Origin of the sequence: Streptomyces sp. NPDC127114 (genome assembly GCF_042677525.1) — a bacterium.
Classification (GTDB): domain Bacteria; phylum Actinomycetota; class Actinomycetes; order Streptomycetales; family Streptomycetaceae; genus Streptomyces.
This window is the reverse complement of the sequence record NZ_JBHXTJ010000033.1, coordinates 1-57671: the sequence shown is the minus strand read 5'-3', so window position 1 is coordinate 57671 and position 57671 is coordinate 1. Positions and strand designations below refer to the sequence as shown.

Here is a 57671-nt window from a genome sequence, read left to right as displayed (position 1 = left end):
CCGGGCCGCCCTCCTGCGTGAAGTCGCGGGTGTAGCCGCCCTCGGTGCCCGGCGCGATCTGGTTGCGCAGGCGGATGTTGGCGAAGGTGCCGCGGATCATGACCTCGTGGTTGCCTCGGCGCGAGCCGTAGGAGTTGAAGTCACGACGCTCCACACCGTGCTCGGTGAGGTACTTGCCGGCCGGGGTGTCGGCCTTGATGGCACCGGCCGGGGAGATGTGGTCGGTGGTGACCGAGTCGCCGAGCTTCGCGAGCACGCGGGCGCCCGTGATGTCGGTGACCGGGGTGGTCTCCATCGTCATGCCCTCGAAGTACGGGGGCTTGCGGACGTAGGTCGACTCGGCGTCCCACTCGAAGGTGCTGCCGGTCGGGATCGACAGGGCCTGCCACTGGGCGTCGCCCGCGAAGACGTCCTCGTACGACTTGGAGAACATGTCCTCGCCGATGGCGTTGGCCACGACGTCGTTGACCTCGGCCTCGGACGGCCAGATGTCGGCCAGGTAGACCGGCTTGCCGTCCTGGTCGACGCCGAGGGCGTCCTTGGTGATGTCCACCTTCATGGAGCCCGCGATGGCGTACGCGACGACCAGCGGCGGGGAGGCCAGGTAGTTCATCTTGACGTCGGGGTTGATGCGGCCCTCGAAGTTCCGGTTGCCGGAGAGGACCGAGGTGACCGCGAGGTCGTGCTCGTTGACGGCCTTGGAGACCTCCTCCGGCAGCGGGCCGGAGTTGCCGATGCAGGTGGTGCAGCCGTAGCCGACGAGGTTGAAGCCGACCTTGTCGAGATACGGGGTGAGGCCCGCCTTGTCGAAGTAGTCGGTGACGACCTTCGAGCCCGGGGCGAGGGTGGTCTTGACCCACGGCTTGCGGGTCAGGCCCTTCTCCACGGCCTTCTTCGCGACGAGCGCGGCGGCGACCATGACGTACGGGTTCGAGGTGTTGGTGCAGGAGGTGATCGCGGCGACGGTGACGGCGCCGTGGTCGAGCGTGTAGGTCGTGCCGTCGGGGGCGGTCACCTGGACCGGGTTCGACGGGACGCCGTTGCTGACGGCCGGGGCGTCGGAGGCCGGGAAGGACTCCTGGCCCGCCTCGTCGACCATGTCGACGTAGTTGCGGACGTCCTGCTTGAACTGCTCGGCGGCGTTCGCGAGGACGATGCGGTCCTGCGGGCGCTTCGGGCCGGCGATCGACGGGACGACGGTGGAGAGGTCGAGCTCCAGCTTCTCGGAGAAGTCGGGCTCGGCGGCCGGGTCGAGCCAGAGGCCCTGCTCCTTGGCGTACGCCTCGACGAGCGCGACCTGCTGCTCGGAGCGGCCGGTGAGCTTGAGGTAGTTCAGGGTCTCGCCGTCGATCGGGAAGATCGCGGCGGTGGAGCCGAACTCCGGCGACATGTTGCCGATGGTGGCGCGGTTGGCGAGGGACGTGGCGGCGACGCCCTCACCGTAGAACTCGACGAACTTGCCGACGACGCCGTGCTTGCGCAGCATCTCGGTGATCGTGAGGACCAGGTCGGTGGCGGTGGTGCCGGTGGGCAGCTCGCCGGTCAGCTTGAAGCCGACGACGCGCGGGATCAGCATGGAGACCGGCTGGCCGAGCATGGCGGCCTCGGCCTCGATGCCGCCGACGCCCCAGCCCAGCACGCCGAGGCCGTTGACCATGGTGGTGTGCGAGTCGGTGCCGACGAGGGTGTCGGGGTACGCCTGGCCGTTGCGGACCATGACCGTGCGGGCCAGGTGCTCGATGTTCACCTGGTGGACGATGCCGGTGCCCGGCGGGACGACCTTGAAGTCGTCGAAGGCGGTCTGGCCCCAGCGCAGGAACTGGTAGCGCTCCTTGTTGCGGCCGTACTCGAGCTCGACGTTCTGCGCGAAGGCGTCGTTGGTGCCGAACTTGTCGGCGATGACGGAGTGGTCGATGACCATCTCGGCCGGGGAGAGCGGGTTGATCTTCGCCGGGTCGCCGCCGAGCGCCGCGACGGCCTCGCGCATGGTGGCGAGGTCGACGACACAGGGGACACCGGTGAAGTCCTGCATGATCACGCGCGCCGGCGTGAACTGGATCTCCTGGCTCGGCTGGGCCTGCGAGTCCCAGTTGCCGAGGGCCCGGATGTGGTCGGCGGTGATGTTCGCGCCGTCCTCGGTGCGGAGCAGGTTCTCGAGCAGAACCTTAAGGCTGTAGGGGAGCCGGGCCGAGCCCTCCACCTTGTCCAGACGGAAGATCTCGTACGACTCGTCACCCACGCGCAGCGTGGCGCGGGCGTCGAAGCTGTTCGCCGACACGACGGTCTCCTTCATATATGTGCGCGTTCCACCACATCCTGCCGCCACGTACTCGTCGTCGATCCGCTAAGGTAAGGCTAAGTTAGGTAACCCTTACCAGGGTGGCGGCAGCGGTGCGCCTCGGCAGATATCTCGATGTCGAGATAACTCTAGTACATCACCGGCGGCCGGTCATGCCCGGCAGCCCCGAGAAACGCCGCCGCCGTCGCGAGGAAGCGGACCGGGTCGTCCAGCCACGGATAGTGGCCTGCCCCGGGCTGCACATGGAATGTGGCGTCGGACACGAGACCCGCGAGCTCGGCCACCGCACCCGGCGGGCTGTTGAGGTCGAACTCCCCCGCCAGGAGCAGGACGGGCACGGAGAGGCTCGCGAGCGCGGCGCGGGTCGCGTCCGGGGTGAAGGCGCCGTCGGCGCCGAAGCCGGCGACGGCCTCGGGGTTGTCCGGACGGCTCGCGGCCTCGTGCCGGCGGGCCGCCGCGTCCCAGCGGCCGTACCGGAAGGGTGCGATCGCCTCCCAGTCGGCGCCCGTGCCGTCGTTGATCGCCTCCAGGGCGGCGAAGGCCGCCGGGAACCAGGGCTCGTGCGCACGCCGGCGCGCCAGCCCGAGGCGGGTCTCGGCCGTGACGTCGATGCCGACGGCGCGCAGGCCCGGCGCGACGAGGGCCAGGCGGGTCACGCGGTGCGGGTACCGGGCCGCGTACTGGACGGCGATGTTCGCCCCGGCGGAGTGGCCGAGCAGGTCGACGCGTTCGAGACCGAGGTGGGCGCGCAGGGCCTCGATGTCGTCGACGAGCCGGTCGCAGCGGTAGCTCGCGGGGTCGGCGGGCCGCGCGGACCGGCCGGTGCCGCGCAGGTCGGGCAGGACCAGGGTGCGGTGGGCGGCCAGCCCTCCGAGGTCACCGAGGTACGCGGAGTCGGCGGGCCCGCCGGGGACACAGAGGAGCGGGTCGCCGGAGCCGGTGAGGCGATGGGCGAGGCGGGTGCCGTCGGGGGCGGTGAAGGTGCGGAGGACGGCCGGGGTGTGGATCATAACCATGTTGTACAACCTGGTTATGAATCAAGTCGAGCCCTTTGGGCGACCGGGTATAACTGAGTTGTGAGAGCCGAGGAGAGCGCGACGACCGGGGACATGGCCGAGACCGCCGAGCCCATGACCGAGGAACAGGTCGGGCGGATGTTCGCGGGAATGAACGAGATCATTCACGCCGGCGAGGAGATGCGGCGCCTGCGCTGCGAGATGATCCAGCTGTTCGCCGCCGCCGGCTGGACCCAGGACCGGCTCGCCCGGCTCGCCGGGATGAGCCAGCCCGCGGTCTCCAAGCAGGTGGCCAGGGCGGCCGGGGCGGACGAACCGGCGGACGTGTCGCTCGAGCAGCTCGACACGCCGTGGCTGGAGGGACGGTTGTGGGGCCTGGCCGAGGAGCTCTCGGCAGCGCTCGACGACACGGCCCACTGCTCGCGCCTGGTGCACGCGCTGGCCCGGGGCCGGAAGCGCTTCACGCCGCAGAACGTGGACGCGCTGCGGCGCCTGGTCGAGGAGGACCTGCGGGAGTACGGGGCGGAGGCGCCGTTCAGGGCGTACCAGAACACGTACGACCGGATCGCGCGCGGTCTCGACGTCCTGGCGACGAGCGAGGGGACCGAGGCGGGCCGGGCGTCCAGGCGCCGCGCGCTGGCCTGCCAGATCCAGCGGGTGCGCCTGCAGGAGGGGTGACCCCGCGAGGCGCGAACCGGTCACCGTTCCGGCCCCCGTACGGGCGCGGCACGATTGCCGCAAAGGGGATGGGAGTGGACGATTGAGGCATGTTCAGCGGCGCACATGTGATCCTCTACACCCGTGACGCGGAGGCGGACCGCGCCTTCCTTCAGGACGTCTTCCGCTTCGACCACGTGGACGCGGGGCGGGGCTGGCTCATCTTCAAGCTGCCACCGGCCGAGATCGCGGTGCACCCCACCGAGGAGGAGCCGAAGCACGAGGTCTACCTGATGTGCGACGACATCGCGGAGACCCTGAAGACGCTGGAGGACCGCGGGGCCGAGGTCTCACGGCCCGTCAGCGAACAGGGCTGGGGCCTGCTCGGGGCCGTACGCCTGCCGAGCGGGACCGAACTGCCGCTCTACCAGCCGCGTCACCCCGTAGCCCACAGCCTGTCACCCTGATGGCCTACCCCATCGCAAGGCGCATCTCATATCTGAGATAACGTGACGCCATGGCAGACGACTACCTCGTACGCATCGGCAAGCTCATCCGTGACGCCCGTCAGCACCGGGGCTGGACCCAGACCCAGCTGGCCGACGCACTCGGCACCAGTCAGAGCGCCGTCAACCGGATCGAGCGCGGCAACCAGAACATCAGCCTTGAGATGATCGCCCGCATCGGCGAGGCGCTCGACAGCGAGATCGTCTCTCTCGGTTACGCCGGCCCGATGCATCTGCGGGTCGTTGGCCGCCGCCGCCTCTCCGGCGCCATCGACGTCAAGACCAGCAAGAACGCCTGTGTCGCGCTGCTGTGCGCCTCGCTGCTCAACAAGGGCCGCACGGTGCTGCGCCGGGTCGCCCGCATCGAGGAGGTCTTCCGCCTCCTGGAGGTCCTCAACTCCATCGGCGTCCGCACCCGTTGGATCAACGAGGGCGTGGACCTGGAGATCGTGCCGCCCGCCGAGCTGGACATGGAGTCCATCGACGCCGAGGCCGCGATCCGCACCCGCTCCATCATCATGTTCCTCGGCCCGCTGCTGCACCGCCTGGACCGCTTCAAGCTGCCGTACGCCGGCGGCTGCGACCTCGGCACCCGCACCATCGAGCCGCACATGATCGCGCTGCGCCGCTTCGGCCTCGACATCACCGCGACCGAGGGCCTCTACCACGCGCAGGTCGAGCGGTCCGTCGCCCCCGACCGCCCGATCGTCCTGACCGAGCGCGGCGACACGGTGACCGAGAACGCCCTGCTGGCGGCCGCCCGCCACGACGGCGTCACCGTCATCCGCAACGCCTCGTCCAACTACATGGTCCAGGACCTGTGCTTCTTCCTGGAGGCGCTGGGCGTACGGGTGGAGGGCATCGGCACCACCACGCTCACCGTGCACGGCGTCCCGGAGATCGACGCCGACGTCGACTACTCCCCCTCGGAGGACCCGGTCGAGGCCATGAGCCTCCTGGCCGCAGCCGTCGTCACCGAGTCGGAACTGACGATCCGCCGGGTCCCCATCGAGTTCATGGAGATCGAGCTCGCGGTCCTGGAGGAGATGGGCCTCGACCACGACCGCTCGGCCGAGTACCCCGCCGACAACGGCCGCACCCGCCTGGTCGACCTCACGGTCCGCCCCTCCAAACTGGAGGCGCCGATCGACAAGATCCACCCGATGCCCTTCCCGGGCCTCAACATCGACAACGTGCCCTTCTTCGCGGCCATCGCGGCCACGGCCCAGGGCAAGACCCTGATCCACGACTGGGTCTACGACAACCGCGCCATCTACCTCACCGACCTCAACCGCCTCGGCGGCCGCCTCCAGCTCCTGGACCCCCACCGCGTCCTGGTCGAGGGCCCCACCCGCTGGCGCGCCGCCGAGATGATGTGCCCGCCGGCCCTGCGCCCGGCGGTCGTCGTCCTGCTGGCCATGATGGCGGCGGAGGGCACGTCGGTGCTCCGGAACGTGTACGTCATCAACCGGGGGTACGAGGACCTGGCGGAGCGGCTGAACTCGGTGGGGGCGCAGATCGAGATCTTCCGGGACATCTAGGGCGAATCCCTACGGAAGTCCGAGGAAGCCCAAGGAAGTCTGAGGAAGTCCGAGGAACCCCCGGAAGTCCACCGAGGCCAGTCGAGCCCCGTCACCCCCCGGTACTCCGGCGGATGACGGGGCCTCGGGCCGTCGTCCGGCCGGGGCCCGGTTCAGACCTCGCAGGCCGTTTCGATGTCCGCGCCCGCCTCTCCGTCGCAGTCGTCGGTGCCCGGGCCGCCGTTGAGGCGGTCGGGGCCGGGGCCGCCGCGGACGTGGTCGGGGCCGTCGCCGCCGAAGAGGGTGTCGGCGCCGCCCACGGTGCCGATGGAGACCTCGAGGGCGCTGTCGACGTTGTCGCCGAAGATGCGGTCGGCGCCGCCGCGGCCGTTGACGACGTCGGCGGCGGCCGTGGCATCGGTGGCGGTGTTCGTCACGCTGTCGCCCAGGAGGACGATCTCGTCGGCGGAGCCGCCCGTGACGCGGTCCCTGCCGGAGCCGGTGGACTTGCCGAAGTCGGCCACGTGGTCGCCTGCGGCGCCGAAGCCGCCGTCGGTTCCCAGGTCGATGGTGTCGTCGCCGCCCGCGCCGTCCACGGCGTCGGCGGCGCGGCTGTCGCCGACGGCGAAGTCGAAGCCGCCCTGGCCCAGGAGGATCACGTCGTCGCCGGCGCCCGTGGCCTTGGTGACGGCGTACGAGTCGCCCACGATGATGTCCTCGCCGGCGTCGCCGTGGAGGAAGTCGTTCGCCCCGCCGGACGCCTCGACGCCGGAGCTGTCCCCGGTGAGGGAGTCGTCGCCGGCGCCGCCGTGGATCGTGTCCGACGCCGCGCCCACGGCCTTGCCGCCCGCGGACACGTTGTCGCCGAAGACGTTGTCGTTGTCGCCTCCGCCGTTGATCTGGTCGCGTCCGGCGACGGAGCCGGTCACGTCGCCGTCGGCGTAGTCGTCGCCGACCAGCAGGTCGTCGCCGAGGCCGCCGTCGACCTGGTCGTCGCCCGTGCCTCCCGCGACGCTGTCGTGACCCGCGCCGCCGCCGAGGACGTCGTTTCCGCCCAGTCCGCAGATGCGGTCGTCGCCGCCCGCGCCGTCGATGCGGTCGTTGCCGGGCGTGCCGATGATCACGTCGTCGCCCGGCGTGCCCTGGGTGCCCGTGACCGTGGCCGCGGCGCCGAAGCAGGTCGGCTCCGCGGCGCCCGCCGCGCCGGCCCCCATTCCCAGCAGGGCCGCCGCGGCGAGCGTCTGGGCCCCCAGGGCGGCCGCGAGCCGTCTACGGCGATGCACTTCCCACATGTCCCACATGGGTGTCTCTCCTTCGCTTGCGCAGTGCCTGGCGCTCACTGTGCGTGCGGAGGAGCGGCCGCGGCCGCCCATCGACGGGCCGCCCCGGTAAGTTCATCCGATCGGATTCTGATCTGTACGCGTGATGGGCGGGCTCCGTCAGGAGCGGTACCAGGTGACCGGAACCTTCACCTCGACACCGCCGTTGCCGCCCTCGCCGCCGAAGCGGACGGTGCCGCCGATGCTGGAGAGGGTGCTGTCCCAGCAGTTCACGTCGGCCAGCCGGATCTCCGGCATCTTCAGGGCGGCGCCGTCCACCACCGGCCGGAACGGCTTGATGCCGTCCGGCTGCAGTTGCAGCTTCACCGGCTCGGCGGCCGTCCAGGCACCGCCGGCCGGGGCGAAGCGGGTGACGATCTCGTCGTCGGCACGCATGCCGGTGGCCGGGTCCGTCTTCGGGACGAAGCGCAGCTCGACCAGGGTCGCCTTGTTGCCCGTCGGAAGGGTTCCGGCAGGGACCAGCCCCACGAAGGTGCCGGTGATCGGCGTCCCCGTGGCCCAGCACGCGTACGCGGTAGCGGGGATGTCGCCGGCGCCCGGCGGCACCGAAGGGCTGGGCGTCGGGCTCGGCTCCGACGGGCTGGGTGTCGGGCTCGGCGGGCTGTACGTCGGGCTCGGCCACGGGTCGGGCGTCGGGGTCGACGTCGGCTCTCCCCCGCCCGACGTCTCTCCGCCGCCCACGGTCCCGCCCGTGGACGTACCACCGTCGACCCCGCCGGTCGTCGTCCCGCCGATGGTCTCGCCGCCGGCGGTGGTCTCCCCGGAGGTCTCACCCGCGGTGGTCCCCACGGAAACGCCGACGGTGTCGCCGCCGTCGACCGATTCGGCCGCCGGCGCGGCCGCGCCAAGGCCCTCGGCGAGGCCGGTGCCGGACGCCGTGAACACGGCGGCGGCGGCGATCGCCGTCGCCGCCGCCACCGTCAGGGATATCCGCCGTACTCTCTGCTGCTGTCTCAACGCGTCTGCTCCCGCTCGTCGTTCGGGCCTGTGCCGTACGGGCCCATGCCGTCACGCTGTCGCGGAGGCGGTGCGTCCAAACCGTGATCTCCGCCTCACCCGCCCGGCATCACCGCGCCGCCCTTCAGCCGTTCCATGTCGGAGGGCCGTACCTTGATCGCGAAGACGGCGATCACGGCGGAGAGGATGGCGAAGGCCGCGGCCACGATGAAGCCGGCGGTGACACCGCTGGTGAGGACCAGGTCGCCCCAAGGCGGCGGGAGCTGGCCGGTCTTGGCGAACTGGGCCTTCTCCAGGGGTCCTGCCTGGGAGAGGAAGGCGGGGACCTGGTCCTGGGCCTCGTTGCGGCTGACCGTGCCGAAGACCGTGACCAGGATGGACAGGCCCAGCGAACCGCCGACCTGCTGGGTCGCGTTGAGCAGGCCGGACGCGGCGCCCGCCTCGTGGGACTCCACGCCCGAGAGGGCCATCAGGGTCAGCGAGACGAACATCATTCCCATGCCGGCGCTCAGGACCAGCATCGGTCCGAGGATGCTGCCCGCGTAGGTGGAGTGGACGTCCGTCAGGGTCAGCCAGGACAGGCCGGCCGCCAGGCAGATCGAGCCGATCACCATGAAGGGTTTCGGGCCGAAGCGCGGCAGGAACTGGGAGGTGACCCCGGCCAGCACCGCGATCACCGCGCTGACCGGCAGGAAGGCCAGTCCGGCCTGCAACGGGCTGAAGTCCAGGACCGTCTGCACGAAGAGCGTCAGGAAGAAGAACATCCCGAAGATCGCCGCCGCCAGACACAGCATGATGGCGTACGTGCCCGCCCGGTTGCGGTCCGCGAACATGTGCAGCGGGGTGATCGGCTGCCGCGAGCGGCGCTCGATCAGGACGAAGGCGACGAGCAGCACGACCGCCGCCCCGAACGAGGCCAGCGTGTACGGGTCCCGCCAGCCTTCCTGCGCGGCGCGGATGAAGCCGTACACGAGCGCGACCATGCCGAGCGTCGAGGTGAGCGCGCCCAGGATGTCGAAGTGGCCGGGGTGCCGCTCCGACTCCTTGACGTGACGGGGCGTCAGGAAGGCGATCAGCAGGGCGATCGGCACGTTGACGAAGAACACCCAGCGCCAGTCGAGCCATTCGACGAGGACGCCGCCTGCGAGCAGGCCGATGGCGCCGCCGCCGGCCGACACGCCGGCGAACACGCCGAAGGCGCGGTTGCGTTCGGGTCCCTCGTCGAAGGTGGTCGTGATCAGCGACAGCGAGGTCGGCGAGGAGATCGCGCCGCCGACGCCCTGCAGTGCCCGGGCGGCGAGGAGCTGCCAGGACTCCTGGGCGAAACCACCGAGCAGCGAGGCGAATCCGAAGAGCAGCACGCCGAAGATGAAGACCCGGCGGCGGCCGAGGATGTCACCGGCGCGGCCGCCGAGCAGCAGCAGACCGCCGAAGGTCAGGGTGTAGGCGTTGACCACCCAGGACAGGCTCGTGGTGGAGAAGTCGAGCGCGCTCTGGATGTGCGGGAGCGCGATGTTCACGATGGTGATGTCGAGGACCACCATCAGCTGGCAGGAGGCGATCACGAACAGGGCGATGCCCTTGCCGTCGCCTCCGGACTTCTTCGTGGCCACGTCCTGTTGCGGGGTGGTCGGCTTGGGTGTACTCATGGCGCATCGCGCCCTCACCTGCGGGAGCCGTGGGCCGGTCAGTCCACCTTTCGACACTAAGCCCGGCCCCCGGGGGTGACCAGTTGATCTTTCACCGGCCTGGGACCCGCGGTTTCGCCGGGCCCCGTTCCCGCTACTCCAGGACCGCGAAACCGTCCAGTTCGACCATGGCCTGCTCGTCCCACAGCCGTACGACCCCGATCACGGCCATCGCCGGATAGTCGCGGCCGGCCAACCGGTGCCAGATGACGCCGAGTTCGTGCGCGTGCCGGCGGTAGTCGGCGACGTCCGTGGCGTAGACGGTGACCCGCGCGAGGTCGGCGGGCGAGCCGCCGGCGTGGCGGAGGGCGGCGAGCAGGTTGGCGAGAGCGGTCTCGAACTGCTCGGGCAGGGTCTCCCCCGTCACCTTGCCGTCGCGGTCGAGGCTGGTCTGCCCGGCGAGGAAGACCACGCGCGTCCCGGTGGCGGTGACGGCGTGGCTGAAGCCGGTGGGCGGGGACAGTTCGGCGGGGTTGTGGCGGTGCAGGCTCATCGGGCGCCTCCGGCCGTGACGGGTCGCTTGTAGAGCTCCTTGGCGATGATGGTGCGCTGCACCTCCGTGGCGCCCTCGTAGATCCGGGGCGCGCGGACCTCCCGGTAGAGGTGTTCCAGGAGGTGGCCGCGCTGCAGGGCGCGGGCGCCGTGCAGCTGCACCGCCGCGTCGACGACGTACTGCGCGGTCTCCGTGGCGAGCAGCTTCGCCATGGCCGCGCGGCGCGGCACGTCCGGGTCGCCGCGGTCGTACGCCTCGGCCGCCGCGTACACCAGGAGCCGGGCGGCCTCGGTACGGGTGGCCATCTCGGCCACCTGGTGGGCGACGGCCTGGAGGTCCGCGAGGACGCCGCCGAAGGCGGGGCGCGCGGCGGTGTGGGCGAGGGCGGCGTCGAGCGCGGCCTGCGCCATCCCGACGGCGAAGGCGCCGACGCTGGGCCGGAAGAGGTTGAGCGTGTTCATCGCGACCCGGAAGCCCTGCCCCGGCTCCCCGAGCACGTCCTCGGGCCCGACCGGCACCCCGTCGAAGACGAGGGACCCGAGGGCGTGCGGGGCAAGCATGTCGAGCGCCTCACCGGAGAGCCCGGGGCGGTCGGCGGGCACGAGGAAGGCGGTGACGCCACGGGAGCCGTGGCGGGACCCGGGGCCGATCCCGGGGCCGGGGCTGGAGCCGGGGGCAGAGCCACGGCCGGGGCCGGAGCCGGGGGCAGAGCCAGGGCCGGAGCCGGAGGCGGGGGCAGAGCCGGGGCCGGAGCCGGAGGCGGGGGCAGAGCCGGGGCCGGAGCCGGAGCCGGGGGCAGAGCCGGAGCCAGAGTCGGAGCCGGGGGCAGAGCCGGGGCCAGAGCCAGGACCGGAGCCGGAGCCGGCGGCAGAGCCAGGACCGGAGGCGGGGGCAGAGGCAGCGCCGGAGCCGGAGGCGGGGCCGGGCCTGGAGCCGAGGCCGGAGCGGGAGCCGTCGGCGGACCGGCCGGCGGAACCGCCGAAGGGCCCCTCGGCCGGCCGGCTGCCGCCGCCGGCCGCGCTCCCTGGGCCCTCCCCCGTTCGGGCGAACACGGTCACCAGGTCCGCCTCGGGCGCGTTCGAGATCCAGCGTTTCTCTCCGTACAGGCGCCAGCGGGGCGGGCCGTCGGGATCCGCGTCCGGGTCCGGTACGGCCTCCAGGGCGAGGGCCGCCGCGTCCGAGCCGGCGCCCGGCTCGGAGAGGGCGAAGGCGGCGACGGCGCGGCCCGCGACGACCTCGGGGAGCCAGCGGGCGCGCTGCTCCGGCGTGCCGAAGGCGGCGACCGGGTGGGCGCCGAGGCCCTGGAGGGCCAGGGCGGTCTCGGCCTCCGTGCAGGCGTGGGCGAGGGACTCGCGCATCAGGCAGAGGTCGAGGGCCCCGGAGTCGAAGAGGCGGCCGATCAGGCCGTGGGCGCCGAGGGCGGCGACGAGGGGACGGTTGACGCGGCCCGGTTCGCCCTTGTCGGCGAGGGGCCGCAGCTGCTCGGCGGCGAGCGCGCGCAGCTCGGCACACCAGGTGGTCTGTTCCGGATCGAGCGAGAATGCGGCCATCGGGGCCCTCTCCGGCGCGTCCGCCGCGCGCCGGGCGGACGCCGGCGGGACGAGCACCTGTATCGCGAACCGTTGACTGTCGTCACCATCACGATACGCTCGTGGAGCCACGGTCGACCCCACCACGACGATCCCGGACCGGAACGGAACGGAACGGAACGAACGGAGCAGACCGACAGCTCGCGGCTCCGCCCCGCCCCGCCCGGCTCCTGCGATCGACGGACATCCGAAGATCCACGACGACCCCACCGACAGGGGGACGGACGCATGGAGCTGACGCCCTCGGCGCACCTGGACACCTTCGCCCGCGACCATCTGCCGCCCGCGGAGCAGTGGCCGCACCTCCTCTTCGAGCTGCCCTCCCTCACGTATCCCGAACGGCTCAACTGCGGCACCGAGCTGCTCGACCGCACGGTGGAACGTTTCGGCCCGGACCGCGAGGTGTTCCGCGACGGCGACGGCGGCGTCTGGTCGTACGGCCAGCTGCGCGAGCGCGTCGACCGCATCGCGCACGTCCTCGCCGACGACCTCGGCGTCCGGCCCGGCAACCGGGTGCTGCTGCGCGGCCCCACCACGCCCTGGCTCGCGGCCTGCTGGCTCGCCGTGATGAAGGCGGGCGCGATCGCCGTCACCGTCCTCGCCCAGCAGCGCGCCGGCGAGCTGGCCGTGATGTGCGAGATGGCCCGCTGCAGCCACGCCCTCTGCGACGTGCGCGCCCTCGACGAGCTGCTGAAGGCGGAGGTGCCCGGGCTGCGCGTCACTCCGTTCGGCGGGGACGGGGCCGACGACCTGCTCAGCCTCGCCATCGGCAAGCCCGCGCGGTTCGAGGCGGTGCCGACCGCCGCCGACGACGTGGCGCTGATCGCCTTCACCTCGGGCACCACCGGGCGGCCCAAGGGCTGCATGCACTTCCACCGGGACGTGCTCGCCGCCGCCGACACCTTCTCCGCGCACGTCCTGCGTCCGCGGCCGGACGACGTGTTCGCCGGCTCGCCGCCGCTCGGCTTCACCTTCGGCCTCGGCGGGCTGGTCGTCTTCCCGCTGCGCGCCGGGGCGCGCGCCGTGCTGCTCGAACAGGCCGGACCGCAGCAGCTGCTCGCCGCGATCGACCGCCACCGGGTGTCGGTGCTGTTCACGGCGCCGACCGCCTACCGGGTGATGCTGGACGAGCTCGGCAAACCCGGGCACGCCCACGAGCTGGGCTCGCTGCGCCGCTGCGTGTCGGCCGGCGAGAACCTGCCGGCGGCCACCTGGGAGGCCTGGCGGGAGCGGACCGGCCTGGAGCTGATCAACGGCATCGGCGCGACCGAGCTGCTGCACATCTTCATCTCCGCCGCCGACGGCGAGATCCGCCCCGGCACCACCGGCCGCCCGGTCCCCGGCTGGCAGGCACGGGTGGTCGGCCGCGACGGGACGGGCCTGAAGGACCTGCCGGACGGCGAGGAGGGCCTGCTCGCGGTGCGCGGACCGGTCGGCTGCCGCTATCTCGCCGACCCGCGCCAGACCGACTACGTGCACGACGGGTGGAACGTCACGGGCGACACGTACGTCCGCGAACCGGACGGCTACTTCCGCTACGTCTCGCGCGCCGACGACATGATCATCTCGGCCGGCTACAACATCGCGGGCCCGCAGGTGGAGGAGGCGCTGCTCGCCCATCCGGACGTCGTCGAGACGGCGGTGGTCGGCCGGCCCGACGAGCTGCGCGGCCAGGTGGTGGTGGCGTACACGGTGGTACGGGACGGGGTACCGCGCGACGGCGGCACGGCGACGGCGCTGCGGTCCTTCGTCCGGGCCCGGCTCGCCCCGTACAAGGCGCCGCGCGAGATCGTGTTCCTGGACGCGCTGCCGCGCACGGCGACCGGCAAGATCCAGCGCTACCGGCTGAGGGACGAGCGGGACGACGGCGCGGGACCCGGCACCCTAAAGTGATCACTGTGGCCGAGCAGCACACTCCCCGATCCCTGATCGTCTCCCTGTACGGCGCGTACGGGCGGTTGCCGGACGGCGCGCCGTTCCCGGTGGCGGAGCTGATCCGGCTCCTCGCCGTGCTCGGCGTCGACGCGCCCTCGGTGCGCTCGTCGGTGTCGCGGCTGAAGCGGCGCGGGCTGCTGCTGCCCGCGCGGACGGCGGAGGGCGCCGCCGGGTACGCGCTGTCGGAGGACGCGCGGATGCTCCTGGACGACGGCGACCGGCGGATCTACGCCCGTACCGAGCCGGCCCTGGCGGACGGCTGGGTGCTCGCCGTGTTCTCGGTCCCCGAGGCCGAGCGGCACAAGCGGCACCTGCTGCGCTCGCGGCTCGCCCGGCTCGGCTTCGGCACGGCGGCGCCGGGCGTCTGGATCGCCCCGGCGCGGCTGCACGAGGAGACCCGGCACACCCTGGAGCGGCTGGAGCTCTCCGCGTACGTCGACCTGTTCCGGGGCGACCACCTCGGCTTCGCGCCGACGGCGGAGGCCGTGTCCCGCTGGTGGGACCTGCCGTCCATCGCCAAGCTCCACGAGGAGTTCCTCGACGTCCACGAGCCGGTGCTCCGCACCTGGTCGGCCGGGCGGCGGCCGACTCCCGAGGAGGCGTACCGCGCCTATCTGCCGGCCCTCGACTCCTGGCGCCGCCTGCCCTACGCGGACCCGGTCCTCCCGCTCGAACTCCTCCCGGAGAACTGGCCGGGCACCCGTTCGGCGGAGGTCTTCCTGGCCCTGCACGAACTCCTGCACGCGCGCGGCGGGGAGTTCGTGCAGGTGTAGGGGCGGCCGGCGGCGGCCGGCCCTTCGGCGGTCAGTCCTTGTACTCGGCGATCTGGATCAGGTTGCCGCAGGTGTCGTCGAGGATCGCGGTGGTGACCGGGCCCATGTCGGCCGGCGGCTGGGTGAAGCGGACGCCGAGGGCGCTCAGGCGGGCGAACTCGGCGTGGACGTCGTCGACGGCGAAGGAGTTCACCGGGATGCCGTCGGCGGCGAGCGCGTCCTGGTAGGCCTTGGCCGCGGGGTGCTGGTTGGGCTCCAGGACCAGCTCGACGCCGTCGGGATCGTCCGGCGACACCACGGTCAGCCAGCTGTGTCCGCCCAGCGGGACCTCGGTCTTCTTCAGGAAGCCGAGCACGTCGGTGTAGAAGCGCAGCGCCTTGTCCTGGTCGTCGACGAAGACGCTGGTCAGGTTGATCCTCATGGGGTGCTCTCCGGGGTGTCGGTCCTGAGCCACCGGCTCATGACGCGTTCGAGCGGCTCGGTGTTCAGGTCGTGGAATTTGTACCGGCCCTCGCGCCGGGTCCTGACCAGGCCCGCGGCCTCGAGGACCGCGAGGTGCTGGCTCACCCCCTGCCGGGAGATCGCCACGCCGTGCCTGGTCGCCAGGCGCGCGCAGATCTCGAAGAGGGACTGCCCGTCCCGCTCCGCCAGCCCGTCGAGGATGAGCCGGCGGGTGGGATCGGCCAGCGCCTTGAACACATCGTCCGCCACGACGCCACCATAGGCAAGCACCGACTTGCCTATCAAGTGGATCACAGGCCTCGCGACCCGTCGGCGGGCGGCGGCCCCGCCTCCCGGTTCGCGGCCCCGCCTCCCGGTTCGCGGCCCGTCGGACCGGGCCGCGGCCCCGCGTCCGTCAGGGGTCCTTGCGGCCCGTCGGGGGCCGGCGGCTGCCCGCCCGGTACGGGGTCGGCCAGGGCGCGGCCGGGCCCTCGTAACCCTGTTCGGCGGCGGCGTGCAGGGTCCAGTGCGGGTCGTAGAGGTGCGGGCGGGCCAGGGCGCACAGGTCGGCGCGGCCGGCGAGGAGCAGCGAGTTCACGTCGTCCCACGAGGAGATGGCGCCCACCGCGATGACCGGGATCCCGAGCGCCGAGCGGATCCGGTCGGCGTACGGGGTCTGGTAGGAGCGGCCGAACTCGGGGCGCTCGTCGGGCACGACCTGGCCCGTGGAGACGTCGAGGGCGTCGGCGCCGTGCGCCGCGAAGGCGCGGGCGATCTCGACGGCGTCGTCGGCGGTGGTGCCGCCCTCGGCCCAGTCGGTGGCGGAGATCCGGACGGTCATGGGCCGGTCGGCCGGCCAGGCCTCCCGCACCGCGTCGAAGACCTCGAGCGGATAGCGCAGCCGGCCGGCGAGGTCGCCGCCGTAGGCGTCGGTGCGGTGGTTGGTGAGCGGCGAGAGGAAGCCGGAGAGCAGATAGCCGTGGGCGCAGTGGAGTTCGAGCAGGTCGAAGCCGGCCCGGGCGGCCCGCCGTGCGGCGGCGGTGAACTCTTCCCGTACGGCGGCGAGTCCGGCCCGGTCGAGGGCGTGCGGGGTCTGGTTGACGCCGGGCCGGTACGGGAGCGGGGAGGCGGCGACGAGGGGCCAGTTGCCGTCGGGCAGCGGCTGGTCGATGCCCTCCCACATGCGCCGGGTGGAACCCTTGCGGCCGGAGTGGCCGAGCTGGACGCCGATCGCGGTGCCGGGGCTCTGCGCGTGGACGAAGGCGGTGATCCGGGCCCAGGCCTCGGCCTGCGCGTCGGTCCACAGGCCGGTGCAGCCGGGGGTGATCCGGCCCCGGTCGCTGACGCAGACCATCTCGGTCATGACCAGGCCGGCGCCGCCGAGGGCGCGGGCGCCGAGGTGGACGAGGTGGAAGTCGCCGGGGACGCCGTCCTCCGCCACGTACATGTCCATCGGCGAGACGACGACCCGATTGCGCAGGTTCAGGCCGCCGAGCCGGAAGGGCGTGAACATGGGCGGGGTGCCGGGCGGGCAGCCGAACTCGGTCTCGACGGCGGAGGTGAACGCCGGGTCGCGCAGGCGCAGGTTGTCGTGGGTGACCCGGCGGCTGCGGGTGAGCAGGTTGAACGCGAACTGGCGTGGCGGCCGGTCGAGTTGTCCGGCGAGCTCCTCGAACCAGCGCAGGCTCGCGGCGGCGGCGCGCTGGGTGGACTCGACGACCGGGCGGCGCTCGGCCTCGTAGGCGGCCAGCGCCTCGGGGAGGTCGCCGGGGTGGGCGTCGACCTGGGCGGCGAGGGCGACGGCGTCCTCGACGGCGAGCTTGGTGCCGGAGCCGATGGAGAAGTGCGCGGTGTGGGCGGCGTCGCCGAGGAGCACCGTGTTGCCGTGCGACCAGCGGGCGTTGACGACGGTGCGGAAGGCGGTCCAGGCGGAGTTGTTGGAGCGCAGGGCGCGGCCGTGCAGGGCGTCGGCGAAGATCTTGGCGCAGCGGGCGGCGGACTCGGCCTCGTCGAGCTCGTCGAAGCCGGCGGCCCTCCAGACCTCTTCGCGCATCTCGACGATGACCGTGGAGGAGCCCGCGTGACTCTGCTGCCCGGAGGGCCTCGTCGAGGGGAATGCCGAAGGGAACGGGGTCTCCCCTGCCCGAGCGGAGCCGAGAGCCTGGGGAAGGTCGGGGGACGGGTGGGCGTAGGGGTAGGCGTGGAGCTGCATCACGCCGTGCTCGGTCTCCGCGATCTCGAAGCGGAAGGCGTCGAGGGCGAAGTCGGCGGCGAGCCAGATGTAGCGGCAGCGATGGGTGGTGAGGGTCGGCCGGAAGGTCTCGGCGTGCGCCTCGCGGGTGCGGCTGTGCACGCCGTCGGCGGCGACCACCAGGTCGTGGGAGGCGGCGAGTTCGGCGGCGGGCGGGGCCTCGGCGCAGAAGCGGAGCCGTACGCCCAGCTCGGCGCAGCGGGCGTGCAGGAGCTCCAGGAGCCGGCGGCGGCCCAGGGCGGCGAAGCCGTGGCCGGTGGAGGTCAGGAGGTGGCCGCGGTGGGCGATGTGGATGTCGTCCCAGCGGACGAGTTCGCGGCGCAGGGCCGCGTACACGTCGGGGTCGGCGTCGGCGATGCCGCCGAGGGTCTCGTCGGACAGGACGACGCCGAAGCCGAAGGTGTCGGTGGGGGCGTTCCGCTCCCAGACGGTGACCTCCCGGTCCGGGTCGCCGCGTTTGAGCAGCGCGGCGGCGTAGAGCCCGCCGGGGCCGCCGCCGATGACGGCGACGCGCAGGGGCTCCGGGGAGGTTCGGCCCGGTGCGGCGGCCACGGTCACCGCCCCCGCCATTTCGCGGGGCGTTTCTCGGTGAAGGCGGCGTGGAACTCGGCGTAGTCCTCGCCGTGCATGAGCAGGGCCTGGGTGGCGGCGTCCATCTCGACGGAGGCGGCGAGCGGCATGTCGAGCTCGGCGGTGAGCAGGGCCTTGGTCTGGGCGTGGGCGAGGGCGGGACCTTCGGACAGCCGGCGGGCCAGGGCGGCGGCGCGGGCGTCGGCGGCGCCTTCCTCGGTGAGCTCGCTGATCAGGCCGATCCGCTCGGCCTCGGCGGCGCCGACGGGGTCGCCGAGCATCAGCAGTCGGGTGGCGTGGCCGAGGCCGACGACCCGCGGCAGGAGGTAGGCGGCGCCCATGTCGCCGCCGGAGAGTCCGACGCGGGTGAAGAGGAAGGCGAAGCGGGCGGTGGGGTCGGCGACCCGGAAGTCGGCGGCGAGGGCGAGCACCGCCCCGGCGCCGGCGGCGACTCCGTGGACGGCGGCGACGACCGGGAAGGGGCATTCGCGCAGGGCGCGGACGGTCTGGCCGGTCATCCGGTTGAAGTCGAGGAGCTGAGCGGTGTCCATGGAGAGGGTGGCGCCGATGATCTCGTCGACGTCGCCGCCGGAGCAGAAGCCGCGGCCCTCGCCGCCGAGCACCAGGGCGCGGACGGCCCGCTCGCGGGACAGCTCGGCGAGCAGGTCGCGCAGGTCGGCGTAGGCACCGAAGGTGAGGGCGTTCAGCTTCTCGGGGCGGGCGAGGGTGATCGTGGCGACCCCGTCGTCGACGGTGAGGCGCAGATGGCGCCAGCGTTCGGTCCGGGTGGCGGAGCCGGTGAAGGGGCTCATTCGGGAGGACCTCCCTGTTGTGTGCACGTACCGGTACGGCAGCACCTTCAGGAGGGTATCACTCTTGTGTGACTGTCGTCACGAGTACGCGATACATGCGGCACGGAACGCGGATGCGGCAGCAGAGCACCCGGATACGTGCCGCACGGCCCGCGGAGCACCAAGGTCCCGTCCTGGAGCGGACGCAGGTCCTCGCAGATGCGGGCGACCGCCTCTGTGCCGGGATTTATGGCTCCGTAAGGTTGAAACCAGGACCGCATCTCACACCCCCACGCCCTCCCCCACACCCCCACCGAGCACGAACGGAACCCCGCCGTGTCCCCTGCCTCCGGAGTCCCCCGGCCCGCGGCCTGGCGCGTCGAGCTGCCGCACACCACGGCCGCCGTGCCGATCGCCCGCGCCCTCGTCCGCTCCGCCCTCACCGAGATCGAGGGCCCCGAACGGGCCGCCGCCGACACCGACACGGCCGAGCTGCTCACCGCCGAACTGGTCGCCAACGCCGTGAAGCACACCCCCGGCGACGGGCCGATCGAGCTGGTCGTCGAGCTGTTCCCGGCCACCGGCGGCTGCCAGATCGAGGTCCACGACCGCCGCCCGGCGGCCCAGGGAGAGCTGATCGGAACCGGGCCCGTCACGCCGGTCGACCCCTGGCAGGAGCACGGCCGCGGACTGCTGCTGATCCGCGCGCTCAGCAGCGACTGCGGTCACCGCCCCACCGCGCACGGCAAGGCGGTCTGGTTCACGCTCCCCGCGCTGCCGTCGCAGCGCCGCCGCGGTCCCGGCCCGTCGGCCGATCGGTGAAAACTCTCCGCGTCCTCGGCGAGTAATTCTCCGTCGCGCGCATTCTCGGGCGTGCTCCCCCTAGGCTCCCGACGGTTACTGGTTCACCGCCGCGCCGTCAGTGGTGGCGCCGACGATTGGGCACGAATTGACCGTCGACACTGGTGCGAAATCCGGACCGGCAGTTCTGCAGGAATCGCGGCGGAGCGTTCTGGTTCGACGTGTCGCGTCGTCGTTGCGAGGCGCGAGGCCCGCACTCCTCGGCTACCTGGCGTGCAAGGTCATGGGCATCGCCTGGCTGGCGATGAAGTCGGCCGGCAGTGACAAGCCGCTTTCCACATCGCTGGGCTACGTATGGGACGCGCAGTGGTACCTCGGCATTGCGCAGAACGGCTACGGGCACGCGGATCTCGTTCCCGGCTACGGCGGTGGCCCGGCCGGCCGATGGCAGGACCTCGCGTTCTTTCCGCTGTATCCGGGTGTCGTGCGGGCTTTCGGCGAAATCCTGCCGATGGGCGCGGTCGGTACCGCGCTGCTGATCACCTGTGTGTCCTCCTTCGTCGCGGCATGGGGGATCCACGCTCTCGGAACGGCATTGCACGGCGAGCGGGTCGGACTGCTGCTCGTCCTCCTGTGGGGTCTGCTGCCGCAGGCCTTCATCCAGTCCATGGCCTACCCGGAGGCGATGTTCACCGCGCTGTCGGCCTGGGCGCTGTACGCCCTGGTGACGCGGCGGCTGATCCCGGCGTCCCTCCTTGCCGTGGCCGCGGGCCTGACGCGCCCCCTGGGCATCGCGGTGGTGGCCGCCGTCGTCGTCACGGCGGTACTCGCTTCTCCGCGCGGGCGGCGCACGCTCGCCGCGGTCCTCATCGCGCCGCTGGGCCTGCTCGGATATGTCGTGTGGGTCGGATGGTGCATGGGGCGGCCGACGGGCTATTTCGACGTACAGCGGGACTGGAACACCCGCGTCGACTTCGGGCAGTCCGTCGTCCAGGCGGTCAACAGGGTGGCCGCCGGCCACGTGAGCGCGGTGGAGCAGGTGTCCGTGCTGATCGTGATCGCCGGCCTCGTGCTCCTGTGGACGCTCCTGAGCTCGCGTCCACCGGCAGCCGTCGTCGTCTTCACCCTGGTCCTGGTGGCCATGGCCGTGGGCGTGAGCGGGTTCGTCCAGATCAAGCCCCGTTTCCTGCTGCCCGGCTTCACCCTGCTGCTGCCCGCGGCCACCGCCCTCGCCAAGGCCAGACCGGCCTCACTGGCCGTCACGCTCGTGGCCCTGGCCGGCGTTTCGCTCACGTACGGGGCCTACTTCGTCACCTCCGGGTACACGCCGTAGCCCCGACGCGGAACGTGACGGGCCGGTGCGTCGTCCGTCAGGCCTCCTGCGCCCGGACGGCTCGGAGGCGCGCGAACTCCCACGGATCGTGCGCGGAGAAGACCTCGACCTGGTCACCGTGCTCGCGGACCAGCTCGCGCAGCCGGGCCTGGGTCCCGAGCCGCAGGTCGCGGTGGACCTCGGACCGGGTCTGGACGAGGTCCATCAGCGGGTGCGGCTCCTTCGCCGCCTCCATCTCGCGGTGGTAGTAGTACGCGTCGCCGCAGTGCAACAGCCAGCGGTCGCCGTCCCGTACGGCGACGCCGGCGTGGCCCGCGGTGTGGCCGCCCAGCGGGACCAGCCGGAACGCGGACGGCAGGCCGTCGAGCCGTACCGAAGTGAAGCCGAACCAGTCCTCGGTGGTTGACGCTTCGTCCTCGGGGTCGTACGTGACCCAGCGGGGCTCGTGCGCCCAGTGGGCCGAGCGGTAGCGGTGGCCGGGAGCGTCGGCGCGCGCGGCGGCCAGTTCGGGGGCGAGGAGGTGGACGCGGGCGCCGGGGAAGTCGGGCAGACCGCCGCAGTGGTCGACGTCGAGGTGGGTGAGGAGGATGTGGCGGACGTCGGCGGGGTCGTGACCGAGGCGGGCCACCTGCCGGACGGCCGTCTCCTCCTCGTCGAGCGCGGGCCCGGCCATGGCGATCCAGTCGGCGCCGAGGCTCGACTCCGGGTCGCGGACGTCGCCGAGGCCGAGTCCGGTCTCGACGAGGACCAGTCCGTCGGCGTCGGTCTCCACGAGGAGGCAGTGGTTGACGGCGGGCGCGGGCGCGGGCCCTTCGTAGGTGGGGTCGATCGTGCGGACCGATCCGCAGTTGAGGTGATGGATCTTCATGCCGACTAGGCTGCGACTTGAACCGCGCTTCAAGTCAAGGAGGCAGGGATGCACGCGACGCCGGAGGACTCGCGGGACGAGCCGTGGCACGAGCCGCTGCTGGACATCGCCGAGGTCGCCCGCCGTTCCGGGCTGGCGCCCTCGGCGCTGCGCTACTACGAGAAGAAGGGCCTGATCACCGCCGACGGCCGCAACGGCCTGCGTCGCACCTACCGCCCCGAGGTCCTGGAGCGCCTGGCGCTGATCACGTGCGCGCGCGGCGCGGGACTCTCGATCGCGGAGATCCACCGCTTCGTGGTGGCGCGGCCGTCGGACGCGGACCTGAGGGCCCGGATGACCGCCAGGGCCGACGACCTCGACGAACAGATCGGCCGCCTGACCCGCCTGCGCGACAGCATGCGCCACGCGTCGGTCTGCGAGCACGAACCGATCGTCGACTGCCCGGACTTCAAGCGCGCGGTCGGCAACGTGGCGTCACCGTCCACGCAGGTGTCTGGTGCCGGCGCCCGGCAAGGCACCTCCTCGTGCCTCTAAGCCGTTTCTTTCGGATCAGGGCTCAGGCGGGGTCGCCCATGGTGGCGACCATGACCGCCTTGATGGTGTGCATGCGGTTCTCGGCCTCGTCGAAGACGACCGAGTGGGCCGACTCGAAGACCTCGTCGGAGACCTCGAGTTCGGTGAGGCCGTGCCGCTCGTGGATGTCGCGGCCGACGGCGGTGCCGAGGTCGTGGAAGGCCGGCAGGCAGTGGAGGAACTTCACGTCCGGGTTGCCGGTGGCGCGGATCACGTCCATGGTCACGGCGTACGGGGCCAGGGCGGCGATGCGCTCGTCCCAGACCTCCTTGGGCTCGCCCATGGAGACCCACACGTCCGTGGCCACGAAGTCGGCGCCGCGCACGCCCTCGGCGACGTCCTCGGTGAGGGTGATCGTCGCGCCGCTGGTCTCGGCGAGGCGGTGCGCCTCGGCGACGAAGGACTCGGCCGGCCAGTACGCCTTCGGGGCGACGATGCGGACGTCCATGCCGAGCAGGGCGCCGGTGATCAGGTAGGAGTTGCCCATGTTGAAGCGGGCGTCGCCGAGGTAGGCGAAGACGATGCCGTCGAGCGGCTTGGCGCAGTGCTCGGTCATGGTGAGGACGTCGGCGAGCATCTGAGTCGGGTGCCAGTCGTCGGTCAGCCCGTTGAAGACCGGCACGCCGGCGAAGGCCGCCAGCTCCTCCACGGCGGTCTGGCTGTCACCGCGGTACTCGATCCCGTCGAACATCCGGCCGAGCACCCGGGCGGTGTCCTTGACCGACTCCTTGTGGCCGATCTGCGAGCCGGCCGGGTCGAGGTAGGTCGTCGAGGCGCCCTGGTCGGCGGCGGCGACCTCGAAGGCGCAGCGGGTCCGGGTCGAGGTCTTCTCGAAGATCAGCGCGATGTTCCGGCCGCGCAGCCGCTGCACCTCCGTGCCCGCCTTCTTGGCCGCCTTGAGCTCGGCGGCCAGGTCCACCAGGCCGCGGAACTCCTCGGCGGTGAAGTCCAGCTCCTTGAGGAAGTGGCGGCCGGTGAGGTCGGTGGCCATGAGGCCCTCCTGGGGGTGGGTACGGTCGGGGACGGGACGCCCGGGACGAGACCCTTGGAAGTATACGTAATTCCGAATTCTTATACAGCCCCCCGCCCCCTGTGGCCGCTCTGCGGCCCGCCACGGCGCTCCCTGGCCCGTCCCTTTATCTCCCTCTACACCGCCTCGCGCTCCACCGGACAGCTCATGCAGCGCGGGCCGCCCCTCCCCCGGCCCAGCTCGCTCCCGGGGATCTCGATCACCTCGATGCCCTGCTTGCGCAGGTGGGTGTTGGTCGTGACGTTGCGCTCGTACGCCACGACGACGCCCGGCTCCACCGACAGCACGTTGCAGCCGTCGTCCCACTGCTCCCGCTCCGCCGCGTGGACGTCCTGCGTGGCGGTGAGGACCCGGATGTCCTGGAGCCCGAGCGCCGCGGCGATGGCGCTGTGCATCTGCTCCGGCGGATGGTCGGTGACCCGCAGGGACTGGCCCTCGTCGCCCGGCTCGATCGTGTACGAGCGGAGCATGCCGAGTCCCGCGTACTGGGTGAAGGTGTCCGCGTCCACCATCGTCATCACCGTGTCCAGGTGCATGAAGGCGCGGCTCTTCGGCATGTCGAGGGCGACGATGGTGCGCGCCGAGCCCGCCGCGAACAGGCCCCGGGCCAGCATCTCCACGGCCTGCGGGGTGGTGCGCTCGCTCATGCCGATGAGGACGGCACCGTTGCCGATCACCAGCACGTCACCGCCCTCGATCGTCGACGGGTAGTCGGACTGCCCCTGCGACCAGTGGTGGAAGACGCCCGCCTCCGCGCCGGTGAACAGCGGGTGGTGCCGGTAGATCGCCTCGAAGTGCACGGTCTCGCGCTGCCGGGCCGGCCAGCGCATCGCGTTGATCGACACCCCGTCGTAGATCCAGGCGGAGGTGTCCCGGGTGAACAGGTGGTTCGGCAGCGGGCCGAGCACGAAGTCGTCGAGGTCGAGGGCGTGGAACCGCACCGAGGTCGGCTCGCGGTGGCCCGCGAGGAACTCCCGCTTCGTCATTCCGCCGACCAGCGCCTCCGCCAGCGCCTCGGCGTCCATCGAGTCGAAGGCCGCGCGGAGGTGGTCGGCGGCGAGCGGTCCGTACTCCTTCTCGTGGAAGACCCGTTCGAGCACCAGCTTGCGGGCCGCGGGCAGTTCCAGGGTCTCGCGCAGGAGGTCGCCGAAGAGGTGCACCGCCACCCCGCGGTCACGGAGCACGTCGGCGAAGCCGTCGTGCTCCTGCCGGGCGCGGCGCACCCACAGCACGTCGTCGAAGAGGAGGGTGTCCTTGTTGGTCGGGGTGAGCCGCTTCAGCTCCAGATCCGGGCGGTGCAGGATGACGCGGCGCAGCCGCCCGGTCTCGGAATCGACATGGAATCCCATGCACCCATCCTGGCGGAGCGGAGCGGCGCGCGCGTGGTTCTCGGCGTGTCCCGTCAGGCCGACGCGACGATGACGACGACCAGGGTCACGAGCAGGACGAGGACGGTGCCGAGGAGGGCGAAGGTCAGCCACCCGTCCTTGGCGTGCCCCGAGCCCGACGGGGCGGCGGGCACGGTCGTACGGGTCGTGGGCCCGTCGTCGGGACGGCGGGGGTCGGGGGCGGGACGGGACGGGGCCGGGATGCGGGCGCCCCCGTCCGAGGTGGGGCGGGTGGCTTCCGGGCGGGGGTGTTCGCGGCCCGGGGCGCGCTGGGGCTGAGCGCCCGCGAGGTGGTGGGGGTCGTGACTCGGGGCGCGCTGCGGCTGGGGGCCGGCGGAGCGGGGAGCGGGGCCCGCGGGGTACGGGGGCTGGGTGCCCGTGGCGCCGTGGGGCTCGCGGGCCGGGGCGCCATGGGGCTCTCGGGCCGCGGCGCCATGGGGCTCGCGGGCGGGGGCGCGTTGCGGTCGGGGGCTCCCCGGCCGGGCGGGCTCGGGGCCTGCCGCCGTGGGGCGGCGGCCCTCCGGGAGGGCGGCGAGGACGAGTTCGCGCCACACGGGTTCCGGGAGCCCGGAGCCACCGGCGACGATCGCACGGAACGCCGCCTGCATCGCCGGATCCGTCGTCGTCGCGAACCGGATGAGCACCTCTGCGAGCCTGGCCGGCGCCGCCTCGTCGGCGTTCCTGCCGGTGAGCAGCGGGCGGACCGCCCACTCGTGCAGGTCGGCCGCGTCGGCGGCGCGCCGCTCGGGGGCGACCCGTTCCTCGGGATGGCGGCGGATGACGAAGTACTCCTCGTCGATCACCAGGTCGCACAGCTCGCGCCTGAGCGGGCGGTCCCATCGGCGGATCCTGCGGCGGATCTCGGCGACCAGGAGCATCGTGACGCCGCGCGGGCGGCGCTCCCGGAGCGCGGCCAGCAGCTCCCCGTTCGTCGCCCGGGCCGCGGCGCCCCGGACGTCGTCGGGTACCCAGGACCGCGCGAGCCGCTCCTCCAGACCGCTGTGGCCCCGTAGGGTCCGCCGTCCGCCGCCCCCGGGCCCGCGCCGGTTCCGCACCGGTCCGCCCAGGACGGAGCCCAGGCCGCCCCGCCCGGACTGCTGTCCGCCTCCCTCGGGCCGGGCCGCCGCCGCGGAGCCGTACGGGCTGGGGCCCACCGCCTCGGTGACGTGCCCGTCCCAGCGGTCGTCCGGCTCCGCGGGCGGTGCGGCCTCCTCGGGCCGGGGCGCATGGCCGCGGCCGGCAGGTCCGCCGCCCAGCACCGGCGACCGGCCGGCGGAACCCGAGGAGCCCGGCGAACCCGAGGAGCCCGACGAGCCCGGGAAGCCCGAGGGGCCCGAGGAGCCCGAGGGCCGGGCCCCCGGCGCGCCGGGGGCAGCGGGACGGTCGCGGTCACGGTCACGCTCCCTTTCGCCGCTCCTGCCGCGGTCGTGGTCCAGGTCGCCGAGCGCCGTTCGGGCCAGGGCCAGCAGGGAGGCGTCGGGGTGCCGGCGATGGGCGGCGCGGAGCGCCAGGCCCACCGCGTATCTGCGGCTCTCGTCGTCCGCCACGTCCCGCAGGTGGTGGGCCACGAGCCCGGCGGCGACCGACTCCGCCTCGTCGCCGAGGCGTTCGCGCGGATCGGACCGCCGCCGGTCCGTGTTGCGGCTGGCCGCGCCCGCCCAGCGGCCGACGAACACGAAGCGCAGGTCGGGGAGTTCGGCCGTGTCGTGGGTGGCGAAGGTCCATCGCGGGACGACGACCTCGCCGAACAGCCCGTGGAGACCCCACAGCACGGGCAGTGCCGAGTCGCCCCGCTCGTCCAGGAAGGTGAAGCGGTCGCGCGGCCGGCGCAACAACTCGGCCGTCGCGCCCACGAGTTCGTCCTCGGCTCGGGCGAGCCGGAAGTCCAGGGCGTGCAGTCCGTCGTCCGTCGCGTCCACCAGCGCCTCTTCGCGCACGCGTGGCAGCGGCCCGCGCACCCGGGCGAGCGGCAGGCCCGCGCCCTCCCAGGTCCAGTCGTGCAGACCGAGGCAGACCGTCGGCTCAAGGACCTCGGCGTGGCCGACGAGGGCATGGCAGATGGTGGAGGCGCCGCCGCCCGGGTCGGTCCAGGGGATGCGGCGTATCAGCATGGCCCTCGTCCGGCCCTGCAGCCGGATCAGGGCGGGCCGCACCTCCTCGCCGCTCGCCCGCAACGCCGTTCTCGCCCTGCGGAACATCGCCTCCGCCTCGTCCCGCCCACCCGACCAGGCGACGGGCCCGAAGCCGGTGGTGCCGGAGTCGTTCGCGCCGTCCCAGCGGAACACGATCTGGTCGACCCGTTCGACGGCGCCGCCGTCCGGCGGCGTCGGTCGTCCCGTCGGTCGTCCCGTCGGAGCCATCGGTCACTCCCTTCCTCGAAGCAGCCCGCACGCGGCGAAGACGGACAGCAGGGGTGCGAGCACCCGGCGCGGCCGGGCACCGTGCGGGAAGCGGTCGCCGCGGGCCTGCCCGCCGGTCGCGGCGACGAAGTGCAGGGTGCAGCGGGCGCAGTCGTCGAAGGGCCGCAGCCACGCGGGGCTCGCGTGGTGGTCCAGGAAGGCGTAGGCGTCCCGGCTCTCCGCCCTCTCGGCCGCCGCGTCGTAACGGGGCGGCAGCGCCCGCCCCAGCCAGCGGTCGACGGCCGGGTCGAAGCGCACCAGGTCGCTCTTGTTGACGGCCAGCGCGGCGGGCGCCGCGACATAGCCGTCGGCGGTCCGGGGCAGCCGGTTGAGGACGGTGGTGAACGCCTCGTCGCCGAGGTCGCGGCGCGGCAGCCCGTAGCGCGCGCGGACCGGGTCGAGCGCCGGTGTCCGCAGCGCGCGCAGCGGGTCGAGCACGAACACGAAGGCGTCCACGCCCATCAGGAAGCTGGTCACCGGCCCGTCCTGGGCGAGGTCCTCGCCCGCGAGGTCGAAGAAGACGACGGGGCGCGCGGTGCGGCCCGGAGCGGAGACGAGGAGTCCGTCGGCGAAGCGCGCGAAGGTCTGCTGACCGGTGCGGCCCAGCTGTCTGCCCTGCTGGAGGCTCTGGACCCGCTCGCGCAGATAGGTGCGGTGGGCCTCGGGGTTGAGGGGCAGGCACTTCAGCCCGTACGGCTCGAGGCCGCCGAGCTCGACCTCGCCGAGCATCGCGGCCATGAGGTGGGTCTTGCCGACGGCGGAGCTGCCGACGAACGCGATGGAGAGCGGTTCGCCGTGGGTGAGGTAGGGGACGGGCAGTTCGTGCGCCTCGTCGCCCTCGCCGGTGTGCGGGCACAGGTGGTAGGCGGTGCGCAGCAGGTCCTGGCGGTGGCCGGGGCGGTGCTCGGTGGACAGGTCGAGCGGGATGCGGTTGCCCTTGGCGTCGATGGTGACGAGCAGGTTCTCGTCGTACGTGACGGGAAGCAGGCAGTGCGGGCACATCCGCCCTGGTGGCGAGGGCGGCCCGAGGGTCCCGGAGTCCGTGGCACCCCGGCCTGCGGCGGCCGGCCCGTCGGGCGGGTCGCCGAAGAGCAGGGCGCGCAGGCCGCGCCGCTGGGGCGGCGGATCCGCCGGGTCGGGGCGGTCGTCGTCGTACGGCGCCGGGACGGCGGCCCTGCGGGCGAGTTCGGCGTCGTAGCGGGCCCGTCCCGCGGCGAGCGGGTCGGCGGTGCCGACGGCGTGGGCGAGCGGGTCCGGCAGCCGCAGCAGCCGCAGCAGCTCGGCGGGCGCGGGCCGGGCGGCGGCGGTCGCCGCGAAGAGTCCGCTCTGGGCGAGCGCGGCGAGCCGCCGGTACTGCCCCAGGTCCTCCGGCGGACCGTCGGCCCGGTCGGCGCGGCCTGGCGGGCCGGGATGGCCGGAGAGCAGGAGGTACGCGATCCGGGCGAGCGACCAGAGGTCGTCGCGGGTGTCGGCGGTGCCGCGGCCCGCCCGCTGCTCCGGGGAGGCCCAGGGCGCGGTGCCGAAGGGCTCGCGGGCCTCGCCCGCGCGCAGCGCCGCGTACGGTTCGGACAGCCGTACGTGGCTGCCGTCCCACCGTACGGTGTCGGGTGCGAGCGCCCGGTGGACCAGACCCACCTCGTCCAGGAGCCTTACCGCCAGCGCGAGTTGCCCGACGATCCGCTGCTGCTCGTCGCCGCCGAGGCGGGGCAGGCAGTCGGTGAGCGGCGCTCCGGCGGCGCGCCGGTAGAGCACGAAGGGCTCGGCGCAGTCGAGGTCGAAGCCGACGACCCGGGTGAACAGCTCGGCGAACTTCTCGCCGCCGTAACGCCGTTCGACGGCGACGGCGGCGGACACCTCCCGTTCGAGGCGGGTGTACGCGTGCGGGTCGGCCTGGGCGGAGAGCGGCAGCCGGAACTGCGTGACGGGCCAGCCCGCGCCCAGGGTGACCTGGCGCGTCCTCAGCTGGGGCCGGCCCGCGGGTCGGGCGTCCTCGCCGTAGCGGACGGCGAAGCGGACCGGTTCCTCCTGCGGGGTGAGGAACTCCAGCTCCTCGTGGGCTCCTTCGGGTTCGCGAGCGGGTGGGGGCGGTACGGGGTCGGTCTGCCGGTCGGCGGTCATGGTGCTCCGTCCTCCTCTGCCAGGACCGTGTGCACGACGTCCGCGCGCAGCGGTACGAGGCGCAGCACGCCCGCGTGCCGGCCGGCGTCGGTCCACACCACGTCCTCGGCGGTGCCCCGCCAGATGTCGTCGCCGGTGGTGCCGCGGCGCATGGTCTCGGGCACGAAGCGGACCCGGCGGACGGCTCCGGGCTCGTGGGAGAGCAGCCGCAGGTGTTCGGGCCCGCACAGCGGGACGGTCAGGCGCGTGTCGTCGTCCGCGGCGAGCAGCCTGGCCACACCGTCCGGTGCGACGCCGGTGAGCCGGGCCGCGTCGGGCCGTTCGCCGCGCTCCCGCCCGGGCGGCGGGGAGGCGGCGGCGTCCCGTTCCAGCCGGACGCGGGTCTCGTCGAGCAGCGCGGTCATGGGCGCGTCCAGGGGCAGTCGTCCGGCGTTGCCGGGGTCGCGTTCGACGCCGGCCCAGCAGCCGTCGAGGATCGCGGAGACGCCCTCGACCAGGTCGGTCACCAGGGTGTCGACCAGGGCCGGTCCCCCGTCGCCGTAGCGCCGCTCCAGCCAGCGCGGCACGGCGGCCGGGGCGGAAGCGGTGGCGGCGGAGGCGGTCGAGGCGGAGGCCGGGCCGGCGGGTGCCGTGGGGCGTGGCTCCTCCCCGCCCGGCCAGGCGGCGCCGTCCTGCCAGGCGTCCGGTCCGGGACGGGGTTCCGGTCCAGGGCGGGTGCCCGGGCCCTGGCGCGCGTCGGCACCCGGCCAGGCGTCGCCGCCCGGCGTCGCGTCCGCGTCGGGCCAGACCTCGCGGCCGGGCCACGTACCGCCGTCCTGTGACAGGTCCGGTCCTGGTGGGATGCCCGGCCCTGACCCTGGTTGCCGTCCTGACCGCGCGTCAGCGCCATGCCAGGGGTGGCGGCCGGACCATGCGGCGTCGCCCCTCGACGCGTCCGCCCCCGACCGCGCTTCCGCCCCCGCGTGCGCGTCCGCGCCCGGCCAGGCGTGCTGGTCGGGCCACACGACGCCGGCGCCGGCGCCGTCGAGGGGGTCGCCGCCGTCGGACCAGTCGTCCCAGTCCCAGTCGCCGGCCCTGCCCGCGCCACCGGCCCGGCCGGTCCCGCCGGGGCCGCCCGCGCCGCTCGTGCCGTACGGATCCGGGTTCCCGTACGGGTCGGGCACGGCCGGGCCTGCGTACGCGTCGGCGGTCGCGGCGAGACCGCGGAGCAGCCTGGCCACCGCGCCGGCGCCGTCCGAGCAGTGGTGGCGCACGTCGGCGAAGAGCCAGTCGTGCACGGCGGCCGTGACGAGCAGTGCGTGGATCTCGTCGAGGGCGCGCCCGGCGTCCTCGGGATCCGCACGCTCCCACCAGTCGTCCACGCCGAGGGTCCAGTCCCGCAGGGCGAGCAGCACGACGGCGGCGACCGCGACGGCCAGGGCGGTCGCGGCGGCCCAGAGCGGCGGGCCGAGGGCCTGGCCGACGGCCGCGCCGGCGCATCCGCCGACGAGGCCGCCGACGAGCCGTGGCCCCGAGCCCGTACTGCCTCCGCCGTCGAGGCGGCCGTCGGGCGAGCGGTTGGGGCGGCGGCGCAGCATCAGCAGCGCGAGAGCGGCGGCGAGCAGGCCGACGGCGGGGCCGAACGCCCAGCCGGCGCCCGGCCAGAGGCCCGCGAGCAGCGCCAGGACGCCGGTCACGAGAGCGGCGAGGAGCCGCGGGCCGCCGGCCCGGAACGGGTACCGGGCATCGAGTCTGGCGAGCCGGTCGGGTCCGCAGACGGCGTCGAGGGTGGCGCGCCGGGCGGCGCTGCCCGCCGGGGCGGAGCGGGCGGCGAGGGCCGCGAGCCGGGCCGCGACCGAACGCAGCGGCAGGCGGCGGCCGATCAGTTCCTGGGTGTGGTCGCGCAGGGCGGGGACGATGCCGGTGCGGGTGATCTCCCTGGGCATCTCGGGGAGCTGGATGCCACGGTCGGCGAGGAGTCCGCGCTCCTCGACGCTCGGCCGGGTGCCGCCGGCGAGGGCGAAGGCGTCGGCGACGGTGCCGCGGAACTCCCGCAGGGCGCCCGCGAGGCGTTCGATGTCCCCGGGCAGATCGGTGTCCCGGCCCGCCGTGGTGAGCAGCCCGGCCGGTCCCCGTACCCGCGCGTACCCGTCGAGGGCGTCGTCGAGGGCGCGGCGGCAGGCGAGCAGCCGGGAACCGGCCCGGCCGTGCGCGGGCAGCCAGTCGTGTCCGGAGAGCGAGCCCGGCACCGCCTCGTCGAGGAGCAGGGCGAGTTCGCCGGGGACGGTGCCGGCGGTCGCGGCGACCGGGACGTCGGGGCCGGTCAGCGCCTCGACGGCCTGCCGCCAGGCGCGGGCACGGGCCTCGTCGCTGAGGTCGTGCTCCAGGATGCGCACGGCGGGCACGGCGACGCCGCCCGCGACCCGGGCGAGGGCCCGCAGCACGGCGTCGAACACCTCGGGCGTGGCCAGCACTTCGACCAGCGGGCGCAGGGCGGCGGCGTCCGGGCCTCGGAAGCCGTCGAGGAGCCACAGCACGCCGGCGGCGGGGGGCCGCAGGGTGAGGGTGCGGCGCAGGTTCCGCTCGCCGGGCGCGCCGACGGCCAGGCACACCACGTGGGCGGGGCCGTAGGAGGAGAGCCGCTCGTGGAGGAGCTGGTGGCCGACGAGCCGGTCGGCGTCGTCGACGACGAGGAAGCGCCGCTCGTCGGCGGCCTGCGGGACGGCGAGTGCGCGGCGGACCGCGTCCTCGGCGGCGTGGTGGTCCTCGGGGTCGTACGCCTCGGCGCGCAGGTCGAGGCAGACGGCGTGGCCCGGCGCCGGCTGTTCGGGGACGACGCGTGGGCTCACTCCTCCTCACCGTCCAGGTCCCACGGGTAGCCGCCGTCCATGGGCTCGGGCGAGGCGTCGGTGACGGGTGAGGCGTCGGTCAGAGGAGAGGCGTCGGTCACGGGTGTGGCGTCGGTGAAGGGCAAGGCGTCTGTGAAGGGCGAGGCATCGGTGAGGGGCGAGGCGTCGCTCACGGGCTCGGGTACGGCCCGCGGCGGGGCCGGGGCCGCTGCGGGCGCGGCGAGCGCAGGGGGCGCGGCGGGCGCGGCGGGCGCGGGGATGAACGGGGTGGCCGGGGCGGCGGGTTCGGCGTACGCCGCCGGGGTGGTGGGCGGATGCGCGTCCGGGACCGGAGGAGCCGGCACCGCGCCGTGGCCCGACGGACCGTGGCCCGCGGGACCACGCCCTGCCGGACCGTGGCCCGGCCGACCGTGACCCGACGGGCCATGGCCTCCGGGTCCGTCGGGCGCCGGGGCGTGGCGCTCGTACAGTGCCCGCAGCGTCGGCCGCGTGGGCCGGCCCGCGCCCGCGAAGCGCATCTCGAGCGCCGCCGGGTAGGTGACCTCCCAGAAGTCCCGCAGGGGTGCCAGCCATTCGGCGTCCTCCTCCGCGTACTCCAGGGTCAGCTCGTCGAGCAGCGCCCGCTGCCGCGGCGCGATCTTCTCGACGAAGCGGACGAAGAGCGGCGAGGGTCCGACGGGCGTGTGGGCGAGTCCCTTCGGCAGGGCCTGCATCAGCCGGCCGCAGAACTCCTCGATGATCTGGCCCTCGTCGAGCAGCGCCCACCGCTCGTACGCCCGGAGCAGTCCCGCCCAGCTGGAGAGCGCGCCGTCGAAGTCCTCCAGGCGGAGCGACATGGTCGCGGACTCGCCCTCCTGGAGCCGGATGCGCACCAGGTGGGGCGACTCGTCGGGGCCTTCGGTGTGGATGTGGCCGTTCCACATCGCGCACAGCAGCCGGTGCAGGATGCGCCGCCGGTCTTCCTCGGTGGAGACCAGCCAGTCGTCCTGGTGGCCGAGCCGCTGCCGCCAGTGCAGGAAGTCCTCCTGGCCGCCGGAGTCCCGGGCCTCGGCCCAGAGGCTCAGGACGTTGCGGACCTCGGAGATGTCGGTGAGGTTCATGCCGCTGCGGAACAGGACCACGGTGATCGACTCGGTGTCGACGGCCCGGTACTCCTGGGCGGCGCGCGGCGGCAGGTTGAGCTCCTGGCGCAGGTAGTCGGAGGCCCGGCCGTCGGACTCGCTCGCCGGGTGCACGATGAGGATCTTCAGGGGGCCGCCGCCGTCCGGCGTGAAGCCGACCGGGAGCAGTCCGGCGAGCGCGGCGCGGAACTGGTCGAGCCAGCGCCCGTCGACCTTCGACTCGGCGGACTCGTCACCGGCGGCGGCGCGCAGCAGCAGGCCCATCGAGGGCAGCAGGGGGCGGGCGAACCGGTCGTCGTTGGCCTCGCCGAACAGCTTCTTCACGCGCCGCTCGACGACCTGCTTGATCTCCTTGACGGCGGCGCCGGGCGAGCGGCGCACGGCGTCCAGCGCGCTGCGCCACTCCTCGGGCCGGACGAGCCGCTCCAGCAGGCCGGCGGCGTCGGTGTTCTCCGGCAGGCCCTCGCTCTGCACGAGCCGGTCGAGGACGTCGTCGTAGAAGGCGCGCAGGCTGTTCTGGGGCGGCAGGAGGTAGGAGACGCCGGTGCGGTCGTCGCGGTACAGCTCGCGCCGCCGGTCGGCGAAGAGCTTGGCCTCGTCCTGCTCGTGTGCGCGCAGTCCCTTGGCGAGCTCGCCGAGCTCGTGGAGGACCTTGGTGAGCGGGGGCCGCCACTGCGCCTCGCCGGCCTGCCAGGCCCGGTGCCACAGGACCCTGGCGCGCCACTGGTACCAGGCCTCCTGGCGGGCGAGCGCGTCCTGCACGTCCGGGTCGCTCCACTTGGCCGGTACGAGGCCGCCGGCGCCGCGCCTGACGTGCGGGATGGCCGGGGCCGAGGTCTGCACCTCGGGGGGCCGCCCGGGGTCGTTGCGCCGGTTGTCGAGCATGCCGGTGAAGCCGGCGGCGGCGACCCGGTCCGTGTGGCCGGGATGCCCGTTCAGGACGGCCTCGACGCGGAACGGGCTGATGACGCCGAGCAGTTCGCGCACCGCCGTGCCGGGCTTGAAGTCCTCGGTGAGCCGGGGCACCTCGCGGGAGAGGTCCGCCTCCAGGCGGCGCAGGGCGTCCTCCATGTCGCCGAGGCGGTTGCGCAGCTCCTGGGTGATCGCGTTCTTGCCCTTGGGCAGCTGCTCGGGCAGCGGCACGTCGGGGGCCTCGCGGTTCCACAGCCGTCCGATGCCGGAGCGGGCGAACATGTCCTGGACGAGCTGCTTGTCCTCGGGCCGGTGGCGGCGTGCCTTCTCGCCGAGGCCGCGGACGGCCTGCGCGAGGAGCCGGGCGGCGACTATCTCGGCGAGGTCGTCGACGGGCACGGTGAGGGAGGCGGCGAGGCTGGTGGACATGCCGCGGTAGCCGATGCCGGTGCGGGCCGGGGTGGAGCGTTCGACGCTCTTGTTGATGAAGCTGGCGGCGAAGGACTGGTAGTCGTCCTCGGAGCGTCCGGCGCCGGTGTCCTCGCTGAGCTCGGTGCCGATCAGCGACATCACCATGGCGGTGATGGAACGGCGCAGGTCCTCGGTGCCGATGACGGCGGGCTTGGAGAAGAGGAAGGCGGTCTGGACCGTGGAGGGCCGCAGGGCGACCACGCCGTCGACCGGGTAGTGGACGCTGATCCGGCCGCGCTGTTCGACGTCGCCGACCTCCTGGAGGGCGTCGGGCACGTTCTGGTCGTCGACGAGCCGGGAGAGGTCCACGAGGGCGCGGGCGGCGTTGAGTTCGGCCTCGCGTCCGCCGCCCGCCTCGGGCGGGAAGGCGGAGGGCATGACGACCAGCGGATAGATCTTGACTCCGGGCACCTTGCCCTTGCGGAACTCGTGCCCGATGAGGTGGATGAAGTCGTAGAAGATGCCGGCGCCGGTGCCGCCGGCCACGGAGAACGCGACGAAGACGTCGCAGCCGCGGATGCGGCTGCCGCCCACGCGCTGGAGGTCGCCGGCCGCGTTCCCGATGGCGCCGATGGCCTCGCGCAGCTGGCGCAGGACCGGTTCGAGGCCGGAGCGCATGGTCGCGAAGAGCGCGGCACGGCCCACGGTGGGCAGCTGGCCCGCGCCGTTGTGGAGCGGGGCGACGCGCGGCTGGCGGGCCTGCGGCGGCAGCCACAGCCGGGTCTCCTCGTGGAGCGCGACCCGCAGCATGCGGGTGACCTCGGGCGAGGAGTCGTAGTCGGTGGGCAGCAGGTCGCGGACCATGCGGGAGGTACGGGCGAACGCGGCGCTCTCGGCGCCCTTGGCCCGGAACTGGGGCTGGCGGGTCAGCTCCGCCTCGCTGAAGTCCGCGTACACGAACTGCAGGCAGTCGGGCAGCTGGAAGGGCAGCCGCCGGCCGCCGTCGACGAGTTCGGTGCCGTCGGGGCCGCACAGCTCGCGGCGCAGGCTGCGTTCGAGCTCGCTGCCGATGCGGCCGCCGGTGCCGCCGAGGCCCACGAACAGCATGGGCTGGTAGATCTTCATGTCGTCTCCCCTGAGGGCCCCGAGGACCCTTCTCCGTTCGTGCGTGGGGCGGTGGTGCGTGGGGTGTCGGTGCGTGCGATGTCGGTGCTCCAGCCGTCGGGGCCGTGGTGGTGCGGCCGCGCTGGTGCGGGGGCTGGTGCGGCCGTGGCGGTGCGGGCCGCGGCCCGGATCAGAAGTCCGGGTCCCAGACGGCGGGTGTCGTGGACGTGGCCGGCGGGGTCGCGTCGCCCGTGATCGTGGGTGGCGTGGCGTCGGTCGGCGCGTCGGGGCCGCCGCGCCGTCCCGGGCGGCCCGGCCGTCCGGCGCCCCCGGCCCGTCCGGGGCGCGGGACGGACAGCAGGCGGCCACCGCTCTGGAGGCGGTCGCGGACCGGCCGCCGGCCGTCCCTGACCACCAGCTCGCACTCGTCGAGGCCGAACGGCTCGCCCGGCCGTATCGACGACTCACGGCCGCGGTGCGGCCGGATCAGCAGCTCGCCCGCGCCGGTCCTGCGCAGCCGGTGCGCGGGCCCGCCGCCGCGGGCGCGCCGCAGCGTGGGCGCGGCCCCGCGCGGCTCCTCGACGGTGAACAGGTACTCCCCGCCCCCGCTCTGGCCCGTGCGGACCGTGAGCGTGTCCAGGACCCGCCCGTCCCTGCGGAGTTCGAGCCTGACCCCGGTCAGGTCCCGGATGCGGTTGCGGGCGGCGATCCGGACCGCGGCGACGGCGGCCAGCAGGGCGGCGGCGACGGCGCCGCCGACGACGTACGGCCACCAGCGGTCCCACCACGTGGGCGGTGCCTCGACGCGGATGTCGAGGAAGGAGGCGTCGAGCGCGCGGTCGCCGTCGTCGGTGTCGAGGACGACCAGCGGGCCGCCGAGTTCGCCGAGCGGAGTGCCACGGCCGACGGTGAGGGTGAACTCGACGCTCGTGGCGGGGCCCGGCCGGGCGACGACGGTGGCCGGGGTGATCTTCGGCCCGGCAGCGGTCCCGGTCCCGGGCGTGGTGCCCGCACCACCGGTGGTGCCCGACGCGTCCTGGCCGTCCTGGCCGTTCTGACCGATCTGGCCGTCTTCCAGAGCGAGGCGGAGGGTGTGCGGGACGGTGTCCCTGTTGGTGATGTCGATCCGGCCGCGCACGGTGTCGCCGGGGTGGACGGTGGCCTGGTCGACCGAGACCTGCGCCTCCAGGAGCGGGTCACCCTCGGTGACGCGGGTGTGGAACGGGCGCCGGTCGGAGGTGACGCCCGGCGCTGCCATGTCGGCCGTGATCTCCAGGTCGCCGGTCGCGCTCACCGGCACGGTGAGCCTCCCGGTGAAGCGGACGTCCCCGGCCCGGCGGTCGGGCGCCTTGCCGTCGTCGGCCAGCCGGACGTTCACCGGGGCGAAACCGCCCTCTCCGGTGAGCCGGGCGGTGACGGTGATGCCCTCCAGCTGGCGCGGGTCGGTGATGACGACGCCGCGCCGGGTCTGCATCCGCACCTCGACGACGGCCTCCTGGCCGGGGCGCGGCGCGACGGGGTCGAGGACCACGGCGGACCGCAGCCGGCCCTGCCAGATGGCCCGGACGGCGACCTCGCGGTCCCGGTGGCCCTCGGGGGCCTCGACCCGCACCCGCCAGCGGCCGGGCAGCGGGTTCTTGACGCGCAGGGCCTCGACCGGCCCGTCCGCGCCGCTCACCTCGAAGGCGGAGCCGTCGAAGTCGCCGCGCGTGGGCACCTTGCGGCCCGCCGGGTCGTAGTAGGTGACCCGTACCTTCGGGTCGTGCTTGCTCACGGTCAGGGAGCCGTCGGTGGCGATGGGCGGGATCGTCACGTACAGGTCGGCGGGCGGCTTGCCGACGGTGCCGTGGGAGATCCGGGCGCAACGTGCGGCGGCGAAGGTCTCCTGGAGCGCCTTGTCGATCTCGGCGGAGCCGGCGACCACCCGCATCCTGGGCACCGAGCCGGGCACGTCGGAGCAGGCGCCGCGGTATCCGCCCTCGGCCATCGCGGCGAGCGCGGCCCGGTCGATCCGGCCGCCGAAGCCCAGCGGCCAGATCTGCACCCCGGCGTCCCGCGCCCTGGCCAGCTCCTCGGCGAGGCGCTTCTCGCCGTTGGCCTGGCGGCTCGGGCCGTCGGCGCCGTACTCGGGGCTGTCGCTGACGTCGAGCCGGCCGTCGGTGAGCAGGAAGACCACCTTGGGCGTCTTGCGGGCCTTGTCGTCGGCCGCCCCGGGGCCCCGGTCCTCGGTGAGGCGGGTGACGGCCTGGCGGACGGCTGCCGGGAAGTCGGTGCCGGGGCCCGTTCTGGACCGGTCGCGACGGGCGAGCTCCTTGACGCAGTCGCTGAGCCGCTGCCGTCCGGCCGCGTCGACGACGGTCGGCGGACACACCTCGCGTACGGGCGACTGGCCGGGCTTCTCCGAGCTGCCGAAGCCGATCACGGTGGCCCGGGAGCGCTCGGAGATCTCGCCCTGGCTGAGCAGGGCGGCGGCCTCGGTCTCCCGGGCGAGGTCCTCGTCGGAGAGGCTCTTCGACTGGTCGACGACGACCGCGAAGTCGATCGGGTCGGCGCCCTCGGCGGGATCGGCGGCCACGGCCTGGCGCGGCTGCGGCACGTACGGGGCCGCGGCGGCGGGACCGCCGAGCGGCGCGGACAGGACGAGCAGCGCGGACAGGACGAGCGGCGCCCCGGCCGGGAGGTGGCGGAGGAGCGGGCCGCCCTTGCGGAGGCTCTGCCTCGGGGTCAACAGCACGGTCACCTTCATGGTCGTGTCACCACAGTTCGCTGAGGAGGGCCAGGAGGGCGCCGAGCACGAGGGCGGCGACGCCGAGCCGCAGCCACCGGTATTTGGCGGCGAGGACGAGCCCTTGGACGCTCGCCTGTTCCAGGAGCCAGCCGGTGGCGTCCGGGCCCGCGGCCTCCAGGCGGGCGCGCAGCGCGTCCGCCGGGGTGCCGGAGACGAGGTCGCGGAGCAGGGTGCGGTCGGCGCCCGGCCTGGTGCGGGGCAGGACGACGGAGACCAGCATCAGGACTCCGGCGGTCCACAGCGCCCCGGCCGTGACGAGCAGGGCGAGACCGCCGCCGGCCGGGAGCGGGCCGTGGTCCCGGGAGAACACGATCGCGAGGAAGGCGAGCGCGCCGGAGAGCAGGATGGCGGCCTTGGTGTCGGCCCTGCCGATGTCCTCGCGGACGGTGGCCAGCAACTGCTCGGCTCTCCGGCGCAGTTCGGCGGGCTCCGGCACGGCCGCCGGGGTGGCGCGGACAGGAGCGGGCGGAGGCGCGGGCGTGACGGTGGCGGTGGGTGTGGGCGGGGGCGCGGGTGTGGGCGGGGAGGCGCTGCCGCCCTGCGGGGTGCTCATTCGTCGTCCCAGTCGTCGAACTCGGCGCTCGGCCGGGAGGGCCGCCGGGGAGCGTCGTACGGCTCGCCGGCGTCGTGGGGGTCGTACGACCCGCGGGTGTCGTACGCGTCGTCGCCGCGCTTGCGGTCACCGCGGCCGTCGACGTCCTCGGCGTCCTCGGCGTCCTCGGTCTCGAACGAGGCCTGGACGCGGGTCGGTTCGTAGACACGTGGGTCCGCGGGCGCGTCGGGTAACGACTCGTCCTCCCAGTTGGGCGCGGTGGGCTCAGGGCGGGAGGCCTCCAGGGCGCGGGGGCCGGAGCGGCGCGTGGTCTCCAGGACCCGGTCGGCGACGCCGCCGAGAATGGTGCCGGTGCTGCCGCGCAGGTGCTGGAGGATCTGATACGCCTGCTCGTCGATCTCGTGCCGTTCGAGCACGCCGGAGTCCAGGAGCTTGTTGAAGACGGCGAGGAGGTCGGCCTGCCCCTCGCGCTTCTCGCGCTGGAGCTGGGTGCGGATCTCCCATTCCTGATCGGGGTTCCGGGCCATGTGGTGGGCGATCTGGGCGAGGTCGCCACGCCGGAACATGGCTTCGAGGTCGGCGGCGCGGGCCGCGATCCGCCTCCGCTCCCATTCCTCCCTGCGCAGCTCGGCCTCGGCGACCCGGTCGTCGGACCGGCTGGCGACCCCGACGAGGTCGCCGCGGGCGACCTCCTCCCGGGTGGGTTCGGCGAGGTCGAAGAAGACGTAGACCTGGGTGCGCAGTCCGAGGTCCCGGCCGATGACCAGGCGGCCGGAGGCCAGCTCGTCCCGTACGGCCTCGTCGGCGCGCTGGGCCTCGGTGAGCCGGAAGCGGCGGGAGAGCGAACGCAGTCCGTCGAGGAGGTCGTCGTGGAGGAGCTCGGCGACGTTCCACGCCTGCTCCTTGACGACGAGGTACGGGTCCTCGACCGTCCACTGCACCCGCACGCGCACGCTGAACGACGAGCCGTCCCCGGCGGCGGGCAGCTGGAGCTCGAACTCGGTGACGTGGCGCCCGAGCTGGACCTCGAAGACGGTGTACGGGGTGCGGAGGAGGGGCTTGTCGACGTCCTCCCTGCGGTCCGGCCAGACGATCCGGTGGCCGCCCTTGCGGTAGAGCATGACCGCGGCGATCTGCCCGCTGGTGCGGCGGTACGGGGGCGCGCACTCGCGCAGCAGCGGCCCGAGAGGCCCGCCGCCCTGTCGCCGGGCGCCCTGGCCCTGGCCCTGCCCCTTGCCCGGACGCTGGTTCTGCTGTCCCTGCCGGCCCTGTTGGCCCTGGCCGCCCTGCCGGCCCTGTTGGCCCTGCTGGCCCTGGGCGCGTGCCCGGCCCTGGCCCTGCTGTGCCTGCCGGTCCTGGGCGCGCTGCCGGCCCGGTTCCCGCTCGTCCCGCATCCGCTCCCGCCCGTCCGGGTTCGGCCCGTTCATCGCTTCGCTCCTTCCGCGACGGCGTCCCACATGCGGCGCGCCGCGCTCTTGTCCAGGGGCCGGTCCCGGTCCCGTACCAGGTCGTTGAGGAGGCCGCGGAGCCGGTCGCGGTCGCGGCGCTCGACGGAGATCAGCGGCAGGAACCCGCACACGAGGTCGAGGGCCGTGGCGTCCTTGGCGGCGCGGCGCAGCAGGCTGCCCACACCGTCGAGCGCGGTCTCCCCGGCCCGTGCGGTGTTCAGGCTGTGCCGCAGCAGGCCGCCGAGCGCCGGCGCGAGTCCGGGCCGGGTGGCGAGCAGCGCGACCAGCAGCGGGCGGGCCGCGTGCTCGTCGAGTTCGGGGACGTCGCGCAGGCCCCAGAGATAGGTGGTGCGGGCGGTGAGGCTTCTGATCACGGTCACGTGCACGAGGTTGGCCAGGGTCAGGCGCCCGTCCACGAGCCAGCGCTGCAGGCGCCTCAGGACCGGCTCGGGGTCGCCGGAGGCGAGCAGCCGGGTGAGGCTGAACGCGGCGGCCACGAGCACGTCGACGTCGTCCGGCTCCCGCGTCCTGACCACCCGCGCGATGGCGTCGAGCGAGCCGCGCAGCCCGCCCGCCGCGTACTCGTACCCGTGGGTGAGCAGGGCCGTGTCCAGGAGGTTGGCGTCGTCCGATTCCGCCCAGTCCTTGACGGTGGCGGCGACCGCCGGCCGTACCTCGGGATCGCGGGCGGCCTCGGCGAGCGCCGTCGCCGCGGCCATCCGCGCCACCGGGTCGTCCATGCCCGCGAGCGGTGCGACGAGTTCGTGGTAGCCGTGGATCCAGTCCCAGGAGCAGAGCACCCCGGCCGCGATGGACGCCCGGACCCACACCTCGGGCCGGGGGTCGTCGCACAGGGCGCGCAGCCAGCGGGCGACCGGCCCGCGCACGTTGTGGTAGCCGTGCCAGACCTCGGCGAGCACGGCGCCGGCGAGCGCGGTGCCCTGGAAGCGGATGGCCCGCACGGGCACCTTGGCCCGGCCGAGGTCGAGCTCGCCGTCCTGCAGGACCGAGCGGGCGAGCACCGGCCGGTGTTCGGCGTGGGTGCCGAACAGGCGTCGTCCCGAAGGGTGTTCGGGATCGAGGGTGACGGCGAACTCCCAGGCCAGGAGCTCGGCGGCCTCGGTGGCGATGCTGTACGCGGAGCCGTCGAAGACGGCCACGGAGATCCGGAACGCGGCGGCGTTGAGCATCGGCAGCGCCTCCGGCAGGGTGCCGGGCCGGTCGGCGCCCGCGAACCACTCGCGTGCCTGGACCCGGACGAAGGAGGCGCACTCCTCCAGGAGCCGCTCGTCCGTGAGGGTGCCGCGCCGGTGCCCGGCCAGATGGTCGGCGAGCCGGGCGGCCTCGCGCGGCCGGAGCTCCTCGAGGCCCAGGGCCTCGACCACGTCGGGCCTGACGGCCAGCTCCCGCGCCTCGGCGGCGGCCTCCTCGGGCGCGCCGCGCAGCAGCAGCCTCAGGTGGCGGTGCAGGACGTCGGCGGCGGGCGGCGGCGCGCAGTACATCCCGTAGCGTCCGCGCAGCAGCCGGTCCGCGAGGTCGCCGTTGCCGACGACGATCACGGCGTAGCCGTCGACGCCGCCGAGGAGGTCGGCGAAGCGGTCGAGGTGGAGTTCGGAGAGGCGCACGGGCGTGCGGCGGGCCGGTTCGCCGCGCTCGCCGGGCGAGCGGCGCGGCCCGCCCTCGGCGCGGATGTCCTCCGGGCGGTGCTCGATCAGGTGGCCCGCCTTCTGGTGGAGGGCGTCGGCGGTGATCTCGTCGACCCCGTGGCGCGGGTCGAGCCGGTACACACGGCGGGCGGCCACCTCGGCGAGCAGGGCGAGTGCGGTGGCCTTGCGGCCGCTGCCCGGCTCGCCGCACAGCACGAGGACGCGGTGGCTGCGCAGCCGCTCCTTCATGCGCTGGTAGCCGGCCGTCTCGCAGTACACGTCGTCGAGGTGGTCCAGGGTCTCGGCCGGTACCGTGCCCTGCACGAAGTCCGACCGGTCCTGGTACCAGAAGTCGTAGCGGTCCCCGTAGTGGACGTAGGCGTCGCGGCCCGCGGAGTTGCGGTGGTCGCCCGGCGCGCCCTGGCGGAGGGACTGGAGCGCGGCGCGCGCGGTGGCCGCGCCACCGGTGCCGCCCGTCCCGCCGATCCGGCCCCGGCCCATGCTGTCGAACGGGTTGCCGTCGCGGGCCGGTTCGCCGGAAGCGCCGTCAGCCGTCGGGGCCGCGCCGCCGGAGCCCGCGCCGTCACGGCCGCCGCCCTTGGCGCCGCCGCCCGCGCCACCGGCGTTCGCCGGGCCGCGATCGCCTTGGGGATCCGCGTCGGAAGAGGCGGCTCCGCCGTGGTCGAGGTCGTCGTCGCTCATGCCGGCTCCTCCCGCTCGCCGTACCAGGCCGGGGCCTCGGATGCCTCGTCGGCCTCCGTCTCCGGCACCGCTTCCGCCGCCGCTTTCTCCGCCGCTTCCGCCGCCGCCTCCGCGGGCTGGTCCTCGTCCCAGTCCGGCTCCCAGTCCTCCTCAGGGACCTCGTCACGCAAGGGGTCCGGCAGAGGGTTCCCCACCCCGTTACCCACCTCGTTCCGCACGTCGTTGCGCACGTCGTTGCGGATGCCGGTGAACCCGCCGTGGATCGTGTTGCCTTCGATCACCTGGATGTCGCGCCCGGCGGTGTACGTCCGGTTGCCCGCAGGCGCCCTGGACGGTGACGAAGGAGGTTTCGGCGAGAGGCGGGACGAGGGCCGGGACGAGACGTCGGCCGGAGGGCCGGACGGCGGCCTCGGCGAAGGCCGCGGCGCGGGCGTGCCGGGCGGTGAGCCGTCCCCCCGCGACGGCCCACCGCCGGTCCGGGGTGCCAGCGGCGGCTCCGGCAGCCGCGGCACGTGGAACCAGGCGTCCTCCGCGGTCTCCTTGGCGACCACGGCGGCCCGCCGGTAGTGGTCCGGCTCGACGTAGCGGCCGCCCTCGACCACCACGTTCCGGTAGAGCCAGTCCGAGACCACGATCAGCAGGTCGACGTCCGGGGCGTCCGCCATGACCCGGCGGGCGGGCGCGCTGTCGCACAGCCGGCAGGCCAGGTCGACGGCCCGGCCCACGAGCCCCCGGCCGTCGTCGAGGACGAGCCCGGCGTTCATGCCGACGCGCAGCCGGAGCCGGCCGCGGCTGCGCCCGTTGTGCGCGCGCAGGCTCTCGTAGAGCGTGTCGATCCAGCGTCCGACCATGAGCGCCGGAGGCACGTCCGGGCGCAGCGCGGCGAGGATGCCGTCGCCGCGGTCCTCCTGGTGGACGGTGCCGGGCTCGATGCCCACGGAGGCGTACGCCTCTCCGAAGGCCTCGTACATGGCGGCGCGGGCGAGCCGTTTCCCGTCCATGCCGAGGCGTCCGGAGCCGACGACGTCCCCGAAGACGACGAGGCGGTGGAGGGCACCCGCACTCGCCCCCTGGTCCGCTCCCGCGCTCGCTCCCGTAGTGCTCACTCGGACTCCTAGTGATGTGCTCCGATGTGGTGCTTCCGTGCTGATCCGGCCGGCCTGTCGGCCGCCTGCCGACGGTCGGGTGGTGGTGACGGGTCCAGCCTGGCGGCTGTGGCCCGTGGGCGATGTAGCCGTTTACACAGCCGGGGGTTGTTTGTCGGACGGATGTGCGCCGGGGTGTGCGCGCCCCTGTGCGAGCAGCACGAGGACGGGCATGTCGACCACGACGACGGTCCGTTGGGCGGTACGGACGACACCCTGCTCGCGCAGCAGCCGCAGCGCCTTGGCCACGGCTTCCCGGGTCGCCCCGATGGCCGCCGCCAGGTCGTGCTGCGGCAGCGGAAGTTCCAGTACGGTGCCGGACTCGGCGCGCCGGCCGGCCCGTTCGGCGAGCTCGACGAGCCGGGCGGCGAGCCGCTGGAGCACGGTCTCCGAGGCCAGCGAGCGGCGTTCGACGTCGGCGCTGCGCAGTCGGGTGGCGAGCTGCCGCATGATCAGTGAGGTGGCGTGCGGCCGGGCGGCCAGGAAGTGCCGGAAGCGGTCGCCGGAGATGGCGACGGCCTCGACCTGGCCGAGCGCCGTGACGGTGGCGCTGCGCGGTCGGCGGTCGACGGCCGCGAGGTCGCCGACCACTTCGCCGGCACCGCGCAGCGCCAGGATGAGCCGGGCGCCGCGATCGGTGCCGACCGAGACGACCGACCAGCCGGAGAGCAGGGCGAGGACGTACACGGTGGTGTCCCGCTCCCGGATCATGATCTCGCCGGGTTCGTAGTGGCGCGGGGCGCCCTCGGCGAGCAGTGCGCGGCGGTCGTTCGCGGGGAGGGCGTGGAGGAACGACCGGTCCTGGCCGAAAAGACTCAACGGTCGCTCACACCCCCGCACGACGTCGCGCATTTCGCGTGCTTGTTCGTTCCACGGAGAGCACCAACACGCAACCGCAGTCACATTGTTGACACTCCGTCACACCGTGGGGTGAAGAACGCTAGAGGCACCGGAAGAATCGCGTCAACGCAGCCGGGGGCGGACACGAGGGGCGCAAGGGAGCGCTGTTTTCAGCCCCCTTGCGCCCCCCGTGTGACGGCCACGCGCGCGCCCCCCGCGGGACGGTCACCGCACGGTCACAGTCGCGGGTCCACCGGCTCCGACTCCAGGGCCAGGACCGCGAAGACCGCCTCGTGGACGCGCCACAGCGGCTCGCCGTCCGCCAGCCGGTCCAGCGCCTCCAGTCCGAGCGCGTACTCGCGCAGGGCCAGCGAGCGCTTGTGGCCGAGGTGCCGCTCGCGCAGCCGCTCCAGGTTGTCCGGGCGGGTGTACTCCGGGCCGTAGATGATCCGCAGGTACTCCCGGCCGCGGACCTTCACGCCCGGCTGCACCGGGCGCCCGTCGGTGCCCGTGACCAGGGCCGCGAGCGGCTTGACGACCATGCCCTCGCCGCCGGCCGCGGTCAGCTCCAGCCACCAGTCGGTCCCGGCGCGTACGGACGCCTCGTCAGCCGGGTCGACCACCAGCCGCCGCGTGACCTGGAGCAGACCGGTCGGGTCGTGCTCGACCAGCCGGTCGAGCCAGGCCAGCTGCTCGTCGTGCGGCACGGCGGCCAGCGAACGCCCGCGCGCGGCGAGCACCTGGAACGGCGCGAAGCGGACCCCGTCCAGGCCCTCGGTCGGCCAGCAGTAGCGCCGGTACGCCTCGGTGAACGCCGCCGCGTCCGCCGCCCGCTCGCGCTGCCGGCCGAGCAGCCCGTCGAGCCCGGGCACGCCTCGTGCGGCCGCCTGTTCGAGCGCCCCCAGCGCGCCGGGGAAGACCGCTCGCGACGCCGCGCCGACCGCCGCGTACTGGGAGCGCAGCAGCCCGGCCGACTTCAGCGACCACGGCATCAGCTCGCCGTCGAGCAGCAGCCAGTCGGTGTCCAGTTCGTCCCACAGCCCGGCGGCGCCGATCGCCGCCCGCAGCCGCCCGAGGACCAGCTCGGTGGTCTCCGGATCGTCGAAGAACGGCCGTCCGGTGCGGGTGTGCAGCGCGCCGGTCACGCCGTCCGCGGCGGCCACCCCGAACCGTTCCGCCGCCACCGCCGCGTCCTTGCAGACCAGCGCCACCGCCCGCGAGCCCATGTGCTTCTCCTCGCACACGACCCTCTCGACCCCGTCGGCCGCGTACTGCGCGAACGCCTCCGCCGGATGCTCCAGGTAGTGCTCCACCTTCGACGTCGCCGTCGGCGCCATCGTCGGAGGCAGGTACGCGAGCAGCCGCGGGTCGACCGCGAAACGGCTCATGACTTCGAGGGCGGCGGCCGCGTTCTCCTCACGGACCGCCACGTTCCCCAGCAGGCGCGTCTCCACGACCCGCCGGCCGTGCACGTCGGCCAGGTCGAGCGGCCTGCCCTGGTGCCCGCCGGGCGCCTCGGTCGCGAGCGGCCTGGCCGGCTCGTACCAGACCTTCTCGGCCGGTACGTCCACCAGCTCGCGCTCCGGCCAGCGCAGCGCGGTCATCTTCCCGCCGAACACGGCTCCGGTGTCGAGACAGATGGTGTTGTTGATCCATGAGGTGTTCGGCACGGGCGTGTGCCCGTAGACGACGGTCGCCCGGCCCCGGTAGTCCTCCGCCCACGGGTAGCGCACCGGCAGCCCGAACTCGTCGGTCTCGCCGGTCGTGTCCCCGTACAGGGCGTGCGAGCGCACCCGGCCTGAGGTGCGGCCGTGGTACTTCTCCGGCAGACCCGCGTGGCAGACCACCAGCCTGCCCTCGTCGAGGACGTAGTGGCTGACCAGACCGTCGATGAACTCCGACACCTCGGCCCGGAACTCCTCCGGCTCGCGCTCCAGCTGCTCGATCGTCTCGGCGAGGCCGTGGGTCTCCTGCACCTTGCGGCCGTGCAGCCACCTGCCCAGCTTGTTCTCGTGGTTTCCGCGCACGCACAGCGCGTCTCCTGCGGCCACCATGCCCATGACACGGCGGAGCACTCCCGGGCTGTCCGGACCGCGGTCGACCAGGTCGCCGACGAAGACGGCGGTCCGGCCCTCCGGGTGGTGGCCGTCGACGTAGCCCAGCTTCGCGAGCAGCGTCTCCAGCTCGGAGCGGCAGCCGTGGACGTCACCGATGATGTCGAACGGACCGGTGAGGTGCCGCAGGTCGTTGAAGCGCTTCTCCAGGACGACCTCGGCCGCCTCCACCTCCTCCACGCTGCGCAGGACGTGCACCTTGCGGAAGCCCTCGCGCTCCAGGCCCTTCAGGGAGCGGCGCAGCTCGCGGCGGTGCCGCTGGACGACGTGGCGGGGCAGGTGCGCCCGGTCCGGGCGGGCCGCGTTGCGCTCGGCGCACACCGACTCCGGCAGGTCGAGGACGATCGCGATCGGCAGCACGTCGTGCTCGCGGGCGAGCTGGACCAGCTGCCGGCGCGCCTCGCGCTGCACGCTGGTGGCGTCGACGACGGTGAGCCGCCCGGCCGCGAGCCGCTTGCCGGCGATGTAGTGCAGGACGTCGAAGGCGTCCTTGCTGGCGCCCTGGTCGTTCTCGTCGTCGGCGACGAGGCCGCGGCAGAAGTCCGAGGAGACGATCTCGGTCGGCTTGAAGTGGCGCCGGGCGAAGGTCGACTTGCCGGATCCGGTCGCGCCGATGAGGACCACGAGGGAGAGATCGGTGACGGGCAGCTTACGGCTCCGGATCTCGCCGGACCCGGCGGTGCCGGCGGTGCCGGCGGTGCCGGCGGTCTCGGTGGTGCCTGTGGTGCCGGTGGTCTCGGTCATGCCGCGTCCTCCTTCGGGCTCTGGTCGGTGTCGTTCAGGGCGGTGCCGGGGTTCCGGGTGGTGCCGGTGCCGGGGTTCCGGGTGGTGCCGGTGCCGGGGTTCCGGGTGGTGCCGGGGTTCTGGGCGGTGTCCTGGTCGGTACGGGTGAAGGTCGCCATCTGCGTCGGCGGGCCGACCTCGGGGTCGTCGGGGCCGACGGGCGTGAACCCGACCTCGTATCCGTAGGTCTCGGCGACGCGCGCCGCCCAGGCCCGGAACTCCTCCCGGGTCCATTCGAAGCGGTGGTCGTGGTGCCGGGCGTGTCCGGCCGGCAGCGACTCCCAGCGCACGTTGTACTCGACGTTCGGGGTCGTCACGAGCACCGTCCGCGGCCGGGCCGAGCCGAACACCGCGTGTTCGAGCGCGGGCAGCCTCGGCAGGTCGAGGTGCTCGACGACCTCGCTGAGCACCGCCGCGTCGTAGCCGGTCAGCCGCTTGTCGGTGTACGCGAGGGAGCCCTGGAGCAGTTTCACCCGGGCGGCCTGCCGCTCGCCCATCCGCTCCAGGCGCAGCCTGCGCGCGGCGATCGAGAGGGCGCGCGCCGACACGTCGACGCCGACGACCTCCGTGAACCGCACGTCCTTGAGCAGCGCCTGCACCAACTGTCCCTGCCCGCAGCCGAGATCGAGGACGCGGGTGGCGTCGGCGGCACGCAGGGCGGCGAGGATCGCCGCACGGCGCTGCTCCGCGAGCGGCACCGGCCGGTCCTCCGTGTCCTTGGTGTCGTCGACCGCGTTGTCGACGTCCTCGACGGCCAGTCCGTCCGCCTCGGCGAGCCGCACCAGCTCCAGGCGCTCGGTCGCCTCGCGGGTCAGGCCCCAACGGCGCGACAGGTAGCGGCTGGTGATCAGCTTCTGCTCCGGGTGGTCGGCGAGCCAGCCGTCACCGGCGCGCAGCAGCTTGTCCACCTCGTCCGGCGCGACCCAGTAGTGCTTGGCGTCGTCGAGCACCGGCAGCAGCACGTAGAGCTGGTTGAGCGCGTCGGCGAGCCGCAGCTCGCCCTCCAGGACGAGCCGTACGTAGCGGGAGTCGCCCCACTCGGGGAACTCCGGGTCGAGCGTGACCGGTTCGGCCGTCACCGTCTTCCAGCCCAGCGGGCCGAACAGCCGTGTCACCAGTTCCGCGCCGCCGCGCGCCGGCAGGGCCGGGACCTCGATCCGCAGCGGCAGCGGGGCGGCGGCCCGCTCCGGGAGCGCGGCGCAGCTCCCGTGCAGCGCGCTCTTGAACACCTTGGCGAGCGCCACGGCGAGCAACGAGGACGCGGCGTACGGGCGGTCGTTCACGTACTGCGCGAGGGCGGCGTCCGGCGCGCCGCCCCGGCCCTTGCCCTTGCCGCGGCGGACGAGCGCCACGGGGTCCACTTCGAGCAGCAGCGCGGCGGTGCACCGCTCGGGGCCGGCCTCGGGGTAGAGGACGTGCGCCGTGCCGTGCGAGGTCGAGAAGGACTGCGCCTTCCCGGGATGCTTGTGCAGGAGAAAGCCCAGGTCGGTGGCGGGTTTCTCGACGGTGCCGGTGGTGCTGATCGTCAGGAACATGCGTTCCAGCATGACCTTCGGCACTGCCCGGTCACAACGTATTTCGGAAGGCCGGGCGAGGATCGACGGAGGGTCGGTGCACGGTTACGGCATGGCGGTCAGGCTCGCGGCCAGGGCGGCGACGGTGTCGGGGCCGACGCGGCAGCAGCCGCCGATCAGGCGGGCCCCCGCGGTGCGCCAGGCGGCGGTGGTGGCCGGGGCGAAGGTCGTGCCGCCGTGCCAGCGCCGGGTGCCGGCGTCCCAGCGCTCTCCGCTGTTCGGGTAGACGACGACCGGCTTGCCGGTGACGGCCGCGGCGATCTCCGCGGCGGGCCCGGCGTCGGCCGGGTCGCAGCAGTTGACGCCGACGGCGACCACCTGGTCGAGCCCCGCGACGAGCCCGAAGGCGTCCTCCAGCCGCTGCCCGGCCCGGGTGTGCGCGCCTTCCACGGTGTACGAGAGCCAGACGGGCACCGCGCCGTACCGGCCGACGGCCCGTAGCAGCGCCTCGGCCTCGTAGGCGTCGGGGACCGTCTCCAGGGCGAGGACGTCCGCGCCGGACCCGGCGAGGACCTCGATCCGGGGCCGGTGGAAGCGTTCGAGCTCGGCCACCGACATCCCGTACCGGCCGCGGTACTCGCTGCCGTCGGCGAGCATCGCCCCGTACGGCCCGACGGAGGCCGCGACCCAGATCTCCCGCTCCGTCCGCTCCCCCGCCACCCGGGCGAGCTCCACGCTGCGGGCCAGGAGCCGTGCCGTCTCGGCGCGTTCGACACCGCGGCGGGCGAAGCCCTCGAAGGTGGCCTGGTAGCTGGAGGTGATGAGGACCTGGGCCCCGGCGCGCACGTAGGCCGCGTGCGCGGCCTCGATCTGCTCGGGCGCGTCGGCGAGCAGCCGCGCGGACCACAGCGCGTCGGACAGGTCGCAGCCCTGTGCCTCCAGCTGGTTGGAGAGCCCTCCGTCGAGGACGAGCACCCCTTCACCGAGGGCGGCGGCGAGCGAACGGTCCGGTTTCATCGGTCACCCCTGCTGCGAACGGTCGAACGATCCAACGGTCGAACAGCCAAACGGCCCTGCGCGGAGATCCACTCTCCTCTCTGCACGGTACCTCCCCGCCCGCCCCGCGCGCCCTGCTCGTGCCGTGCGTCCGCCCCGCCTCCGCGGAGGCGTCAGACGACCGTGATCGCGGTGAGCAGCAGCCCCCGCTCGGCGAGCCAGCGCCCTTCGAGCCGGTCGGGCGGGGCGACGGCCGGCGCGGCGGCGGGCAGGATCCGGGCCGTGAAGGCGCCGCCGAGGCACCTGCCGTCGTCCGCGCCACCGTCCGTGCCGTCGTCCGTGTCGTCGTCCAGGGTGAAGGTGAGGGCCGCGTCCTCGAAGTCCAGGCGCTGACCGGTCCAGGGGTACCAGGACTTGTACACGGCCTCCTTCGCGCTGAACAGCAGCCGGTCCCAGCGGACTTCGGGCGCCGCCCGCGCCAGCTCGCGCAGATGCCGCTGCTCGCCGGGCAGGGCGATGGCCCCGAGGACGCCTTCGGGCACGGGCCCGTTCGGTTCGGCGTCGATGCCGAGGGCGGTGACGGCGGGTGAGCGGGCGGCGACCGCCGCGCGGAAGCCCGCGCAGTGGGTGATGCTGCCGAGGATGCCCTCGGGCCAGACCGGCGCGCCGTGCGGGCCGGGCAGCAGCGCCGCGGCGGGCGCGCCCAGGCCCGCCAGGGCCTGCCGGGCGCACCAGCGGGCGGTGGTGAACTCGCGGCGCCGGGTGTCCACGGCCTTCGCGATCAGCGCGGCCTCCGCCGGGTGGAGGTCGCCGGGCTCGGCGACGTCCTCGAAGGCGTCCACGGCGACGACGCCGGCCGGCACCAGGCGTTCGATCACCTGCCCTCCTCGGGCTTGGGCTCCTCGGGCTTGGGCTCCTCGGGCTTGGGCTCCTCGGGCTTGGGCTCCTCGGGCTTGGGCTCCTCGGGCTTGATCTGCTCGGGCTTGATCTGCTCGGGCTTGATCTGCTCGGTCTTGGGCTCCTCGGGCAGGATCCGGCGGAGGCCGACCTCCGGGTGGCGCGGCCGGCGCCACTCGCGCGGGTAGCCGACCGACACCTCCTCGAAGCGCACCCCGTCGTGCCAGGTGGTCCGGGGGACGTGCAGATGGCCGTAGACGACGGTGCGGGCCCGGAAGCGGAGGTGCCAGTCCGCGGTCCGTTCCGTGCCGCACCACTGTGCGAAGTCGGGATAGCGCAGGATCCGGGTGGGTTCACGGACGAGCGGGTAGTGGTTGACGAGCACCGTCGGCAGCTCCGGGTCACAGGCGGCGAGGCGCTGCTCGGTCAGCGCGACGCGGGCCTCGCACCAGGCCTCGCGGCTCGGGTAGGGGTCCGGGTGGAGGAAGAACTCGTCGGTGCAGACGATGCCGTTCTCCTCGGCGCGGGCGAGGGACTCCTCCTTGGTGGTGACGCCTGGCACGCGGAACGAGTAGTCGTAGAGCACGAAGAGCGGGGCCACCGTGACCGGGCCGCCCGCGCCGTGCCACACGGGGTACGGGTCCTCCGGCGTCAGGACGCCGAGGCGGCGGCACAGGGCGACCAGGTGCTCGTACCGCTCCTGGCCGCGCAGTTGGACCGGGTCCTCCTTCGGCGTCCACAGCTCGTGGTTGCCGGGTGTCCACACCACCCGGGCGAATCGCCCGCTCAGCAGGGACAGGGCCCATTCGATGTCCTGGGACAGTTCGCCGACGTCTCCGGCGACGAGCAGCCAGTCGTCGTCCGTCGTGGGCCGCAGCGACTCCACGATGGCCCGGTTCTCCCGGTAGGCGACGTGCAGGTCGCTGATGGCCAGCAGGCGGCCCTTGCTCTCGGTCATGCCGTCGTTCCTGTCGTCGGTCGGTTCCGGTGCGCGCCGTCGATGGGGGCGGACCCTCCGGCACGACCGTACCTCGTGGAGCCGCACCAGCGGGTGCCGGTTGACGCGGCGTCGACGCGTCAACTGCGTTGTCACCGTTGCAGATTGATAAGCGGGGACAGTCCCTGTATGTTCGGAGTCAAAACCGTGGAACGTCCCCGTTTAGCTGGCCGAGGAGATGCCGCATCATGAGCGAAGAGACCGTCACGAGGCCCGCCGTCCAGAGCCCGCCCACCGCCAGGGCGGCGGGCCGCCGCAACGGCCTGGTGCTCCTCGCCGTGCTCACCCTCCAGACGATGCTCGTCCTCGACGTGAACGTCGTGAACATCGCCCTGCCCGACCTCAAGGCCGCACTCGACTTCACCCCCACCGGGCTCTCCTGGGTCCTCAGCTCCTACCTGCTGCCCTTCGGCGGTCTGCTGCTCCTCGGCGGCCGCGCCGGAGACGTCCTCGGCCACCGCCGAGGGCTGCTCGTCGGCGTCACGGTCTTCACCGCGGCCTCGCTGCTCGGCGGCCTGTCCGGCTCGGCCGCGACGCTGCTCGCCGCACGCGCCCTGCAGGGCGTCGGCGCCGCCTTGGCCGCGCCCAGCGTGCTCGCCCTGATCGCGACCCACTTCACCGACGAGAAGGCCCGGGCCAAGGCCCTCGGGATGTATTCCGCGGTCTCCGGCTCCGGCGCGGCCATCGGCCTCGTGGGCGGCGGCCTGCTGACGGACTGGCTGTCCTGGCGCTGGGTGCTCTTCATCAACGTGCCGGTCGGCGCCGCCCTGCTGATCGCGGCCCCGGCGCTCCTCCACGAGACCGAGCGCAAGCCCGCCCGCTTCGACCTCGGTGGCGCGTTCACCTCCACCGTCGGCATGACCGCCCTGGTCTACGGCTTCATCCGGGCCGCCGAGAGCGGCTGGGGTGACGTGCTCACCCTGGCCTCCTTCGCGGCCGCCGTCGTGCTCCTCGCCGTCTTCGTCCTGATCGAGACGCACGCCCGCCAGCCGATCACCCCGCTGCGGCTGTTCGCCGACCGCAACCGCGCGACCGGCTACCTCGCGCTGCTGTTCGTGATGGCGGCCGGCAACTCGATGTTCTTCTTCCTCACCCAGTTCCTCCAGGAGGTACGGGGCTTCACCCCGATCCAGGCCGGCCTGGCCTTCGTGCCGCTCGCACTGCTGATCCTGGCCTCCTCCGGGGTCGCCGCCAGGATCCTGCCCAAGGCCGGGCCGCGCGTCCTGACCTCGGTCGGCGCCGCCGCCATCAGCGTCGGCCTGCTCTGGTTCGCCCGGATCACCCCCGAGGCCCCGTTCGTCCCCGCGCTGCTCGGCCCCATGCTCGTCGCCGGTCTCGGCATGGGCACCCTGCTCGTCGGCGTCACCACCGTCCTGATGGCCGGCGTCGCGCCCGAGGAGACCGGCGCCGCGTCCGGTCTGCTGAACGTCATGCAGCAGATCGGCGGCGCGCTCGGCCTGGCCGTCATGGTGACCGTGTTCGGCGCCGCCGGCCGGAGCGCGGCCGACGGGGCGCCGGCCGGTCTCGACGCCAAGGGCACCGCGGACTACGTCCTCACCGAGGGCGTCACCACGGCCTTCGCCTGGGGCGCCGGCTTCACCGCCCTCACCATCCTGCTCACCTTCGTCATGCGTTCCGTCCCGACGGGCGGCGGCGCGCAACAGCGCGCGGAGGACTCCCCGGAGCAGCCCGGCAGCCCCGCACCGCACGTCACGGCCCCGTAGGTCCCGGCGACCTCACCGGGCGAGGACGGGGAAGCGGGATAGCATTCGGGGCCATACCCCGCTTATGGTGCCGCCGCCGTCGACGGCGGCGGCACCGTCCGAGCACGGCCGAGGAGAAGACAGCACGATGCGCGCAGACGCCCGCCGCAACTACGAGCGACTCCTGACCGAGGCCAGGAAGGCCTTCGACAAGCACGGCATCCACACCTCGCTCGACGACATCGCCAAGCAGGCGGGGCTGGGCAACGCGACGCTGTACCGCCACTTCCCCACCCGGGAGGCCCTGCTCGAGACGATACTCCGCGACAGCCTTTCCGAACTCGGCCACACCGCCCGCGAGTTGCTTGCCACGGCACCGCCCGGCGCGGCCCTCGCCACCTGGGTCCGGGCGGCGGTGGCACACGCCACCACGTACCGGGGGCTCGTGACCATGCTGATGGACAGCCTCAAGGACGACACCTCTCAGCTCAACGACGCCTGCACGGCGATGCAGTCCTCCGGCCGACAGCTCCTGGAACGGGCCCAGCAGGCGGGCGAGGCGCGCAACGACCTGTCGGCGGCCGGGCTCTTCGCCCTGATCGCCGGGGCGGCCTGGACCCGAGAGCACGCCCCCGACGAGTCCGACCAGGTCCTCACGGTCCTCATCGACGGCCTCCGGCCTCCGCGACCCTGACCCCCCTCGACCGGTCGACCCGGGGGCGCCGTGCGGCGAAACCGGGCCGGCAGACCCGAGGCCCCCTCCGGTCGTCTGCGGGACGCCGCCCCTCGGCGCCCGGGCCCGTGCCGCGTCAACCGTTTCGTCAGCGGATGATCTCCACCGGCACGGTCGGGTGAATATCCACCCCCTTGGCGGGCGGCGTCCCTCCGGGCCAGTGACCGGGGGTGGGCGGGGGTCGTTGGCTCGGGCGGAGCCGGACCGCCCGGCCCGCGCGCCGGCGGCCGTTGCCGGTGCGTCTCTCTGGTGGCCCTTCCCGCACCGAAGGGTCCCGGGCCGAGGAGGCCGCCATGTCCCAGGAAGCCGCGCCGGAGCAGTCCGTACCGTCATCGGGCGGCGCCCCGAAGGGGCTGCTGCAGCAGATGGAGGAACTGATGGCGGCCCTGACCGCCGACCTGTCGCAGCTCGACGCCGACCTCCAGTCCTCCGCCGGCTCCCGCCCGACGACGCCCCAGGACGAGACCTCCGCTTAGGCGGCTGCCGTCCTGCGCACCCGGGCGCCGCAGGTGCAGACCGTCGGCGGGGTGGTCCGAAGGAACCGGCTCAGGCGCCGCGGTGATCCGCCGGACGCAACCTAGAGGGTGTCTCGCTAGCGGCTCGCCGGGCCCGCCCGGCCTCGGGCCGGGTCGGGTGGGCGGTCGCGGTCGCGGACGGCGAGGCGGCGGAGCATCGCGCGGACCCGGTCGCCGGCCTCGTCGGCGGCGTCGATGGCCTCGATGCACTGCCAGTAGAGCCCTTCCTCGTCCGTGGCGCAGGCCACGCCCACCAGGGCGATGCCCACCTCGCCGAGGAGCGCGCCGAGCGCGGTCAGGGCCGTGCGGGCGTCCCCGACGCCGGTCAGCTGCGCGGCGCGCAGCCCGCCCGTGCGCAGGACGGGGTGGTCCACCCCGCCGCGCCCGCCGACCGTCTCGCTCAGTCCCCGCGCCTCGGTCCGCAGCTCCATCGGGCCGCACAGCGCGAGATGACTGCCTATCGCCTGCGCGAGGGCCTGGGCCTGCCAGGCCTCCGCCACGATGTCCAGCGCCACACGGCTCTCCGCCAGCGCATGCCGGCCTGTCGCGATCAATCGCTCCGCTTCCATCAACGCCGCCCCCGTTCCCCGGACTTGCCCGTGCTTACCGCTCACTCATTCCATTACCCAGCGTGAGGCCGACTGAGCCCAAACACCAGGGGAATTCGGAAATCTGTGGACAGGAGGCTTGATGGGGAAAACTCGATCACTCCGAAGAGTGACGATCGGGGTCGTCGGCGTCCTCCGCGCGACCTCCGCGCACCGGGAAACGGAGTTCGTTGCGGTCGATCTTCGCCGCCAGGGCCGCGAGCGCGTCGATCCCCAACACCTCGCAGAACTGGAGCAGATAGGCGAGGACGTCGGCGACCTCGTCGGTGACCCGGTGCGCCCGGTCCGGGTCGGCCATCACCCGGGCCGCCTCCTCGGGCGTCAACCACTGGAAGATCTCAAGGAGTTCGGCGGCCTCGACGCTCAGCGCCGCGGCCAGGTTCTTCGGGGTGTGGTACGGCTGCCAGTCGCGGGCCGCGGCGAAGTCCGCGAGGCGGCGTTGCAGGCTGGGTACGTCATGTTCGGTCACGCCCCAGGTCTACCACCGCCATCACGTCGCCCACGTCGCCCACGTCGCCCACGTCGCCCACGTCCGGATTCCCCGCCGCAGCACCCGGCCGACCGGCCGCCTCTCCCGTCGCCGCCGCGACCGGCCGTCCGGTCGCCCTTTCCGTGGCCGCGGCACCCGTCGGTCCGGCCGTCCTGCCCGCCGCCCTGCCCCGTACGTCCGCCGCGCCGCCTGCCGGGAGTTCCGTGCCCTCCCCCACCGTCGCGACGAGCCGTAGATGGCCGCTCGCGCAGATCTCCGCCGCCAGGGCGAGGAGGGCCCGCGTCTGCCGGGCGTCCAGGTCGCGGTCGAGGCCGTCCGCGAGGACGGTGAGGGTCTGCATGGCCTGGGGCACCTCGGCGACCGGGTCCATCGCGAGGACCCCCGGCCCGGTGAGGAGGACGAGTCCCAGGGCGAGGCAGCGCAGTTCGCCGTCGCCGAGGCGGCTCAGCGGGGTGGCCGGTGCCGACCCGCGGTGGGCGCGTTCGAGGACGGCCTGGACGAGGGAGCCGTCCGCGGTCTCCCGTAAGCCGACGGCCGTCACCGGGCCCGCGCAGGCCGCGGCCGCGAGCGTCGTGAGGCGGGCGTGCCGGCGACCGCACTCGTGGGCCGTGCGGTGCAGCACCTCGGCGAGGTTGCGGCAGTCGCGCCGCAGCCGGCCCGCGCCGACCGGCACGGGCGCGCGCATCACGCGTGGCCGCGGGTCGCAGGGGAAGACCGAGCGGAGTCCGACGACGACCTGTTCCGCGGCGGCGAGGACGTCTCGTTGTCCCTGGGTCTTGCCCGCGACGCGCAGCGGGAGCAGGGCGGTGCCGAGGAGGTCGTCGGGGAAGGGCGCACGGGTGACGGGTGTGCTGCCCGCGGTGTGCCATTCGGCGTGGACGGTGCCGCGGCCGGGGTCGCGCAGGGCGGTGGTGAGGAGGGTGTGGCCCTGGCCGGTGAGGCGTTCGCCGACGATCCGCAGGGTGGGTTCGACCTGGACGGCGAGGTCGAGGTGGACGGGCCCGGCGGGTCCGTCGACGGTGCAGCCGATCCGGAAGCCGCGCCGGCCCTGCGCGTCGGGCCGGGCGCGCTCCGGCACCAGGTCGGCCGCGTCGGGCAGTGCCTCGGCGAGACCGGCGCCCGCGCCGAGCAGCGCCAGCACCTCGTACGCGCGCAGGGCGGTGGACTTGCCGCTGCCGCTCGGTCCTCGGAGCAGGGTCACGGGCCGGAGCGGGAGCACGGTGCCGCGGTGCGGGCCGAAGGCGGAGAGCCGCAGTTCGGTGACGGCGGGACGGGCCGCCGTCACCGCGCCCCGCCCGCCGCCCGGTGTGGCGGGGCGCGGAAGGGGCACGGGCAGCGGTCCGGTGGTGCGGACCGGGCCGGGTGCGAGGGCGGGGGTCGGCGCGAGGGCGGGGGTGGGCGCGTGGGCGGGGGTGGGCGCGGGGGCGGGGGTGGGCGCGGGGGCGGGGCCGCGGGGGCGGCCCTGGGGCGGGGCGGACCCCGGGGGC

General features: G+C 74.0%; 43 protein-coding genes (1 of these 43 running past the window's edge). 11 read left to right on the top strand and 32 right to left on the bottom strand.

Going from position 1 to position 57671, the window contains the following annotated elements; genetic code table 11:
- Positions 1-2293, bottom strand: partial view of an aconitate hydratase AcnA gene (gene acnA, locus ACFVGS_RS27665; RefSeq protein WP_384422698.1) — the 5' portion only. The gene continues 437 nt to the left of window position 1, outside the view; only the first 2293 of its 2730 coding nucleotides appear in the window; the start codon lies at positions 2291-2293; the stop codon falls past the left edge of the window.
- 134 nt (positions 2294-2427) lie between these two features.
- Positions 2428-3309 carry an alpha/beta fold hydrolase gene (locus ACFVGS_RS27660; protein WP_385694219.1) on the bottom strand — a complete coding sequence of 294 codons (882 nt, stop codon included), beginning with the start codon at positions 3307-3309 and terminating at the stop codon, positions 2428-2430.
- A 66-nt stretch (positions 3310-3375) separates the two neighbouring features.
- Between ACFVGS_RS27660 and ACFVGS_RS27655 the strand changes: the two genes are divergently transcribed.
- The 3 genes from ACFVGS_RS27655 to ACFVGS_RS27645 all read left to right on the top strand — a co-directional run bounded on the left by ACFVGS_RS27655 (position 3376) and on the right by ACFVGS_RS27645 (position 6019).
- Positions 3376-3993, top strand: a complete 618-nt coding sequence (locus ACFVGS_RS27655) for a sigma-70 family RNA polymerase sigma factor (RefSeq protein ID WP_385694216.1) — start codon at positions 3376-3378, stop codon at positions 3991-3993.
- Positions 3994-4082: 89 nt separating this feature from the next.
- Positions 4083-4439: a VOC family protein gene (locus tag ACFVGS_RS27650; protein WP_385694213.1), complete on the top strand. Its 357-nt coding sequence runs from the start codon at positions 4083-4085 to the stop codon at positions 4437-4439.
- 50 nt (positions 4440-4489) lie between these two features.
- Positions 4490-6019 carry a helix-turn-helix domain-containing protein gene (locus tag ACFVGS_RS27645; RefSeq protein WP_384422688.1) on the top strand — a complete coding sequence of 510 codons (1530 nt, stop codon included), beginning with the start codon at positions 4490-4492 and terminating at the stop codon, positions 6017-6019.
- A gap of 152 nt (positions 6020-6171) precedes the next feature.
- On the opposite strand, the gene ACFVGS_RS27640 is transcribed toward ACFVGS_RS27645, so the two are convergent.
- The 5 genes from ACFVGS_RS27640 to ACFVGS_RS27620 all read right to left on the bottom strand — a co-directional run bounded on the left by ACFVGS_RS27640 (position 6172) and on the right by ACFVGS_RS27620 (position 12026).
- Positions 6172-7299: a calcium-binding protein gene (locus ACFVGS_RS27640; RefSeq protein WP_385694210.1), complete on the bottom strand. Its 1128-nt coding sequence runs from the start codon at positions 7297-7299 to the stop codon at positions 6172-6174.
- 138 nt (positions 7300-7437) lie between these two features.
- Complete coding sequence (locus ACFVGS_RS27635) at positions 7438-8256, bottom strand: hypothetical protein (protein WP_384420149.1); 819 nt, start codon at positions 8254-8256, stop codon at positions 7438-7440.
- Between the two features lie 134 nt (positions 8257-8390).
- Positions 8391-9944 carry an MFS transporter gene (locus tag ACFVGS_RS27630; RefSeq protein WP_384420152.1) on the bottom strand — a complete coding sequence of 518 codons (1554 nt, stop codon included), beginning with the start codon at positions 9942-9944 and terminating at the stop codon, positions 8391-8393.
- Between the two features lie 133 nt (positions 9945-10077).
- Positions 10078-10476: a RidA family protein gene (locus ACFVGS_RS27625; RefSeq protein ID WP_384420155.1), complete on the bottom strand. Its 399-nt coding sequence runs from the start codon at positions 10474-10476 to the stop codon at positions 10078-10080.
- Positions 10473-12026 (bottom strand): acyl-CoA dehydrogenase family protein, encoded by a 1554-nt coding sequence (locus ACFVGS_RS27620; RefSeq protein WP_385694205.1) that lies wholly within the window; start codon positions 12024-12026, stop codon positions 10473-10475. Before ACFVGS_RS27620 ends, ACFVGS_RS27625 begins: the two co-directional genes overlap by 4 nt.
- A 267-nt stretch (positions 12027-12293) precedes the next feature.
- On the opposite strand from ACFVGS_RS27620, the gene ACFVGS_RS27615 reads away from it, so the two are divergent.
- Both ACFVGS_RS27615 and ACFVGS_RS27610 read left to right on the top strand, forming a co-directional pair.
- Positions 12294-13958 (top strand): AMP-binding protein, encoded by a 1665-nt coding sequence (locus tag ACFVGS_RS27615; protein WP_385694202.1) that lies wholly within the window; start codon positions 12294-12296, stop codon positions 13956-13958.
- Positions 13959-13963: 5 nt separating this feature from the next.
- Entirely contained in the window at positions 13964-14773 is an 810-nt protein-coding gene (locus tag ACFVGS_RS27610) for a PaaX family transcriptional regulator C-terminal domain-containing protein (RefSeq protein ID WP_384420165.1), read from the top strand.
- Positions 14774-14804: 31 nt separating this feature from the next.
- Here ACFVGS_RS27610 and ACFVGS_RS27605 read toward each other — a convergent pair whose 3' ends face one another.
- From ACFVGS_RS27605 to ACFVGS_RS27590, 4 genes are all read right to left on the bottom strand, one after another.
- Complete coding sequence (locus ACFVGS_RS27605) at positions 14805-15194, bottom strand: VOC family protein (RefSeq protein ID WP_385694200.1); 390 nt, start codon at positions 15192-15194, stop codon at positions 14805-14807.
- Positions 15191-15484, bottom strand: a complete 294-nt coding sequence (locus ACFVGS_RS27600; RefSeq protein WP_384420171.1) for an ArsR/SmtB family transcription factor — start codon at positions 15482-15484, stop codon at positions 15191-15193. Before ACFVGS_RS27600 ends, ACFVGS_RS27605 begins: the two co-directional genes overlap by 4 nt.
- A 145-nt stretch (positions 15485-15629) precedes the next feature.
- Positions 15630-18035, bottom strand: coding sequence for an FAD-dependent monooxygenase (locus tag ACFVGS_RS27595; RefSeq protein WP_384420174.1), 2406 nt, complete (start codon positions 18033-18035; stop codon positions 15630-15632).
- Positions 18020-18847, bottom strand: a complete 828-nt coding sequence (locus ACFVGS_RS27590) for an enoyl-CoA hydratase family protein (protein WP_385694195.1) — start codon at positions 18845-18847, stop codon at positions 18020-18022. The genes ACFVGS_RS27595 and ACFVGS_RS27590 overlap by 16 nt, the downstream gene beginning before the upstream one ends.
- Before the next feature lie 315 nt (positions 18848-19162).
- On the opposite strand from ACFVGS_RS27590, the gene ACFVGS_RS27585 reads away from it, so the two are divergent.
- Positions 19163-19648 (top strand): ATP-binding protein, encoded by a 486-nt coding sequence (locus tag ACFVGS_RS27585; RefSeq protein WP_384420181.1) that lies wholly within the window; start codon positions 19163-19165, stop codon positions 19646-19648.
- Between the two features lie 127 nt (positions 19649-19775).
- Complete coding sequence (locus ACFVGS_RS27580; RefSeq protein ID WP_385694192.1) at positions 19776-20960, top strand: hypothetical protein; 1185 nt, start codon at positions 19776-19778, stop codon at positions 20958-20960.
- Positions 20961-20997: 37 nt separating this feature from the next.
- Here ACFVGS_RS27580 and ACFVGS_RS27575 read toward each other — a convergent pair whose 3' ends face one another.
- Positions 20998-21828 carry an MBL fold metallo-hydrolase gene (locus tag ACFVGS_RS27575; RefSeq protein WP_385694190.1) on the bottom strand — a complete coding sequence of 277 codons (831 nt, stop codon included), beginning with the start codon at positions 21826-21828 and terminating at the stop codon, positions 20998-21000.
- A 48-nt stretch (positions 21829-21876) separates the two neighbouring features.
- On the opposite strand from ACFVGS_RS27575, the gene ACFVGS_RS27570 reads away from it, so the two are divergent.
- Positions 21877-22362: a MerR family transcriptional regulator gene (locus ACFVGS_RS27570; RefSeq protein ID WP_384420190.1), complete on the top strand. Its 486-nt coding sequence runs from the start codon at positions 21877-21879 to the stop codon at positions 22360-22362.
- Positions 22363-22384: 22 nt separating this feature from the next.
- Here ACFVGS_RS27570 and argF read toward each other — a convergent pair whose 3' ends face one another.
- The 17 genes from argF to ACFVGS_RS27485 form a co-directional block, all read right to left on the bottom strand.
- Complete coding sequence (gene argF, locus ACFVGS_RS27565) at positions 22385-23392, bottom strand: ornithine carbamoyltransferase (protein ID WP_384420193.1); 1008 nt, start codon at positions 23390-23392, stop codon at positions 22385-22387.
- Positions 23393-23547: 155 nt separating this feature from the next.
- Positions 23548-24780 carry an arginine deiminase gene (locus ACFVGS_RS27560; RefSeq protein ID WP_384420196.1) on the bottom strand — a complete coding sequence of 411 codons (1233 nt, stop codon included), beginning with the start codon at positions 24778-24780 and terminating at the stop codon, positions 23548-23550.
- A gap of 53 nt (positions 24781-24833) precedes the next feature.
- Positions 24834-27179: a hypothetical protein gene (locus tag ACFVGS_RS27555; RefSeq protein WP_385694187.1), complete on the bottom strand. Its 2346-nt coding sequence runs from the start codon at positions 27177-27179 to the stop codon at positions 24834-24836.
- A 3-nt stretch (positions 27180-27182) separates the two neighbouring features.
- The gene (locus tag ACFVGS_RS27550) at positions 27183-29336 is read right to left on the bottom strand and encodes a hypothetical protein (protein WP_385694185.1); all 2154 of its coding nucleotides are present in this window, start codon (positions 29334-29336) and stop codon (positions 27183-27185) included.
- The gene (locus tag ACFVGS_RS27545) at positions 29333-32164 is read right to left on the bottom strand and encodes a hypothetical protein (protein WP_385694182.1); all 2832 of its coding nucleotides are present in this window, start codon (positions 32162-32164) and stop codon (positions 29333-29335) included. The genes ACFVGS_RS27550 and ACFVGS_RS27545 overlap by 4 nt, the downstream gene beginning before the upstream one ends.
- Positions 32161-35733: a tubulin-like doman-containing protein gene (locus ACFVGS_RS27540; RefSeq protein WP_385694180.1), complete on the bottom strand. Its 3573-nt coding sequence runs from the start codon at positions 35731-35733 to the stop codon at positions 32161-32163. Before ACFVGS_RS27540 ends, ACFVGS_RS27545 begins: the two co-directional genes overlap by 4 nt.
- Before the next feature lie 169 nt (positions 35734-35902).
- Positions 35903-38458 carry a vWA domain-containing protein gene (locus ACFVGS_RS27535; RefSeq protein WP_384420211.1) on the bottom strand — a complete coding sequence of 852 codons (2556 nt, stop codon included), beginning with the start codon at positions 38456-38458 and terminating at the stop codon, positions 35903-35905.
- Between the two features lie 7 nt (positions 38459-38465).
- A complete protein-coding gene (locus tag ACFVGS_RS27530) occupies positions 38466-39053 on the bottom strand; it encodes a Pycsar system effector family protein (protein WP_384420214.1) in 588 nt (195 codons plus the stop codon).
- A complete protein-coding gene (locus tag ACFVGS_RS27525) occupies positions 39050-40480 on the bottom strand; it encodes a hypothetical protein (RefSeq protein ID WP_384420217.1) in 1431 nt (476 codons plus the stop codon). Before ACFVGS_RS27525 ends, ACFVGS_RS27530 begins: the two co-directional genes overlap by 4 nt.
- A complete protein-coding gene (locus ACFVGS_RS27520) occupies positions 40477-42849 on the bottom strand; it encodes a hypothetical protein (protein ID WP_384420219.1) in 2373 nt (790 codons plus the stop codon). The genes ACFVGS_RS27525 and ACFVGS_RS27520 overlap by 4 nt, the downstream gene beginning before the upstream one ends.
- The gene (locus ACFVGS_RS27515; RefSeq protein ID WP_385694177.1) at positions 42846-43955 is read right to left on the bottom strand and encodes a hypothetical protein; all 1110 of its coding nucleotides are present in this window, start codon (positions 43953-43955) and stop codon (positions 42846-42848) included. The genes ACFVGS_RS27520 and ACFVGS_RS27515 overlap by 4 nt, the downstream gene beginning before the upstream one ends.
- Before the next feature lie 132 nt (positions 43956-44087).
- Positions 44088-44813 carry a Crp/Fnr family transcriptional regulator gene (locus ACFVGS_RS27510; protein ID WP_384420225.1) on the bottom strand — a complete coding sequence of 242 codons (726 nt, stop codon included), beginning with the start codon at positions 44811-44813 and terminating at the stop codon, positions 44088-44090.
- A 257-nt stretch (positions 44814-45070) separates the two neighbouring features.
- Entirely contained in the window at positions 45071-47692 is a 2622-nt protein-coding gene (locus ACFVGS_RS27505) for a polynucleotide kinase-phosphatase (RefSeq protein ID WP_385694174.1), read from the bottom strand.
- On the bottom strand, positions 47689-49266 hold the full coding sequence (locus tag ACFVGS_RS27500) for a 3' terminal RNA ribose 2'-O-methyltransferase Hen1 (protein ID WP_385694171.1): 1578 nt from the start codon (positions 49264-49266) through the stop codon (positions 47689-47691). The genes ACFVGS_RS27505 and ACFVGS_RS27500 overlap by 4 nt, the downstream gene beginning before the upstream one ends.
- An 84-nt stretch (positions 49267-49350) precedes the next feature.
- Positions 49351-50262, bottom strand: coding sequence for a homocysteine S-methyltransferase (gene mmuM / locus ACFVGS_RS27495; protein WP_384420234.1), 912 nt, complete (start codon positions 50260-50262; stop codon positions 49351-49353).
- Between the two features lie 152 nt (positions 50263-50414).
- Positions 50415-51119 carry a 4'-phosphopantetheinyl transferase gene (locus ACFVGS_RS27490; RefSeq protein WP_385694168.1) on the bottom strand — a complete coding sequence of 235 codons (705 nt, stop codon included), beginning with the start codon at positions 51117-51119 and terminating at the stop codon, positions 50415-50417.
- Positions 51116-52096 carry a metallophosphoesterase family protein gene (locus tag ACFVGS_RS27485; protein WP_385694165.1) on the bottom strand — a complete coding sequence of 327 codons (981 nt, stop codon included), beginning with the start codon at positions 52094-52096 and terminating at the stop codon, positions 51116-51118. The genes ACFVGS_RS27490 and ACFVGS_RS27485 overlap by 4 nt, the downstream gene beginning before the upstream one ends.
- A 227-nt stretch (positions 52097-52323) precedes the next feature.
- Here ACFVGS_RS27485 and ACFVGS_RS27480 point away from each other — a divergent pair, with 227 nt between their 5' ends.
- The 3 genes from ACFVGS_RS27480 to ACFVGS_RS27470 all read left to right on the top strand — a co-directional run bounded on the left by ACFVGS_RS27480 (position 52324) and on the right by ACFVGS_RS27470 (position 55047).
- Complete coding sequence (locus ACFVGS_RS27480) at positions 52324-53859, top strand: MFS transporter (protein ID WP_384420243.1); 1536 nt, start codon at positions 52324-52326, stop codon at positions 53857-53859.
- Positions 53860-53986: 127 nt separating this feature from the next.
- Entirely contained in the window at positions 53987-54532 is a 546-nt protein-coding gene (locus tag ACFVGS_RS27475) for a TetR/AcrR family transcriptional regulator (protein ID WP_384420246.1), read from the top strand.
- 332 nt (positions 54533-54864) lie between these two features.
- Positions 54865-55047 (top strand): hypothetical protein, encoded by a 183-nt coding sequence (locus ACFVGS_RS27470; RefSeq protein ID WP_385694162.1) that lies wholly within the window; start codon positions 54865-54867, stop codon positions 55045-55047.
- A gap of 116 nt (positions 55048-55163) precedes the next feature.
- On the opposite strand, the gene ACFVGS_RS27465 is transcribed toward ACFVGS_RS27470, so the two are convergent.
- The 3 genes from ACFVGS_RS27465 to ACFVGS_RS27455 form a co-directional block, all read right to left on the bottom strand.
- Positions 55164-55655, bottom strand: a complete 492-nt coding sequence (locus tag ACFVGS_RS27465; RefSeq protein ID WP_385694160.1) for a DUF6099 family protein — start codon at positions 55653-55655, stop codon at positions 55164-55166.
- Positions 55656-55791: 136 nt separating this feature from the next.
- On the bottom strand, positions 55792-56163 hold the full coding sequence (locus ACFVGS_RS27460) for a nucleotide pyrophosphohydrolase (RefSeq protein WP_385694157.1): 372 nt from the start codon (positions 56161-56163) through the stop codon (positions 55792-55794).
- Complete coding sequence (locus ACFVGS_RS27455; protein WP_385694240.1) at positions 56150-57514, bottom strand: ATP-binding protein; 1365 nt, start codon at positions 57512-57514, stop codon at positions 56150-56152. Before ACFVGS_RS27455 ends, ACFVGS_RS27460 begins: the two co-directional genes overlap by 14 nt.
- Between the last annotated feature and the right edge of the window lie 157 nt (positions 57515-57671).

What these genes read in the sequence shown, in the direction of transcription:
- mmuM (WP_384420234.1), bottom strand. Translation starts at nt 50,262, where the DNA reads ATGAAACCGGACCGTTCGCTCGCCGCCGCCCTCGGTGAAGGGGTGCTC.
- ACFVGS_RS27650 (WP_385694213.1), top strand. Translation starts at nt 4,083, where the DNA reads ATGTTCAGCGGCGCACATGTGATCCTCTACACCCGTGACGCGGAGGCG.
- ACFVGS_RS27590 (WP_385694195.1), bottom strand. Translation starts at nt 18,847, where the DNA reads ATGAGCCCCTTCACCGGCTCCGCCACCCGGACCGAACGCTGGCGCCAT.
- ACFVGS_RS27505 (WP_385694174.1), bottom strand. Translation starts at nt 47,692, where the DNA reads ATGACCGAGACCACCGGCACCACAGGCACCACCGAGACCGCCGGCACC.
- ACFVGS_RS27470 (WP_385694162.1), top strand. Translation starts at nt 54,865, where the DNA reads ATGTCCCAGGAAGCCGCGCCGGAGCAGTCCGTACCGTCATCGGGCGGC.
- ACFVGS_RS27520 (WP_384420219.1), bottom strand. Translation starts at nt 42,849, where the DNA reads ATGAGCGACGACGACCTCGACCACGGCGGAGCCGCCTCTTCCGACGCG.
- ACFVGS_RS27560 (WP_384420196.1), bottom strand. Translation starts at nt 24,780, where the DNA reads ATGGGATTCCATGTCGATTCCGAGACCGGGCGGCTGCGCCGCGTCATC.
- ACFVGS_RS27645 (WP_384422688.1), top strand. Translation starts at nt 4,490, where the DNA reads ATGGCAGACGACTACCTCGTACGCATCGGCAAGCTCATCCGTGACGCC.
- ACFVGS_RS27540 (WP_385694180.1), bottom strand. Translation starts at nt 35,733, where the DNA reads ATGAAGATCTACCAGCCCATGCTGTTCGTGGGCCTCGGCGGCACCGGC.
- ACFVGS_RS27530 (WP_384420214.1), bottom strand. Translation starts at nt 39,053, where the DNA reads ATGAGCACCCCGCAGGGCGGCAGCGCCTCCCCGCCCACACCCGCGCCC.
- ACFVGS_RS27570 (WP_384420190.1), top strand. Translation starts at nt 21,877, where the DNA reads ATGCACGCGACGCCGGAGGACTCGCGGGACGAGCCGTGGCACGAGCCG.
- ACFVGS_RS27525 (WP_384420217.1), bottom strand. Translation starts at nt 40,480, where the DNA reads ATGAACGGGCCGAACCCGGACGGGCGGGAGCGGATGCGGGACGAGCGG.
- ACFVGS_RS27630 (WP_384420152.1), bottom strand. Translation starts at nt 9,944, where the DNA reads ATGAGTACACCCAAGCCGACCACCCCGCAACAGGACGTGGCCACGAAG.
- ACFVGS_RS27465 (WP_385694160.1), bottom strand. Translation starts at nt 55,655, where the DNA reads ATGGAAGCGGAGCGATTGATCGCGACAGGCCGGCATGCGCTGGCGGAG.
- ACFVGS_RS27660 (WP_385694219.1), bottom strand. Translation starts at nt 3,309, where the DNA reads ATGATCCACACCCCGGCCGTCCTCCGCACCTTCACCGCCCCCGACGGC.
- ACFVGS_RS27550 (WP_385694185.1), bottom strand. Translation starts at nt 29,336, where the DNA reads ATGACCGCCGACCGGCAGACCGACCCCGTACCGCCCCCACCCGCTCGC.
- ACFVGS_RS27595 (WP_384420174.1), bottom strand. Translation starts at nt 18,035, where the DNA reads ATGGCGGGGGCGGTGACCGTGGCCGCCGCACCGGGCCGAACCTCCCCG.
- ACFVGS_RS27480 (WP_384420243.1), top strand. Translation starts at nt 52,324, where the DNA reads ATGAGCGAAGAGACCGTCACGAGGCCCGCCGTCCAGAGCCCGCCCACC.
- ACFVGS_RS27605 (WP_385694200.1), bottom strand. Translation starts at nt 15,194, where the DNA reads ATGAGGATCAACCTGACCAGCGTCTTCGTCGACGACCAGGACAAGGCG.
- ACFVGS_RS27615 (WP_385694202.1), top strand. Translation starts at nt 12,294, where the DNA reads ATGGAGCTGACGCCCTCGGCGCACCTGGACACCTTCGCCCGCGACCAT.
- ACFVGS_RS27640 (WP_385694210.1), bottom strand. Translation starts at nt 7,299, where the DNA reads ATGTGGGACATGTGGGAAGTGCATCGCCGTAGACGGCTCGCGGCCGCC.
- ACFVGS_RS27555 (WP_385694187.1), bottom strand. Translation starts at nt 27,179, where the DNA reads ATGGCTCCGACGGGACGACCGACGGGACGACCGACGCCGCCGGACGGC.
- ACFVGS_RS27625 (WP_384420155.1), bottom strand. Translation starts at nt 10,476, where the DNA reads ATGAGCCTGCACCGCCACAACCCCGCCGAACTGTCCCCGCCCACCGGC.
- argF (WP_384420193.1), bottom strand. Translation starts at nt 23,392, where the DNA reads ATGGCCACCGACCTCACCGGCCGCCACTTCCTCAAGGAGCTGGACTTC.
- ACFVGS_RS27620 (WP_385694205.1), bottom strand. Translation starts at nt 12,026, where the DNA reads ATGGCCGCATTCTCGCTCGATCCGGAACAGACCACCTGGTGTGCCGAG.
- ACFVGS_RS27500 (WP_385694171.1), bottom strand. Translation starts at nt 49,266, where the DNA reads ATGTTCCTGACGATCAGCACCACCGGCACCGTCGAGAAACCCGCCACC.
- ACFVGS_RS27475 (WP_384420246.1), top strand. Translation starts at nt 53,987, where the DNA reads ATGCGCGCAGACGCCCGCCGCAACTACGAGCGACTCCTGACCGAGGCC.
- ACFVGS_RS27535 (WP_384420211.1), bottom strand. Translation starts at nt 38,458, where the DNA reads ATGAAGGTGACCGTGCTGTTGACCCCGAGGCAGAGCCTCCGCAAGGGC.
- ACFVGS_RS27485 (WP_385694165.1), bottom strand. Translation starts at nt 52,096, where the DNA reads ATGACCGAGAGCAAGGGCCGCCTGCTGGCCATCAGCGACCTGCACGTC.
- ACFVGS_RS27575 (WP_385694190.1), bottom strand. Translation starts at nt 21,828, where the DNA reads ATGAAGATCCATCACCTCAACTGCGGATCGGTCCGCACGATCGACCCC.